Origin of the sequence: Salmonella sp. NW722 (assembly GCF_051702785.1) — a bacterium.
Classification (GTDB): Bacteria; Pseudomonadota; Gammaproteobacteria; order Enterobacterales; family Enterobacteriaceae; genus Salmonella; species Salmonella enterica.
On the sequence record NZ_JAMMIN010000003.1, the window covers coordinates 230687 to 288357 of the forward strand.

Annotated in this window: 50 protein-coding genes (1 of these 50 cut by a window edge); 15 read left to right on the forward strand and 35 right to left on the reverse strand. The window is 50.4% G+C overall.

Annotated features, from left to right (window positions below; genetic code table 11):
- The 5 genes in view from citX to citC are tightly spaced (at most 29 nt apart) and all read right to left on the reverse strand, a layout consistent with a single transcriptional unit that may run on beyond the window.
- Nucleotides 1–268, reverse strand: the 5' end (the start) of a protein-coding gene (citX, locus tag NA330_RS08790) for a citrate lyase holo-[acyl-carrier protein] synthase (RefSeq protein WP_000679052.1). Its footprint begins 284 nt before the window's first position; 268 of the gene's 552 nt are visible here — the first part of the coding sequence; its start codon is at nucleotides 266–268; its stop codon lies beyond the left edge, outside the window.
- On the reverse strand, nucleotides 268–1788 hold the full coding sequence (gene citF, locus NA330_RS08795) for a citrate lyase subunit alpha (RefSeq protein WP_000665573.1): 1521 nt from the start codon (nucleotides 1786–1788) through the stop codon (nucleotides 268–270). Before citF ends, citX begins: the two co-directional genes overlap by 1 nt.
- A gap of 10 nt (nucleotides 1789–1798) precedes the next feature.
- Nucleotides 1799–2668 carry a citrate (pro-3S)-lyase subunit beta gene (gene citE, locus NA330_RS08800; RefSeq protein WP_001247811.1) on the reverse strand — a complete coding sequence of 290 codons (870 nt, stop codon included), beginning with the start codon at nucleotides 2666–2668 and terminating at the stop codon, nucleotides 1799–1801.
- Nucleotides 2665–2958, reverse strand: coding sequence for a citrate lyase acyl carrier protein (citD, locus tag NA330_RS08805; protein WP_000691461.1), 294 nt, complete (start codon nucleotides 2956–2958; stop codon nucleotides 2665–2667). Before citD ends, citE begins: the two co-directional genes overlap by 4 nt.
- Nucleotides 2959–2987: 29 nt before the next feature.
- Nucleotides 2988–4031: a [citrate (pro-3S)-lyase] ligase gene (gene citC / locus NA330_RS08810; RefSeq protein WP_072103227.1), complete on the reverse strand. Its 1044-nt coding sequence runs from the start codon at nucleotides 4029–4031 to the stop codon at nucleotides 2988–2990.
- 244 nt (nucleotides 4032–4275) lie between these two features.
- Between citC and citS the strand changes: the two genes are divergently transcribed.
- From citS to citB, 6 genes are all read left to right on the forward strand, one after another.
- Nucleotides 4276–5616: a citrate/sodium symporter CitS gene (gene citS / locus NA330_RS08815; protein WP_000183602.1), complete on the forward strand. Its 1341-nt coding sequence runs from the start codon at nucleotides 4276–4278 to the stop codon at nucleotides 5614–5616.
- Between the two features lie 158 nt (nucleotides 5617–5774).
- Nucleotides 5775–6014 carry an oxaloacetate decarboxylase subunit gamma gene (locus NA330_RS08820; protein ID WP_001001155.1) on the forward strand — a complete coding sequence of 80 codons (240 nt, stop codon included), beginning with the start codon at nucleotides 5775–5777 and terminating at the stop codon, nucleotides 6012–6014.
- 15 nt (nucleotides 6015–6029) lie between these two features.
- Nucleotides 6030–7799, forward strand: a complete 1770-nt coding sequence (gene oadA / locus NA330_RS08825) for a sodium-extruding oxaloacetate decarboxylase subunit alpha (protein ID WP_075995149.1) — start codon at nucleotides 6030–6032, stop codon at nucleotides 7797–7799.
- 12 nt (nucleotides 7800–7811) lie between these two features.
- Nucleotides 7812–9113, forward strand: coding sequence for an oxalacetate decarboxylase subunit beta (locus tag NA330_RS08830; protein ID WP_023202944.1), 1302 nt, complete (start codon nucleotides 7812–7814; stop codon nucleotides 9111–9113).
- Between the two features lie 134 nt (nucleotides 9114–9247).
- Entirely contained in the window at nucleotides 9248–10867 is a 1620-nt protein-coding gene (gene citA, locus NA330_RS08835; protein ID WP_023166950.1) for a citrate sensor histidine kinase CitA, read from the forward strand.
- Between the two features lies 1 nt (nucleotide 10868).
- Complete coding sequence (gene citB / locus NA330_RS08840; RefSeq protein ID WP_001647576.1) at nucleotides 10869–11555, forward strand: citrate response regulator transcription factor CitB; 687 nt, start codon at nucleotides 10869–10871, stop codon at nucleotides 11553–11555.
- A 21-nt stretch (nucleotides 11556–11576) separates the two neighbouring features.
- On the opposite strand, the gene rihC is transcribed toward citB, so the two are convergent.
- The 8 genes from rihC to NA330_RS08880 form a co-directional block, all read right to left on the reverse strand.
- Nucleotides 11577–12497 (reverse strand): ribonucleoside hydrolase RihC, encoded by a 921-nt coding sequence (gene rihC / locus NA330_RS08845; protein ID WP_023242367.1) that lies wholly within the window; start codon nucleotides 12495–12497, stop codon nucleotides 11577–11579.
- A gap of 15 nt (nucleotides 12498–12512) precedes the next feature.
- Entirely contained in the window at nucleotides 12513–13715 is a 1203-nt protein-coding gene (locus NA330_RS08850) for an XAC2610-related protein (RefSeq protein ID WP_023242368.1), read from the reverse strand.
- A 199-nt stretch (nucleotides 13716–13914) separates the two neighbouring features.
- A complete protein-coding gene (gene ispH / locus NA330_RS08855) occupies nucleotides 13915–14865 on the reverse strand; it encodes a 4-hydroxy-3-methylbut-2-enyl diphosphate reductase (protein WP_001166428.1) in 951 nt (316 codons plus the stop codon).
- A gap of 2 nt (nucleotides 14866–14867) precedes the next feature.
- Nucleotides 14868–15317: an FKBP-type peptidyl-prolyl cis-trans isomerase gene (gene fkpB, locus NA330_RS08860; RefSeq protein ID WP_000047269.1), complete on the reverse strand. Its 450-nt coding sequence runs from the start codon at nucleotides 15315–15317 to the stop codon at nucleotides 14868–14870.
- Nucleotides 15318–15471: 154 nt separating this feature from the next.
- The gene (lspA, locus tag NA330_RS08865) at nucleotides 15472–15972 is read right to left on the reverse strand and encodes a signal peptidase II (RefSeq protein WP_000042739.1); all 501 of its coding nucleotides are present in this window, start codon (nucleotides 15970–15972) and stop codon (nucleotides 15472–15474) included.
- Nucleotides 15972–18806: an isoleucine--tRNA ligase gene (ileS, locus tag NA330_RS08870; protein ID WP_052894898.1), complete on the reverse strand. Its 2835-nt coding sequence runs from the start codon at nucleotides 18804–18806 to the stop codon at nucleotides 15972–15974. The genes lspA and ileS overlap by 1 nt, the downstream gene beginning before the upstream one ends.
- A gap of 44 nt (nucleotides 18807–18850) precedes the next feature.
- Nucleotides 18851–19789: a bifunctional riboflavin kinase/FAD synthetase gene (ribF, locus tag NA330_RS08875; protein ID WP_000767311.1), complete on the reverse strand. Its 939-nt coding sequence runs from the start codon at nucleotides 19787–19789 to the stop codon at nucleotides 18851–18853.
- Nucleotides 19790–19796: 7 nt separating this feature from the next.
- Complete coding sequence (locus tag NA330_RS08880; RefSeq protein WP_001726890.1) at nucleotides 19797–20012, reverse strand: DUF2575 family protein; 216 nt, start codon at nucleotides 20010–20012, stop codon at nucleotides 19797–19799.
- 105 nt (nucleotides 20013–20117) lie between these two features.
- Between NA330_RS08880 and rpsT the strand changes: the two genes are divergently transcribed.
- From rpsT to NA330_RS08895, 3 genes are all read left to right on the forward strand, one after another.
- A complete protein-coding gene (rpsT, locus tag NA330_RS08885) occupies nucleotides 20118–20381 on the forward strand; it encodes a 30S ribosomal protein S20 (protein ID WP_001518655.1) in 264 nt (87 codons plus the stop codon).
- Nucleotides 20382–20836: 455 nt separating this feature from the next.
- On the forward strand, nucleotides 20837–22210 hold the full coding sequence (locus tag NA330_RS08890) for an MFS transporter (protein WP_000099989.1): 1374 nt from the start codon (nucleotides 20837–20839) through the stop codon (nucleotides 22208–22210).
- Between the two features lie 39 nt (nucleotides 22211–22249).
- Nucleotides 22250–24289 (forward strand): glycoside hydrolase family 31 protein, encoded by a 2040-nt coding sequence (locus NA330_RS08895; protein WP_023242370.1) that lies wholly within the window; start codon nucleotides 22250–22252, stop codon nucleotides 24287–24289.
- Nucleotides 24290–24343: 54 nt separating this feature from the next.
- On the opposite strand, the gene nhaR is transcribed toward NA330_RS08895, so the two are convergent.
- The 6 genes from nhaR to NA330_RS08925 form a co-directional block, all read right to left on the reverse strand.
- Nucleotides 24344–25243, reverse strand: a complete 900-nt coding sequence (nhaR, locus tag NA330_RS08900; RefSeq protein ID WP_000062872.1) for a transcriptional activator NhaR — start codon at nucleotides 25241–25243, stop codon at nucleotides 24344–24346.
- Nucleotides 25244–25304: 61 nt separating this feature from the next.
- The gene (nhaA, locus tag NA330_RS08905; RefSeq protein WP_000681340.1) at nucleotides 25305–26471 is read right to left on the reverse strand and encodes a Na+/H+ antiporter NhaA; all 1167 of its coding nucleotides are present in this window, start codon (nucleotides 26469–26471) and stop codon (nucleotides 25305–25307) included.
- Between the two features lie 162 nt (nucleotides 26472–26633).
- Nucleotides 26634–28349, reverse strand: a complete 1716-nt coding sequence (locus NA330_RS08910; RefSeq protein ID WP_023242371.1) for an aryl-sulfate sulfotransferase — start codon at nucleotides 28347–28349, stop codon at nucleotides 26634–26636.
- Between the two features lie 126 nt (nucleotides 28350–28475).
- Entirely contained in the window at nucleotides 28476–29729 is a 1254-nt protein-coding gene (locus NA330_RS08915) for an IS1/IS1595 family N-terminal zinc-binding domain-containing protein (RefSeq protein ID WP_001055834.1), read from the reverse strand.
- Between the two features lie 18 nt (nucleotides 29730–29747).
- Nucleotides 29748–30938: an anaerobic sulfatase maturase gene (locus NA330_RS08920; RefSeq protein WP_023242372.1), complete on the reverse strand. Its 1191-nt coding sequence runs from the start codon at nucleotides 30936–30938 to the stop codon at nucleotides 29748–29750.
- Nucleotides 30939–31036: 98 nt separating this feature from the next.
- Nucleotides 31037–32530 carry a sulfatase family protein gene (locus tag NA330_RS08925; protein ID WP_000831880.1) on the reverse strand — a complete coding sequence of 498 codons (1494 nt, stop codon included), beginning with the start codon at nucleotides 32528–32530 and terminating at the stop codon, nucleotides 31037–31039.
- Nucleotides 32531–33124: 594 nt separating this feature from the next.
- On the opposite strand from NA330_RS08925, the gene NA330_RS08930 reads away from it, so the two are divergent.
- Both NA330_RS08930 and NA330_RS08935 read left to right on the forward strand, forming a co-directional pair.
- The gene (locus tag NA330_RS08930) at nucleotides 33125–33886 is read left to right on the forward strand and encodes an outer membrane protein OmpK (RefSeq protein WP_000791534.1); all 762 of its coding nucleotides are present in this window, start codon (nucleotides 33125–33127) and stop codon (nucleotides 33884–33886) included.
- A gap of 98 nt (nucleotides 33887–33984) precedes the next feature.
- A complete protein-coding gene (locus NA330_RS08935) occupies nucleotides 33985–35556 on the forward strand; it encodes a bifunctional metallophosphatase/5'-nucleotidase (RefSeq protein ID WP_000262864.1) in 1572 nt (523 codons plus the stop codon).
- A gap of 45 nt (nucleotides 35557–35601) precedes the next feature.
- Here NA330_RS08935 and NA330_RS08940 read toward each other — a convergent pair whose 3' ends face one another.
- Nucleotides 35602–37320 carry an aryl-sulfate sulfotransferase gene (locus tag NA330_RS08940; protein WP_023242373.1) on the reverse strand — a complete coding sequence of 573 codons (1719 nt, stop codon included), beginning with the start codon at nucleotides 37318–37320 and terminating at the stop codon, nucleotides 35602–35604.
- Nucleotides 37321–37842: 522 nt separating this feature from the next.
- Here NA330_RS08940 and NA330_RS08945 point away from each other — a divergent pair.
- Entirely contained in the window at nucleotides 37843–38280 is a 438-nt protein-coding gene (locus NA330_RS08945) for a winged helix-turn-helix domain-containing protein (protein ID WP_023242374.1), read from the forward strand.
- A 7-nt stretch (nucleotides 38281–38287) separates the two neighbouring features.
- Here NA330_RS08945 and NA330_RS08950 read toward each other — a convergent pair whose 3' ends face one another.
- Complete coding sequence (locus NA330_RS08950; RefSeq protein WP_023242375.1) at nucleotides 38288–39292, reverse strand: LysR family transcriptional regulator; 1005 nt, start codon at nucleotides 39290–39292, stop codon at nucleotides 38288–38290.
- A gap of 369 nt (nucleotides 39293–39661) precedes the next feature.
- Between NA330_RS08950 and NA330_RS08955 the strand changes: the two genes are divergently transcribed.
- Nucleotides 39662–40111 (forward strand): winged helix-turn-helix domain-containing protein, encoded by a 450-nt coding sequence (locus NA330_RS08955; protein ID WP_023242376.1) that lies wholly within the window; start codon nucleotides 39662–39664, stop codon nucleotides 40109–40111.
- 99 nt (nucleotides 40112–40210) lie between these two features.
- On the opposite strand, the gene NA330_RS08960 is transcribed toward NA330_RS08955, so the two are convergent.
- From NA330_RS08960 to NA330_RS09015, 12 genes are all read right to left on the reverse strand, one after another.
- Complete coding sequence (locus NA330_RS08960; protein ID WP_023242377.1) at nucleotides 40211–40498, reverse strand: hypothetical protein; 288 nt, start codon at nucleotides 40496–40498, stop codon at nucleotides 40211–40213.
- A 38-nt stretch (nucleotides 40499–40536) separates the two neighbouring features.
- A complete protein-coding gene (locus NA330_RS08965) occupies nucleotides 40537–41382 on the reverse strand; it encodes a DsbA family protein (RefSeq protein ID WP_000291399.1) in 846 nt (281 codons plus the stop codon).
- 64 nt (nucleotides 41383–41446) lie between these two features.
- A complete protein-coding gene (gene bcfG, locus NA330_RS08970) occupies nucleotides 41447–42178 on the reverse strand; it encodes a fimbrial chaperone BcfG (RefSeq protein WP_077910390.1) in 732 nt (243 codons plus the stop codon).
- Nucleotides 42144–42662: a fimbrial protein BcfF gene (locus NA330_RS08975; protein WP_001243232.1), complete on the reverse strand. Its 519-nt coding sequence runs from the start codon at nucleotides 42660–42662 to the stop codon at nucleotides 42144–42146. The genes bcfG and NA330_RS08975 overlap by 35 nt, the downstream gene beginning before the upstream one ends.
- A 15-nt stretch (nucleotides 42663–42677) precedes the next feature.
- The gene (locus tag NA330_RS08980) at nucleotides 42678–43223 is read right to left on the reverse strand and encodes a fimbrial protein BcfE (RefSeq protein ID WP_001082038.1); all 546 of its coding nucleotides are present in this window, start codon (nucleotides 43221–43223) and stop codon (nucleotides 42678–42680) included.
- On the reverse strand, nucleotides 43224–44231 hold the full coding sequence (locus NA330_RS08985; protein ID WP_023242379.1) for a fimbrial protein BcfD: 1008 nt from the start codon (nucleotides 44229–44231) through the stop codon (nucleotides 43224–43226).
- On the reverse strand, nucleotides 44232–46853 hold the full coding sequence (gene bcfC / locus NA330_RS08990) for a fimbrial usher BcfC (protein WP_023242380.1): 2622 nt from the start codon (nucleotides 46851–46853) through the stop codon (nucleotides 44232–44234).
- Nucleotides 46854–46857: 4 nt separating this feature from the next.
- The gene (gene bcfB, locus NA330_RS08995) at nucleotides 46858–47544 is read right to left on the reverse strand and encodes a fimbrial biogenesis chaperone BcfB (protein ID WP_000739906.1); all 687 of its coding nucleotides are present in this window, start codon (nucleotides 47542–47544) and stop codon (nucleotides 46858–46860) included.
- A gap of 100 nt (nucleotides 47545–47644) precedes the next feature.
- Nucleotides 47645–48187, reverse strand: a complete 543-nt coding sequence (locus tag NA330_RS09000; protein ID WP_000743357.1) for a fimbrial protein BcfA — start codon at nucleotides 48185–48187, stop codon at nucleotides 47645–47647.
- Between the two features lie 429 nt (nucleotides 48188–48616).
- Nucleotides 48617–49321 carry a winged helix-turn-helix transcriptional regulator gene (locus NA330_RS09005; RefSeq protein ID WP_000738619.1) on the reverse strand — a complete coding sequence of 235 codons (705 nt, stop codon included), beginning with the start codon at nucleotides 49319–49321 and terminating at the stop codon, nucleotides 48617–48619.
- Nucleotides 49322–49603: 282 nt separating this feature from the next.
- The gene (locus NA330_RS09010; RefSeq protein ID WP_023242381.1) at nucleotides 49604–52582 is read right to left on the reverse strand and encodes a hypothetical protein; all 2979 of its coding nucleotides are present in this window, start codon (nucleotides 52580–52582) and stop codon (nucleotides 49604–49606) included.
- A gap of 92 nt (nucleotides 52583–52674) precedes the next feature.
- Complete coding sequence (locus tag NA330_RS09015; RefSeq protein WP_001647498.1) at nucleotides 52675–54774, reverse strand: glycosyl hydrolase family 18 protein; 2100 nt, start codon at nucleotides 54772–54774, stop codon at nucleotides 52675–52677.
- A 380-nt stretch (nucleotides 54775–55154) separates the two neighbouring features.
- On the opposite strand from NA330_RS09015, the gene NA330_RS09020 reads away from it, so the two are divergent.
- Both NA330_RS09020 and NA330_RS09025 read left to right on the forward strand, forming a co-directional pair.
- Entirely contained in the window at nucleotides 55155–55598 is a 444-nt protein-coding gene (locus NA330_RS09020; protein WP_000860681.1) for a winged helix-turn-helix domain-containing protein, read from the forward strand.
- A gap of 16 nt (nucleotides 55599–55614) precedes the next feature.
- Nucleotides 55615–56148 carry a glycoside hydrolase family 108 protein gene (locus NA330_RS09025; protein WP_001068132.1) on the forward strand — a complete coding sequence of 178 codons (534 nt, stop codon included), beginning with the start codon at nucleotides 55615–55617 and terminating at the stop codon, nucleotides 56146–56148.
- A gap of 59 nt (nucleotides 56149–56207) precedes the next feature.
- Here the strand turns inward: NA330_RS09025 and NA330_RS09030 are convergent, their stop codons facing one another.
- On the reverse strand, nucleotides 56208–56552 hold the full coding sequence (locus tag NA330_RS09030; RefSeq protein ID WP_000026889.1) for a phage holin family protein: 345 nt from the start codon (nucleotides 56550–56552) through the stop codon (nucleotides 56208–56210).
- 126 nt (nucleotides 56553–56678) lie between these two features.
- Nucleotides 56679–57626, reverse strand: a complete 948-nt coding sequence (locus NA330_RS09035) for a LysR family transcriptional regulator (protein WP_023242382.1) — start codon at nucleotides 57624–57626, stop codon at nucleotides 56679–56681.
- Nucleotides 57627–57671 lie beyond the last annotated feature (45 nt).

Genomic DNA, 57671 nt, shown 5'->3' on the forward strand with positions numbered 1-57671 from the left:
CGCTGCGTTCATTTACCTGCATTTCCCAGACGTTGACCCACTCCTTCTGTTCGCAAAGCGCCAGTATTTCGGCAATTGCGTAATCGGCGACACGCCGCCAGACCGCTGAGTTTTTAACGGCGCCCGGTGCAACCAGCGTGAGGGAAATCAACGGTAGCCGATAGCAGTTCAACGCCTGACGCTGTCTGGCGGCACGTTTATCGCGCGCTTGTAGCATCTCCTCCAGCGTAACTGCCTGGCCCTGGTACAGCAGGTCTGTGCCCTTCATCAGCCTTTAACCTGGCGAATCACGTCAATCACTGAACCGTCGCGATAACGCACCACAGCCACCACCCGATCGGTAAACTCAATCGGCTGCGGTTTACCGGTCAGTTGCTCAGCGCGCTGTTGCAGTTGTTCGATGGTCATCAGCGCCACGCCCGCAGCACGCAGGTTATCAAGCAGATCCTGACGCGCAGGGTTCACCGCAATACCATGGTCGGTAACCAGCACATCAACACTTGCCCCAGGCGTGACGGTAGTCAGCACTTTTTCCACCACGCATGGGATTCGGCCACGGACCAGCGGTGCGGTAATAATGGTGAGATCGGCCCCTGCTGCCGTATCGCTATGGCCGCCCGATGCGCCACGCAGTACGCCGTTTGAACCGGTCATCACGTTAACGTTGAAATTCACGTCAATTTCCAGTGCGCTCAGCATCACCACATTCAGGCGTTCGCATGCCGCGCCTTTAGAGGCGGGGTTCGCGTATTGATTGGTTGAGATTTCAATATGATGTGGATTCTGCGCCAGCGAACGGGCTGCATCGCCATCGAATGATTGCGTATCCAGCAGCGCTTTGATCAACCCTTTCTCATGCAGATCCACCATGGTGCCGGTGATCCCGCCCAGGCCAAAACTCGCCGTAATGTTGTGGCGACGCATTTTGTCTTCCAGGAAACGGGTGACCGCCAGAGAAGCGCCACCGGTGCCGGTTTGCAGCGAGAAACCATCACAAAAATAACCTGAGTGTTCGATCACATTGGCCGCCTGCCGGGCGATCAACAGTTCACGCGGGTTGCTGGACAGACGAATCGCGCCCGCAGTGATTTTTTCCGGATCCCCTACTTCGTCCACCTGTACGATCAAATCAACCTGATCCTGCGCGATACTGGCCGGATAATTGGGGAATTCGACCCACTCTTCAGTCAGGAGCACCACACATTTAGCGTACTGCGCATCAACCTGCGCATACCCCAAAGAGCCGCAGCGTGACTTGCCGCTAAAGCCGTTCGCATTACCAAATTCGTCGCAGCACGGCACGCCGAGGAAAGCGACATCAATATTCAGCTCACCGCTCTGAATCAGCTTTACGCGGCCGCCGTGAGAGTGGATCTGTACCGGGTTTTCCATCAGGCCAGCGGAGATCTCTTCCCCTAACTTGCCGCGCAGCCCGGAGGTGTAAATCTGCCGCACCACGCCATTTTTAATGTGTTCGATAAGCGGCCAGTGGGCATCAATTAATGAGCTGGAGGCAAGCGTCAGATCGCGGAATCCCATTTCCGCCAGCTTCGCCATCACCATATTGACAACTTTGTCGCCACCACGAAACGCATGGTGGAAGGATATCGTCATGCCATTTTTAAGCCCGGAACGACGAATAGCCTCTTCAAGCGAGTCACAAATTTTACGCCGACGCTTTTCCGTTTCACTGGCAAGCCACGGGCTGTTCGCTGTTACCCCCTGGTAGGGCTGTAATCCTTCCGGTACGACATATTGCTGGTTGAGCATGGTTACAGTCTCTTTCATGGTTCCTTCCTTAATCACGAATACCGGAAGCCGACAGCGCCACCACTTTGCGCGCGTGGTCGATAATCGGGCCGTCAATCATTTTGCCGTTGAGTGAAACGACGCCCAGACCGCGAGACTCAGCCTCTTCAGCGGCGGCAATCACCTCATACGCATGCTCAACTTCTTTACGTGTCGGAGAATAAGCCTGATGTAACAGCTCAATCTGACGTGGGTTCACTAAGGACTTACCGTTAAAACCAAGCCCTTTCGCCAACTGCACTTCCTTCAGGAAGCCTTCTTCATTATTGATATCCGACCAAACGACATCATAGGCGGCAATACCCGCAACGCGCGCCGCATGCAGCACTGCGCAGCGGGCGTAGAACAGCTCGGTGCCATCGCCCCGGCTGGTGCCCATATCCATCACGTAATCAAATGCCGCCAGCGCAATTGCCACCATGCGCGGGCTGGAGGTGGCGATGTCGACGGCATTGACCACGCCTTTCGCTGATTCGATCGCCGCCATCAGCCTGGTACTGCCGACTTCACGTCCACATTCACGTTCGATCCGTTCAACCTGCGCTTCCAGCTCCAGCACATCGTTTTTGCTGTCGGTTTTCGGCAGACGCACGATATCCGCGCCACCACGCACGACGGCCTCAAGATCGGCCAGACCGAATGGCGTGTTCAGTGGATTAATGCGCACCACTTTTTCAACATCCTGATAGAACGGATGTTGAAGCGCGTGATGGACTAAAAGACGGGCGGTATCTTTCTCACGTAATGCTACGGCGTCTTCTAAGTCGAACATCACCGCGTCCGCACCATAGACAAACGAGGTGCTCAACATGGCCGCATTTGCGCCGGGGATAAACAACATACTGCGACGAGGTCTCATAACGCACTCCATTGAATTTCCGTTTGTTCTGCAGCGCGTAACGCCGCCGCCTGCACTCGGGCGCGTAAAATACACTCCAGCGCGCCTTTGTCATCGACGCTAACCAGCGCGCGTTCAACGCCCAGCTTCGCCAGCGTTTCCCGAACCACCTGCTCAATCGCCGCGCCAAACTGCTGCTTCACCAGACTCTCTAGCTCCAGCCGAATTCCTGGCTCGCTGGATGGACCAATCCTGATCATCACATCGCTGGATTCCAGCGTGCCTGCCAGGGCATCTTTAATGATTTTCATTAGTTATGTTCCTTGTTAACGGTGTTACGTCATATGGTTTCAGTGTGTCTGGCGGCATGCCGCTGCAGATATGCCAGGGTGCCAGCAGGCACCAGCGCGCTTATTGCCGGCCAATTACGTTCGCTATACAGTTTTCTGACGCGAGAGGCGGAAATAGCCGCGCCGTTTTTCTCCACCCGCGCCAGCTCGACGACCTCAATAACCGGGCCGCTACGCTTCGGATCGTGCAAAATGTCGTGCATTCGCTGGTTATAGGCACAGGTCAGAGGGCAAAACGGTTCACTGCCGACAAAACGATGGGTAATCCCCAGCGCTGGAGCCAGATGTTCACGGAAGAGTTGCAGATCGATCTGGCAATGGCAGTCGTCCACAACCCCTTTTTCTTTGAGGAAATAGCCGGGAAACGTCGCACGCGAGATCATATAAGCGGAGCCGGAATGCAACGTGACGTTGTCAATGCCCGCGATTCCTTGTTCGATCAGCGCCCAACGGTCGGTATAGGAAAAAAATGAAGCATCTTCTTTGACTACAAACAGATGCAACCAGTCACAGGCCGCAGCCGCTTGCTCCACCAGATAACGGTGGCCCAATGTAAACGGATTGGCGTTCATGACGATGGCGCCGATCGTTTTTCCCGGTTGACGATAAAGCGCCAGTTGGCGACAAAAGCGCGCTAACCGTTCACTGCTGTTCTCCATTAACACCGCCAGCTCACCTGCCTGCGCAATGGGCCAAAACCCCGCGCCAGAAAACAGCAACCGATTTTGCGGCTTAGTGAACAGGAAAAGCTCGCTGCGGTTTAACTCGTAGGCCAATGTAAGCAGCTCAGTCAGCAGTTTGAGGCTGAGCCCTTCCCCTTGTAAAACCGGGGAAACGGCGATGCATTTCAGTACGTTTCCGGCCAGCGAGCCGCATCCAACTATCTCACCCTGCCAATATGCGCATACTGCGATTTCACAATCATCTTCCAGGGCGAGTCCCACGCCCTCCAGAAACATGGCGACCGACTCGCGACGCAATACATCCTTTTGCAAATAAATGCGTTTAAATATTAGATTCACTCTATTCTGCATCCGTCAGCAAATAACGTCGCATATTTCGCCAGCGTTTGTATTACTCGTCTGGAATAGACATCACACTTTCCCCCTTGCTTTTATAAGCTTTATGGTTTTTATTTCCTTAATTAACCAGAGTTAATAAAAATAATTAAATTAATTAAAAACACAACCATTCAGTGAAGATAGTCACATCTCACGGTTCATTGAATTTATTAGTATGCGCGGGTCTTGTTACCCATCAATACACAGGAAAATGTTTATGACCAACATGACCCAGGCTTCGGCGACGGAGAAAAAGGGGGCCAGCGATTTACTCAGATTCAAAATCTTTGGTATGCCGCTACCGCTTTATGCCTTTGCATTAATTACTTTATTACTGTCTCATTTCTATAACGCTATACCGACTGACTTAGTCGGTGGTTTTGCCCTTATGTTTGTGATGGGAGCCATTTTTGGTGAAATCGGCAAACGTTTACCGATCTTCAATAAATATATTGGCGGCGCACCGGTTATGATATTTCTGGTTGCAGCTTATTTTGTCTATGCTGGCATATTTACGCAGAAAGAAATTGATGCGATCAGCAACGTAATGGATAAAAGCAACTTCCTTAACCTGTTTATCGCAGTGTTGATCACAGGCGCTATCCTGTCGGTAAACCGTAAGCTGCTATTAAAATCACTGCTGGGCTATATCCCAACTATCCTCGCCGGGATTGTCGGCGCGTCCCTTTTCGGTATCGTCATTGGTCTGTGCTTCGGTATCCCGGTCGACCGTATCATGATGCTGTACGTTCTGCCGATTATGGGCGGTGGTAACGGCGCGGGCGCCGTGCCTCTGTCTGAAATTTATCACTCGGTTACCGGACGTTCTCGCGAAGAGTATTACTCAACGGCTATTGCTATTCTGACCATTGCGAATATCTTCGCCATTATTTTCGCCGCCCTCCTCGATATGATAGGCAAAAAATACACCTGGCTTAGCGGTGAAGGTGAATTGGTTCGTAAGGCTTCCTTCAAAACCGAAGATGATGAAAAGGCCGGTCAGATTACCCATCGTGAAACGGCGGTTGGCATGGTGCTATCCACCACCTGCTTCCTGCTGGCCTATGTCGTTGCCAAAAAAATTCTGCCAAGCATCGGCGGCGTCTCTATTCACTACTTCGCCTGGATGGTCCTGATTGTTGCTGCGCTGAACGCATCAGGTCTTTGCTCACCGGAGATTAAAGCCGGGGCGAAACGTCTTTCTGACTTCTTCTCCAAACAACTGCTGTGGGTGTTGATGGTAGGTGTGGGTGTTTGCTACACCGATCTGCAAGAGATCATCGATGCCCTGACGTTCGCGAACGTCGTTATCGCCGCAATCATTGTGGTCGGCGCTGTCGTTGGCGCAGCTATCGGGGGCTGGTTGATTGGCTTCTACCCGATTGAATCATCCATTACTGCGGGTCTTTGTATGGCCAACCGCGGCGGCTCCGGCGATCTGGAAGTGCTCTCCGCCTGTAACCGTATGAACCTCATTTCATATGCACAAATTTCCTCTCGTCTGGGCGGCGGTATTGTGCTGGTTATCGCTAGCATCGTGTTCAGCATGATGGTGTAAAAAAACGCACGGCGGTGTCTTTGCCGCAAACGACCTGGAGAAAAGTAGAGGCCAAAGCCAGAGGTGGCCAAGGGAAATCCACTCTACTCCTTAGCCGGATTCACCAGGAAGGTTGTCGTCAAGGCCACCGTCGTGCCTCTCATTATGGAAAATGATTCATGAATGAAGCTGTACTACTGGGTGAAGGTTTCACCCTGATGTTTTTAGGGATGGGGTTCGTACTGAGCTTTCTGTTCCTGCTCATCTTTGCCATTCGCGGCATGTCTGCCGTGATTACTCGCTTCTTCCCGGAACCCGTCGCCGCGCCCGCACCGCGCGCCGTTCCCGTCGTGGACGACTTCACCCGCTTAAAGCCGGTGATTGCCGCCGCCATTCACCATCACCGCCTTAACGCTTAATTCCCGGAGGGATCCATGACTATTGCCATTACCGACGTCGTCCTGCGTGACGCCCACCAGTCTCTGTTCGCCACCCGCCTGCGCCTTGATGACATGCTGCCGATTGCCGCTCAGCTCGACGACGTGGGCTACGGGTCGCTGGAGTGCTGGGGCGGCGCCACCTTTGACGCCTGTATCCGCTTCCTCGGCGAAGACCCGTGGGTCCGCCTGCGCGAGCTCAAAAAAGCCATGCCCAAAACCCCGCTGCAGATGTTGCTGCGCGGCCAGAACCTGCTCGGCTACCGCCACTACGCCGATGATGTGGTGGAACGCTTCGTTGAGCGGGCGGTGAAAAACGGCATGGACGTGTTCCGCGTCTTCGATGCCATGAACGACCCGCGCAATATGAAAGCCGCACTGCAGGCGGTGCGCAGCCACGGCGCACATGCCCAGGGTACGCTGAGCTATACCACCAGTCCGGCGCACACGTTGCAGACCTGGCTGGATTTAACGGAGCAACTGCTGGAAACCGGCGTCGATTCCATCGCCATCAAGGATATGTCCGGCATTCTCACACCGATGGCGGCGTATGAGCTGGTCAGCGAAATCAAAAAACGCTACGACGTGCGCCTGCATCTGCACTGCCATGCCACCACCGGGATGGCGGAGATGGCCCTGCTGAAGGCTATCGAGGCGGGCGTTGACGGCGTGGACACGGCGATTTCCTCCATGAGCGCCACCTACGGCCACCCGGCCACCGAAGCGCTGGTGGCGACGTTGGCAGGTACTGAGCACGACACCGGGCTGGATATCCTGAAACTGGAAAACATCGCCGCGTACTTCCGCGAGGTGCGCAAAAAGTATCACGCCTTTGAAGGCCAGCTGAAGGGCTACGACAGCCGTATTCTGGTGGCCCAGGTGCCGGGCGGGATGCTGACCAACCTCGAAAGCCAGCTGAAGCAGCAGAACGCGGCGGACAAACTCGACCAGGTGCTGGCGGAAATCCCCCGCGTGCGCGAGGACCTCGGCTTCATCCCGCTGGTGACCCCCACCTCACAGATTGTCGGCACCCAGGCGGTGCTCAACGTCCTGACCGGCGAGCGCTACAAAACCATCGCGAAGGAAACCGCCGGGATACTGAAGGGCGAATACGGCCACACGCCGGTGCCGGTGAACGCGGCACTGCAGGCCCGCGTGCTGGAAGGGGCTGCCCCGGTGACCTGCCGCCCGGCAGACCTGCTGAAGCCGGAGCTGGCTGAACTGGAAGCGGACGTCAGGCGCCAGGCGCAGGAGAAGGGCATCACTCTGGCGGGAAACGCCATCGACGACGTGCTCACCGTGGCGCTGTTCCCGCAAATCGGCCTCAAATTCCTCGAAAACCGCCACAACCCGGCGGCGTTTGAGCCACTGCCGCAGGCGGAAGCCGCGCAGCCGGTGGCAAAAGCAGAGAAGCCTGCCGCTTCCGGTATCTACACCGTGGAAGTGGAAGGCAAAGCCTTTGTGGTGAAGGTCAGCGACGGCGGCGATATCAGCCAGCTCACTGCTGCCACCCCGTCTTCCGCACCGGTTCAGGCTGCCACCCCGGCGGGCGCAGGCACACCGGTCACCGCGCCGCTGGCGGGCAACATCTGGAAGGTGATTGCCGCTGAAGGCCAGACGGTGGCCGAAGGCGATGTGCTGCTGATTCTGGAAGCCATGAAAATGGAAACCGAAATCCGCGCCGCGCAGGCCGGCACCGTCCGCGGTATCGCGGTGAAGTCCGGGGACGCGGTCTCCGTGGGCGACACCCTGATGACGCTGGCGTAACGGAGAACTGAAATGGAAAGTCTGAACGCCCTGCTTCAGGGCATGGGGCTGATGCACCTTGGCGCAGGCCAGGCCATCATGCTGCTGGTCAGCCTGCTGCTGCTGTGGCTGGCGATTGCGAAAAAGTTCGAACCGTTACTGTTGCTGCCGATTGGCTTCGGCGGGCTGCTCTCCAACATCCCGGAAGCGGGCATGGCGCTGACCGCGCTGGAAAGCCTGCTGGCGCATCACGACGCCGGGCAACTGGCGGTGATTGCCGCGAAGCTTAACTGCGCGCCGGACGTGCACGCCATTAAAGAGGCATTAGCGCTGGCGCTGCCGTCGGTGCAGGGCCAGATGGAGAACCTGGCGGTGGACATGGGCTACACGCCGGGGGTGCTGGCGCTGTTCTATAAAGTGGCGATTGGCTCCGGCGTCGCGCCGCTGGTCATCTTTATGGGCGTGGGCGCGATGACCGACTTCGGCCCGCTGCTGGCGAATCCGCGCACCCTGCTGCTGGGGGCGGCGGCGCAGTTCGGCATCTTCGCCACCGTACTGGGGGCGCTGACGCTGAACTACTTCGGCCTGATTGCCTTCACCCTGCCGCAGGCGGCGGCCATCGGCATTATCGGCGGCGCGGACGGCCCGACGGCGATTTATCTGTCGGGCAAACTGGCGCCGGAGCTGCTGGGGGCCATCGCGGTGGCGGCGTACTCGTATATGGCGCTGGTGCCGTTAATCCAGCCGCCGATTATGAAGGCGCTGACCACGGAGACGGAGCGGAAAATCCGCATGGTGCAGCTGCGCACGGTGAGTAAGCGGGAAAAAATCCTCTTTCCGGTGGTGCTGTTACTACTGGTGGCGCTGCTGCTGCCGGACGCCGCGCCGCTGCTGGGGATGTTCTGCTTTGGCAATCTGATGCGTGAAAGCGGCGTGGTGGAGCGTCTGAGCGACACGGTACAGAACGGGCTGATTAATATCGTCACCATCTTCCTCGGGCTGTCGGTGGGCGCGAAGCTGGTCGCGGACAAGTTCCTGCAGCCGCAGACGCTGGGCATTCTGCTGCTGGGGGTGATTGCCTTTGGTATCGGGACGGCGGCCGGGGTGCTGATGGCGAAGCTGATGAACCTGTGCAGTAAGAACAAAATCAACCCGCTTATCGGTTCGGCGGGGGTGTCGGCGGTGCCGATGGCGGCCCGCGTATCGAACAAAGTGGGGCTGGAATCGGACCCGCAGAACTTCCTGCTGATGCACGCGATGGGCCCGAACGTGGCCGGGGTGATTGGCTCGGCCATTGCGGCGGGCGTGATGCTCAAGTACGTGCTGGCGATGTAATAGTGGATGGGATACGCATGTCGTATCCCATTTTCATCCAAATTTTTTCTGAAAGAAAAGTAAGTATGAACTGGTTCAGGTTCCGGTGATGCCGAATGCAAGAAAATACCGTAATTAAATATCTAACTACCAATATGTTTATACGGGAAATTACACACTGGTTTGCCAGACGCTCGTTTCAAAACCGGATATTTCTACTGATCCTGTTTACATCCACCATCGTGATGCTGGCAATCACCTGGTATCTGACCGATATCACGAAAGAACGCCTGCATTATCAGGTGGGCCAACGTGCGCTTATTCAGGCAATGCAAATATCCGCTATGCCAGAATTAGTTGAAGCCGTAGAGGCGCATGATTTGTCACGCATCAAAGCGCTGATTGACCCAATGCGCTCGTTTTCGGATGCGACTTACATTACCGTTGGCAACGAAAAAGGTCAGCGACTGTATCACGTCAACCCGGATGAGATCGGCAAATATATGGAGGGCGGCGATAGCGACGACGCGCTGTATAACGCTAAAAGCTACGTATCGGTGCGCAAAGGTTCATTAGGCTCTTCCCTACGTGGTAAATCCCCGATTCAGGACAGTACCGGTAAAGTCATTGGTATTGTTTCCGTCGGCTATACTCTGGAACAGTTGGATAGCTGGCTTAACTTACAAATCAGCTCGTTGCTGTTCCCGATGGCGTTACTGCTGCTGGTGCTGTTGTACTGCGCCCGCCGCTTCTCGCTGCATATTAAAAAGCAGATGCTTAACATGGAGCCGCAGCAGCTTTCACAACTATTAATTCAGCAAAGCGTGTTGTTTGAGTCGGTATTTGAAGGGTTGATCGCCATTGACTCCCATCACCGTATTACCGCCATTAACCAAACGGCTCGCCGCTTACTGAATCTGAGCCAACCGGAGTCTGAACTCATTGGCTATGCAATCCACCATATCGTGTTGCCGGAGGCCTTCTTTTACGATGCGCCGCAAAAAAACAAAAAAGATGAGATCGTCACCTTTAACCAAATGAAAGTCATCGCCAGTCGCATGGCGGTCATTATTGACAACCAGCCTCAGGGCTGGGTTATTAGCTTTCGCAACAAAGACGATATCAATACACTCAGCCTGCAGTTAAGTCAGGTACGGCAATACGCCGATAACCTGCGCGCCGTGCAGCATGAGCATCGCAACCTTATTTCCACCATTGCCGGACTGCTGTTCCTGAAGCGCTACGATAATGCGCTGGCGCTGATTCAGCAGCAGTCGGAAAGCCACCAGAAAGTACTCGATTTTATTTCCCATAATTTCCGCGACCACCACCTTGCGGGGCTATTAATCGGTAAATATTATCGGGCAAAAGAGCTGGGGCTGGAGCTGATTTTCGATCCTTCAAGCTTTGTTGAACACCTGCCGTCATCGCTCTCGCATAATGAATGGATTTCGATTGTTGGCAATTTATTGGACAACGCCTATAACGCCACCCTGCTCAATAGCGAAGGCTCGCGACAGATTGAGTGCCTGATCAATAGCGAAGGTAATGAAGTCATTATTGAAGTTGCCGATCAGGGATGTGGTATTGACGAAAATATCCGCCAGCATATTTTCGAGCGTGGAGTGACCACCCACAACAACGGCGATCACGGAATTGGATTATGGTTGGTGCACAGCTACGTCAAGCAGGCCAATGGCGACATTATCGTCGATAACAATAATCCTTTTGGCACCATTTTTACCCTCTATATCCCTTTTACCAGAGAAGAATAACATGGATAGCATTACGACACTCATCGTTGAAGACGAACCGATGCTAGCGGAAATCCTGGTGGATACCATCAAGCTTTTTCCCCAGTTTTCAATCATCGGCATCGCAGACAAACTGGAAAGTGCAAAGAAGCAAATACGCCTCTATCAACCACAGTTAATTCTATTGGATAATTTTTTACCCGATGGCAAAGGGATCGATTTAATTCGTCATACCATCAGCGCCAACTACACGGGGCGAATTATTTTCATTACCGCCGACAATCATATGGATACCATCAGCGATGCCTTACGCATGGGCGTATTCGATTATCTGATTAAGCCGGTACATTATCAGCGCCTGCAGCATACCCTGGAGCGGTTCACCCGTTACCGCAGTTCGTTACGTTCCAGTGAGCAGGCAAACCAGACGCACGTTGATGCCTTATTTAATATCCAGGCCAAAGAACAAACCGCAGAACCGAATAGCGGACTGCGGGGAATTGATGAAAACACCTTCAACCGGGTACGACAAATATTCACCGACCCGCAGGCAGTACATACAGCAGACACTCTGGCGCAAATTCTGGGCAGCAGTAAAACCACTGCCCGACGCTATCTGGAACAAGGCGTGAAAAATAACTTTCTCGAAGCGGAGATCAGCTACGGGAAAGTGGGCAGGCCGGAGAGACTCTATCGCGGCAAAGTATGAGATTATGGCGCCAACATGTAATTACGGCGCACAGGCAAACACCTCAGCCACCCACTGACGAAAACCGTCCACATCCAGCGCCAGCGCCACCTGCGCGTTGGCGGGCTGCCCCAGACGCCCTTCAATATCAACGACCGTCGTGCCTGCGGTATATTCCCCCTGCGTTTCTACGGCCACAAAACAGGATTGCAGGGTAAAAAGCTCCGGACGCACCAGCCAGGCGATAGCGCAGAGATCGTGCATCCGGACGCCAGTGCGCATACTACCGCTGCGATAATGGTTGAACAGGCTGTGCAACATCTTACCGGTGCGATTCAGCGCGGGCAGTTTATTCAGAAAATCTGGCGAGAGCATTGCCTGATTTGTAACGTCCAGCCCACACATCACAATCTCCAGACCGCTGCGGAACACCAGCGCCGCGGCCTCCGGATCGACAGCAATGTTAAATTCAGCATTAGGCGTAAAATTGCCGCGCCCTGCGGAACCGCCCATCAACACCAGACGGCGAATGTTACACGCACACTCCGGATAGTGCATCAGTAGCAACGCAATATTGGTCAATGGCCCAATCGCCACTAATGTCATGGGCTCCGGGGCGTTCATCAGCACATCCCGGATAGCGATAAACGCAGGCTTCGCCAACGGTTGGCGCTGATGGTCGACAAAATCATAGCCTTCCATGCCGGACTCGCCGTGGACGTATGCCGCATCGCGTAACGGACGCAGCAGCGGCGTCGCGGCCCCCTGGGCAAGTGGGATATCGCTGTTCCAGAAATGCAGAAGCTGCAACGCATTACGGGTGGTTTTTTCGACCGAAACGTTGCCGGCAACGGTGGTTATTAGTTGCAGATCAAGCTCGGGGGCGAACAGCGCAGCGGCAATCGCAGCCGCGTCATCAATGCCCGGATCGGTATCAAGAATAATGTGTAGGGATGCTGTCATTAACGCTCTCCTGACCTATTGTTTTATATCTTCATACTCAGCGCGACTGATACAGGTATCAGGCACATCGTCATCCGTCACCAGACGCGGACTTAGCTTATCACCTTCGATAAACGGAACTAATGGGCAAAAACGCCCTGGCGATGCTTTGTTTTCCTGCCACTGAATCTCAAGCGATTCGGGCTCAGCGCCGGGTTTTTCTGCCTGAATCACGGTACGAACATTACCGATTAGCCAAAAAGGTTGACACGTCCCATCAAGGCTAAGAGGCGGCGTCAAATGACCATTTTTACGTACTAGCGGATAAATAATACGCCCATCAGCGTAGGAAGGTGTCATGTAGCAGTTATACATTTTGCCTTTACTTATCACAGGCTGAAAGTAGCTTTCACCGCGATCGATCAGTTCAATCGTTTTTCCTTTCCAGCGATACACATTGACGCCATGGCTGCAGCAACCGCCGCGCCAATAGCTGACAATCTGTTTATGTTCAGCATCGATCTCTGGTGAAGTGATTTCCTGATAAGACGCTGGCGCATCAACATAACGCTGTTTGGCGGGGTCATAGAGCCATGTTTGTACTGGAGCATCCGGCCCAGCAAGTAACTCTGTTACAATCGACAGATCCGGGTAGCCATCAAAATTGACATCCCCCCATTGAGGCATAAACGGGCTACAAGTGCCCACCGAGGCGGTATCTAAGGTCTGTATGAGTTTACCATCACGGTATAATTTTATCGCCGAAATGGCCGGCATATTGCCGCAATCAATCTCTTTGGAAGGGTCGTAACCCCCTGCATCATTCGTGTTCGTGACCAGCACAATATCAGGGGAGTTTTTAGGTTTGAGGTAGATAAGGGCAACAGGAAAATGTCGTTTTTTATCTGCGGACGTCCATTCGCCTTTAATCTCACTACTGGAGATTTCCGCATTCCAGTAACCCGAAAGCGCCTTCACGCGTTCTTCAAGATGCACCTCTTTATCCTGGAGTGAGCCGCGTAGAACAATCACTGCCTTGTGCTGATTGCAAGGTTCATAGCAGTAATATCCATTAAGAGAGTTACCAAATCGCGTGATATTAACGTTTACCGGTTTCCCCGCGATAGTCCCGGTATAGTTTCGCTCCCAGGCGGGTAGCTCCAGCACCGTGGCGCTTGCCGCGTCCATCCAAAAGCCGATGGCGAGTAACGTTGGCAATCCATATTTTATTTTGCCCATTTCCCTTATCCCTGTAGGTATTACAACCCAAAAACCAGCAACGATTGTGCTGGTTTTTCAGATGAATAGCAAAAAGGTGGGGCATTAGCACCGGATGACGACTACGCCTTATTCTTCCTGTCGCACATTGAATATCAAAAGAAATTCTTAAGATCTGGTCAACGTAGCGTCATCGGGCAGATTTCTGAATTGTGAAATCTTATTCGACCTCACGAACATCCACACGCAGCTCTTTCGGCACTTCAAAAACAATATTTTCTTCGCGCCCCTCAAGCGTGACGGCTTCACCGCCGCCAAACTCGCGCAGACGCGCAATAACATTCTGCACCAGAATATCCGGCGCGGAAGCGCCTGCGGTGACGCCGACGCAGGCGGCTTCTTTCACCCACGCCTCCTGGATATCCGCCGCATCGTCGATAAGAAACGCGGTTCTTCCCATCCGTTGGGCCAGTTCCGCCAATCGGTTAGAGTTAGAAGAGTTTTTCGAGCCGACCACCAGCACCACGTCAGCCTGCTCCGCCAGCGCCCGCACCGCTTCCTGACGATTAGTAGTGGCATAGCAAATATCGTCTTTGCGCGGGCCGACGATTTTCGGAAAGCGTTTACGCAGCGCATCAATCACATCGGACGTATCGTCCACGGAAAGCGTGGTTTGCGTCATGAAGGAGAGCTTGCCTTCATTTTTGACATTCAGCGTCCAGACGTCCTCTGGCGACTCAACCAGGTACATCCCCCCTTCCGGGTTGCTGTACTGACCCATGGTGCCTTCCACTTCCGGGTGCCCGGCGTGGCCGATGAGAATAGATTCCTCACCGCGACGGCTGGCGCGCGCCACTTCCATATGGACTTTCGTCACCAGCGGGCAGGTGGCGTCAAAAACGGTAAGATCGCGGCTTTTCGCCTCGTTACGCACCGCCTGGGAAACCCCATGAGCGGAGAAAATCAGAATGGCGCCATCCGGCACTTCGCTAATTTGCTCTATAAAGATTGCCCCGCGCTGGCGCAGGCTGTCCACTACATAGCGGTTATGCACGACTTCGTGCCGAACGTAAATTGGCGCGCCGTAAATAGCGAGCGCATTTTCAACAATGCTGATAGCGCGGTCTACCCCGGCGCAAAAACCGCGTGGGTTGGCCAACAGGATCTGCATGTTTATGCCTCCAGCGCCGGATCGATTTCCAGCACTTCAATATCAAAGTGAACGGTATGCCCGGCCAGCGGATGGTTAAAATCAACGGTAATCGAGTCGCCGTTGATTTCGCGAATCACGCCAGGCATTTCGCTGCCATCCATTGCGGTAAAAAGCATAATCGCCCCGACTTCCGGTTCGCCCGCCGCCATAAACTCACGGCGCGAGAAATACTGGATCAAGTCCGGACTGGGGACGCCAAACGCGGCGTCAGGCTCCAGCGAAAACGCTTTCTTTTCCCCTTCTTTCAACCCCAGAAGCTGCTGCTCCAGACCTTCGGAAAGCGAGGTATCGCCAAGACGGAACAGGGCTGGCTTGCCGTTATTGCGGGTAGATTCCGCCGTTGAGCCATCATCCAGTTTCAGGGTGAAGTGAACGAGGATCGCGCTGTTGCTCTGTACGGATTTAGACATGCAAATTGCTCACGTGTTTTGCCCGGAGGCATAAAGAACGATAAAACCGTAGGCCGGATAAGGCGTTTTCACCGCCATCCGGCACCACGTTTGCCTGATGGCGCTGCGCTTATCAGGCCTACAAAACCGGATAAGCGCCACCCGGTATTTACGCTTATGCCTGTTCTTTCGCTGTCGGCTTCGGCAAAAAGCCTTCCAGTACAATCAGCGCCGCGCCGATACAGATCGCGCTATCGGCAAGGTTGAACGTCGCGAAATGCCAGTTGCCGACGTAAAAATCGATCATATCGACAACAAAGCCGTGCCACAGGCGGTCGAACAGGTTACCCAGCGCGCCGCCGATGATTAACGCATAAGCGATGTTATTCAGCTTCTGCGTCGCTTTCGAGCGATACATCATCACCAAAAGAATTACGCAGATCCCTATCGCAATCCCGGCAAAGAACCAGCGCTGCCAGCCGCCGCTATCCGCCAGGAAGCTAAAAGCCGCGCCGTAGTTACGCGCATAATGCAGATTAAGCGACGGAAACAGCCCTACCGTATCCCCCAGCGCGAAATTCTGGAGGATCAGGTATTTGCTGCCCAAATCGATAATCAGCACGACTACTACCAGCCATAGCCAGCGTAGTCCTGTTGAACAGAGTGGTTTACTCATCAGGCAAATTTACGTTGTTCGCCATTACCGGCGATGTTGCTGACACAGCGTCCGCAGATATCTGCATGTTCCGCCACCTTGCCGACATCAGTAGTGTAGTGCCAGCAGCGCGGACACTTATCACCCTCGGCACGCGTTACCACTGCCTGAACTGTCGTATTACCAGCATTGTACTGAATATTTTCATCATCAATACCCCCCGCGTGCTCAGAAATCACGAACTGGGAAGTAATGAAGATAAATCTGACCTCTTCGCCCAACAGTTTCAGCTTCTTGATCGTACCGTTAGCATCGTCAGCATATTTCAGCGTCACTTTTGCTTCCAGGTTCGATTTGATGCCATTGGCTTTCTGATTTTCCAACTCTTTGTTGACCTGGTCCTTGATATAGCGGACATCGTCCCAGAATGCGTCATTAAATTCTTCATTCTCTTCCAGGCCAAACAACCCGTCGTACCATTCGCCGGTGAAGACATATTTTTCACGCTCGCCCGGCAGGTAGCCCCAGATTTCATCAGCCGTGAAGGACATGATCGGCGCCATCCAGCGAACCAGCGCCTCTGCGATATGATACAGCGCAGTCTGGCAGCTACGACGCGCGACGCTATCGGCCTTCGCGGTGTACTGGCGGTCTTTGATGATGTCGAGGTAGAACGAGCCCATTTCAACGGAGCAGAAGCGCATCAGGCGCTGTACCACTTCATGGAAGTCGTAAGCTTCGTATGCCTTCAGAATCTCTTGCTGCGCAGTTTTCGCGCAGCCCACCGCCCACCGGTCCAGCACCACCATCTCTTCCGGTTTGACCATATCGGTGGCCGGATTGAAGCCATTGAGGTTCGCCAGCAGGAAGCGCGCGGTATTACGGATACGGCGATAGCTGTCGGCAGCACGTTTGAGGATCTCGTCAGAGACCGCCATTTCGCCGGTATAGTCAGTAGACGCCACCCACAGACGCAGGATATCCGCGCCCAGTTTATTCATCACATCCTGCGGCGACACGGTGTTACCGATAGACTTGGACATCTTGCGCCCCTGACCATCGACGGTGAAGCCGTGAGTCAGTACCTGGCGGTATGGCGCTTTGCCTTTCATCGCCACGCTAATCATCAGGGAGGACATAAACCAGCCGCGATGCTGGTCAGAGCCTTCCAGATACATATCGGCAGCGTGACCGGCGAATTCCGGACGTGCGTCAACCACGGAGTAACTGGTGGAACCGGAATCAAACCAAACGTCCAACGTATCCGGAACTTTCTCGTATTGATCGGCATCTTCGCCGAGGATCTCTTTCGGGTCGAGATCCCACCACGCCTGGATACCGTCAACTTCGACGCGTTTCGCCACCTCTTCCATCGCCGCCAGAGTACGCTCAATCGGCAGCAGCTCCTGCGTTTCTTTATGCACGAACAGCGACATCGGTACGCCCCAGGTACGCTGACGTGAGATACACCAGTCAGGACGATTAGCGACCATTGATTCAATACGCGCCTGACCCCAGTCCGGGATCCACTGAACGCCTTTGATCTCTTTCAGCGACTGTTGACGAAGCCCTTCTTTATCCATGCTGACGAACCACTGCGGGGTCGCGCGGAAAATGATCGGCGTTTTGTGACGCCAACAGCACGGATAGCTGTGCTGCATTTTTTCGACATGCAGTAGCGCGCCTTTTTCTTTCAGCAGTTCAATAACGATATCGTTCGCTTTGAAGACGTTAACACCGTCAAGCGTTGGATATGTGCCTGGCAGGTAAGCGCCGTCCGGGCCAACCGGGTTAGCGGTTTCCAGGCCATACTTTTGGCCGATCACGTAGTCATCCGGGCCGTGACCAGGGGCGGTATGTACCGCGCCGGTACCGGCGTCCAGGGTGACGTGATCGCCGAGGATCGCCGGCACGTCAAAGCCCATAAACGGATGGGTAAAGCGCAGCAGTTCCAGCTCCGCGCCTTTAACGGTGCCGAGAATGGTGTATTCAGCCGCGCCAATACGCTGCATGACGCTTTCAACCAGATCTTTCGCCAGAATCACCGCCTGGCCGTCAATCTGCACCAGCGCATAATCAAAGTCCGGCGCCAGGGAGATGGCGCGGTTAGCCGGCAGAGTCCACGGCGTGGTGGTCCAGATAACCAGCGACACAGGGCCGCTCACGCCCGGCAGACCAAACTTCGCTTTCACCGCATCCTGATCGACGGCGCGGAACGCCACGTCGATAGACGGTGACGTTTTGTCGTAATATTCAACTTCCGCTTCCGCCAGCGCGGAACGGCAGTCAACGCACCAGTGCACCGGCTTAGCGCCTTTGTGCAGATGACCGTTTTTGATAATTCTGCCCAGCGCGCGGATGATGTTGGCTTCGGTTTTGAAGTCCATGGTCAGGTACGGATGCGACCAGTCGCCCAACACGCCCAGACGAATGAAGTCTTTACGCTGGCCATCAACCTGCGTAGCGGCATATTCGCGGCACTTGGCGCGGAATTCAGCGGCAGTGAATTTCTCGCCCGGCTTACCGAACTCCTGCTCGACTTTCAGCTCGATAGGCAGACCGTGACAGTCCCAGCCCGGCACGTAAGGCGAGTCAAATCCCGACAGTCCTTTGGACTTCACGATAATGTCTTTCAGAATCTTGTTAACTGAGTGACCAATATGAATGCTGCCATTCGCATATGGAGGGCCATCATGCAGAATGAAGGTTTTTTTGCCTTTTTTGGCCGCACGAATGATGCCGTACAGATCATCATCGGTCCAACGCGCCAGCATTCCCGGTTCACGCTTGGCGAGGTCGCCGCGCATCGGGAACCCTGTTTCCGGCAAATTCAGGGTCGATTTATAGTCACTCATCAGATTCTCGGTTCCGTATTTCGGTTTGATAAACACCGTCAGGGTTACACCTGCCCGGCTAGCCCAAAAAACTTGCGGGCCGTTAACTCATCGCGTGCGATTTGCGCTTTTAGCTCATCAAGCGACGCAAATCGCTGCTCATTACGTATCTTTTTACGCAGTATTACATCTATATGGCGACCGTAGAGGTCCATTACAACATCCAACAGATGCACTTCCAGTTGTTGACGCACGCCAGCCACCGTTGGACGAGTGCCAATGTTCGCTACGCCGGGTAACGGCTTATCGCCAAGCCCGGTGACTTCCACCGCATAGACCCCTTTGACCGGGGAGACCTGACGGCGCAGCGGTAAGTTCGCCGTCGGGAAGCCAATGGTACGTCCCAGCTCGTCGCCATGAACGACACGCCCGGAAATAGTAAAGGGATGTCCCAGCAGGCTTTCGGCAAGCGCCAGGTTATCCTCCGCCAGCGCCTGTCTCACTGCGGTACTACTGATACGCACGCCGCCTTCACAAAAGGTTTGGGTGCTGGAAACCGCAAAACCATACTCCGCCCCCGCCTTCTGTAATAACAAGAAATCGCCCGCGCGGCTAGCACCAAAGCGGAAATCATCGCCGACGGCAAGAAATTGCACGCCAAGTCGCTCCACCAGCAGTTCGCTGATAAACGTTTGCGCCGTCAAAGCGGCAAAGCGGCGATCGAATTTCACGCACAGCACATAGTCCACGCCGCACTGCGCAAGGTAATGCAGTTTTTCACGCAGGCGCGTCAGGCGAGCGGGCGCTTTATCCGTCGCGAACAGCTCCAGCGGCTGCGGTTCGAAAATCATGACCACCACCGGCAGACCGCGTCTGCGTCCTTCTTCCTGCAAACCCTGCAGTAGAGCGCGATGCCCCCGATGTACGCCGTCGAAATTACCAATGGTCAGCACACACCCATGCGGGGCCTGACTGAGATTATGTATGCCGCGTATCAGCTTCATGTCTGACTCAAAACAGTGAAAATCGCAAGAGTATACCTTGTACAGCGGTCAAGGTTAACCGACTATTGCCCTGATGAAACATAAAGAAGATGCTTTTCATCGCCATGCGGCAAACTCCGCCCCAAAACCCGCCGCTTAATGCAATTTTTCTCATGGAAAGGCTGTATTCACAGCACGCAAGCTGGTAGAATCCTGCGCCATCACTACGCAACGAGTGCTGCAATTTAAACGGCGCTTATTTGCACAAATCCATTGACAAAAGAAGGCTAAAAGGGCATATTCCTCGGCCTTTGAATTGTCCATATAGAACACATTTGGGAGTTGGACCTTGGCTAATATCAAATCAGCTAAGAAGCGCGCCGTTCAGTCTGAAAAGGCTCGTAAGCACAACGCAAGCCGTCGCTCTATGATGCGTACTTTCATCAAGAAAGTATACGCAGCTATCGAAGCTGGCGACAAAGCTGCTGCACTGAAAGCATTTAACGAAATGCAACCGATCGTGGACCGTCAGGCTGCTAAAGGTCTGATCCACAAAAACAAAGCTGCACGTCATAAAGCTAACCTGACTGCACAGATCAACAAACTGGCTTAATCGCCTGCTTGTTATCAGCTTTGTAGAAAAACCCGCGTAAAGCGGGTTTTTTTATGCCTGCTATCTGCCGTTTTGCTCGACAACCGCTGGCTCTGACCTCACTCGTTCACGCTCTTCCTGACCAGCCTATTTTTTCAGCTACCCCTCCCTTAGTCACGTAATACTTGAAAGTTATTTTCTTTCACTGTTTTCCTTTTCTTATTTCATTACTGAAAAAACTGTGACCACCTTAGCAAATAAAAACATCGCTCATTCAAAAACTAATAAACGCAATCCTGATGTAAGATTTAATAATTGATTGATGCCGTCGGGTTAACTACTTTTCATGTACACCTTACTTACTCATTTTAATCTGAGGTTAAATTCAAAAACGACATAAAAATAATATTCAAAACTTGCTTAGAAAGTAGAGGTTGTTTTTCTGGGCGTATCGTACCAATATCGGAGTTATCATTATGAGTTCTGTCATTGAGGATACCCAGCCTTCCGGGTCAGCATCATTGTCTTTACTACAGCGTATTAGCTACGGCTCTTTGGATGTGGCGGGTAATCTGCTGTACTGCTTCGGTTCAACGTACATTTTATATTTCTACACAGACGTTGCGGGCATTAGCCTTGCCGTAGCAGGCGTTATCCTGCTGCTGGCGCGTATTATCGATGGCATAGACGCCCCCATATGGGGGATCATCATCGATAAAACACGTTCACGCTACGGTAAATGTCGTCCCTGGTTTTTATGGTTACCGCTGCCTTTTGCGGTATTCAGCGCGCTGTCATTTTGGTCTCCTGATATCAGTATGACAGGAAAAGCCATCTATGCAGCAATATCTTATATGATTGCCAGCATTCTATTTACCGGACTTAATACACCACTCAGTGCAATATTACCCCTGATGACCTTATCTCCCAAGGAAAGACTGGTTTTAAATTCCTGGCGAATGACCGGTGGACAAATTGGGGTTTTATTAATGAACGCGACCGCCTTGCCGTTAGTCGCTTTTTTAGGTAACGGTGATGATCACGCTGGTTTTATTTATACGGCAATTACGTTTGCCATTATATCCTGCGCGCTAACGCTCTTTGCGTTTAAAAACATTCGTGAAATGGATACGGATAAAATACAGCATGAACCTAAGTTGCCGATGAAAAAAAGTTTCGCGGCGATGAAAGGTAACTGGCCGTGGATCCTGATGGTGCTGGCTAATCTGATCTTCTGGATTGCCCTACAGCAGCGCAACACGACCATTGTCTATTATCTGACCTACAACCTCGACCGTAAAGATCTGGTACCGCTGATTAACAGTCTGGCGACGATTCAGATCCTGTTTATCATCGCTATCCCCTTCTTTAGCAAATACCTGGCTAAAACCTGGATATGGGTAGGCGGTCTGTTGGTCGCCACGTTTGGCGGCGTCATGATGTGGCTGGCAGCGGACAATATTACTTTCCTCATCGCCGCCTGGATACTCGGCAATATCGGCAGCGGTATCGCCTGCTCAATGCCGTTTGCCATGCTGGGCTTCGCCGTCGATTTCGGCGCCTGGAAGACCGGTATTAAGGCTACCGGCATTCTTATCGCCTTCGGCAGCACCTTCTGCATCAAGATGGGTAGTGGCCTCGGCACCGCTTTCGCCGCCTGGATCATGAACAGTTTTGGCTATGTCCCCAACCATGCCCAGAGTGCTGCGGGTCTGGAGGGCATTATCTGGGCCTTTATCTGGGCACCCGCCCTACTCTTCGCGCTCGCAGCGATCCCACTACTTTTCTTTCGCAAATACGAAGCGATGGAAGAGAAGATTCGCCACGATCTGGAAACCGTCAACTCATAACGTTCTTTACCTTCACCCTCGAATATGGGAGGCACCACCATGCCATTTATGCAACAAGACCCGCGTCGTCTGGTCTGGCAGCAAAACGATCGCTATTTATGGATTGAACCCTGGGGCGAGAACAGCCTGCGCGTACGCAGCGGCCGTCATCTGCCGGTAATGAGAAATGAAGACTGGGCATTGACTGAGCCAGTCGCAGAAAGCCAGTGCCACATTGATTATGAGCACCACCAGGCAACGCTGACCAACGGCAAAATTATCGCTATCGTCAATCAAAAAGGACAGGTTACCTTTTACCGCCATCCACACAAACCCCTGTTGCAGGAGTTCTGGCGCCTGCGGGGCGAAATTGGCGAGGATGAATCATCTCACGGCCAGTACGTCAGCGCACTCAACCTTGAGGGACGCGAGTTCCGCCCTATTCAGGGTGGGAAATATTCACTGAAAGCCCGCTTCGAAGCCACCGAAGGGGAAAAAATTTATGGTATGGGGCAGTATCAACAGGCCAACCTGGATCTCAAAGGATGCGTGCTTGAGCTGGCGCAACGTAACTCCCAGGCCTCAGTACCGTTTATGCTCTCCAGTCTGGGCTACGGATTTTTATGGAACAACCCGGCAGTCGGACGCGTAACCTTTGCCCAAAACGTTACCGAATGGGAAGCGCAGGTCAGCGAACAGTTAGACTACTGGATCACGGCTGGCGATACCCCGGCAGAAATTAGCCGGGCTTACGCGCTGGCTACCGGCACGCCGCCGATGATGCCGGACTACGCCATGGGCTTCTGGCAGTGCAAACTCCGTTATCGTACACAGGAAGAGCTGCTGGAGGTCGCCCGCGAATATAAGCGCCGCAATCTGCCTATCTCAGTGATCGTAATCGACTTCTTTCACTGGCCGAATCAGGGTGACTGGATGTTCGATGCGCGCGACTGGCCCGATCCTGATGCCATGATTGCCGAGCTGAAATCGCTGGGAATTGAACTGATGGTCTCCGTCTGGCCGACGGTGGATAACCGTACCGAAAGCTATCGGGAAATGCGCGAAAACGGCTGGCTGGTACAAACGGAACGTGGCTTGCCGATCAATATGGATTTCCTCGGCAATACCACTTACTTTGATGCGACTCATCCGGGCGCGCGCGACTACGTCTGGGGCAAAGCCAAACGCAACTATTACGATAAAGGCGTGAAGTTATTCTGGTTAGATGAAGCCGAACCTGAGTTCAGCGTTTACGACTACGACAACTATCGCTACCATGCCGGGCCGGTACTGGAAGTGGGCAATATCTACCCACGTATGTACGCTAAAACCTTTTTTGACGGCATGAAAGCCGATGGCGAAGACCAGGTTATCAACCTGCTACGCTGCGCCTGGGCCGGCAGTCAGAAGTTCGGCGCACTGGTCTGGTCAGGTGATATTCACTCCTCGTTTAGATCGCTACGCAACCAGTTTGCCGCCGGACTCAATATGGGAATCGCGGGGATACCGTGGTGGACGACGGATATCGGCGGTTTCCATGGCGGTAATATTCACGACCCGAAATTCCATGAATTGCTGATTCGCTGGTTCCAGTGGGGCGTCTTTAGCCCGGTGATGCGTCTGCACGGCAACCGCGATCCGCAGATTTTACCCGCACAACCATACCGGGATGGTATCGCCCAGTGCCCTACAGGTGCGCCGAACGAGGTCTGGAGCTACGGTGAGGAAGTATGCGAGGTACTGACAGGTTGCCTGGCGTTGCGAGAAAAACTCAAGCCCTATATCAAAGCGCTGATGGAGGAAACCCATAAGCACAATACGCCAGTGATGCGCCCCCTGTTCTTTGAATTCCCCGAACAGGAAACAAGTTGGGCAATCACCGACCAGTATTGTTTTGGTCCTGACCTGCTGATCGCCCCCGTCATGCATGAAGGTATGCGCGAACGTGATGTCTGGCTACCAGAAGGGGAAACATGGACGGATCTTGCGACCGGTGAAAGCTATTCAGGAGGGCAGATGCTGCAGTACGCTACGCCACTGAACAGAATTCCGGTGTTTATCCGCGAAGGTGGGCAGTACCGTAGCCTGCTGAACTTGTAGAATGATTCCGGCTGCGGGTTAATACCGCAGCCGGAAGTATTACGGTAGGTACGTCTACTGTAGTTTAAACAATGCCGAGTAGTCCGCATTGCAAATACGCTGCACCGCCGGATGCTGGATCATTCTCTCGGCAAAAATCGCATGATATTCTTCCATGACATTCTCCACACGCCCAATCTCTATTACCGACTCATCGGCATAAAAATCCAGCGAATAAAGGCTCGGCGCCACAAAAATCGCATCGTGCGTCGCGCCAAACGCCTTCATTAAGGCCGCGTCATCAAATTCACCGAGGATCTCAACCTGCAACCCCTGTGAATTAAACCAGTTCAACAACTTACGCCCCAGCATTGAGCGCCGTCCCGGCACCAGCAACCGTCGCTCTTCCAGGCAGGCAGGGAACGCTTTTTCAGGAAGCGGATTCGTACACCAGAAACTGACGCTACATTCGCCGATTTTGACTGAGAATAGCCCCTCCTGCTGCGTGGAATCTATCGGGCAGTCGGAGATAATCATATCCAGCTTGTGCTGGCTGAGCTGTTCGAGCAACATTTCGTGCGTGGACTCGAAGCAACGCAGATGTATGGGTTCGTCTACCACCACCGCCGCATCCAGAACGCTGCTGACCAGACGCTTGGATAAAGCATCGGCGACGCCGACATCAAACAACAGGTTTGATTCTTTGCGGTAATTGACGATATCCAGCATCTCCTGGCTTAGCGTAAACATTTTGTCCGCATAGCGAAAAACCAGCTCGCCCAGTTCGCTGGGTTCAAGACCGCGTCCCTTACGTTTAAATAGCTTCCCCTGTAAACGCTCTTCCAGGGCTTTAATTTGACCAGTAATGGTTTGCGGCGTCAGAAAAAGCGCCTCTGCGGCACCCACGACAGAACCTTCTTTATAGACATGCCAGAAGTAATAAAGATGGTTGTAGTTAATATGAGACATGCTCATTCCTCTCCCTGTTCAATGTCGCAAGGGAGCGATACATCGCTCCCCCTTTCCTTCGTACTGATTATGCCGGCGCGTTCAAACGCGCGCGCAACCAGCTATACCCCACCACTGCGGAGAGCAATGAACCAATCAAAATGCCCAATTTCGCCCAGTTAATAAGTTCCGGATCGACATTGCCAAATGCCAGGCTGGCGATAAAGATGGACATCGTAAAGCCAATGCCACACAAAATGCCGACCGCCATGATTTGCTGATAAGTGGTCCCTTGCGGCAGATGCGCCAGCTTGAAACGCAGCGCCAGCCAGCAAAACAGGCTAATCCCCAGCGGCTTACCAATCAGCAGACCGGCAATAATTCCCAACGGCAGCATGGAGGTCAGACCGTCAATTGTGACGCCCTGAAGAGAAACGCCGGCATTTGCAAAAGCGAAGAGCGGCAGGATCAGGTACGCGACCCACGGGTGCAGAACATGCTCCAGACGCTTGGCCGGCGAGCGACCGTGTTTTTCTTTCAGCGGAATAAAGAAGCCGACAATGACGCCTGCCAGCGTCGCGTGAACGCCGGACTTCAGTACCGCCGTCCACAGCACTGCCCCGACCAGAATATATACCCCTGTCCGTCTGACGCCGCACAGGTTCAGCAGCGCCAGCACGGCAATCGCGAACGCCGCCACGCCCAGCGAGACGATAGAAAGATCGCTGGTATAAAACAGTGCGATAATAACGATGGCGCCGAGATCATCGATGATCGCCAGCGCCATCAGGAAAATTTTCAGCGCCAGCGGAACCCGACTGCCCAACAGCGCCAGCACGCCCAGCGCAAAGGCGATATCCGTCGCGGCAGGAATAGCCCAGCCCTCGCGAGTGACCGGATCGGAGTAGTTAAAGGCCAGATAGAGCAATGCCGGTACAATCATCCCGCCAATGGCGGCAATCACCGGAAAAGCGGCCTGGCGCAGACTGGCTAACGAGCCTTGCATCAGTTCGCGCTTAACTTCCAGGCCAATCAACAGGAAAAACACGGCCATCAGCGCATCGTTGATCCACAGCAGCATGTTTTTGTTGATTTCAAGCGCCCCAACCCGTAGCTGAACCGGCGTCTCCAGAAAATCATGATACCATCCACTGGTCGCGCCCATATTGGCCATCAGCATAGCCAGCGCAGCGGCGATGATGAGAATGATGCCCCCAGAGGCATCGCTGCTAAAAAATCGGTGCAGATGTTTCACTTTTTATTCTCTCAATCAGGTGAATTCTTCGAATCTACTATCTTACCTCGCCTGACTCATCGTTAAAATTAGATTATATATGATGAATAGCTCGTTTTTTACGAAATGAAGTCCGACTTACGCCGGACCTTTTTAGTGCAGTCAGTCATTGATGATAGACCGCTACGCGTACAGATCCATTTTATACACCCGGAAACTGGTAATATCGTAGCGATAGCCTTCCCCGTTCGTTTCCGCGTTTTTGTAGTAACCTGACGTCATGGTCGCTTCAAAAAGCACGGTTTTCTCCGTAGGCGCAATCTCCTGTAAAATTAGCAGCCCCATCGCCTCGCTGCCCGCCTGCGGATCGATAATATCGCTCTCGCCAGGCTGGCAAGAGATGGCGCGGCCATTTTCATCAAACGTGCAGTCGGCAAAATGCACCACAATATTGCCATTCTGTTGGATCGCTTTCGCGCTAACGCAGCTACTGTAGCCACGCGCGCCCAGCTCCTTGCCGTATTCAAATGGCCGCATAACGGTCATCTCATTCATATTCACCACGAAATGGACAATGCGGCTGTAGTTATCCGGCGGTAACAGGCTTTTGCTGTCATCACGTGAACGGTAATTACCGTTATCAAATACCATAAACTCCACCATGCCCGGCGTATTATTGGCGATTTCAACGACGTTATGCTGGCCCCACGTCCAAAAGTCACGGTCAGCCGCGTCGATATCCTCCTGTTTGCTAAAGTCGTAAAGCGCCACACCTTCACTGTCGACCGGGGTTAAAAGATAAGGCTGATAAGCGTCGTCCCAGTCTTCATGCGTTGACAAAATAAAGCGTAGCGCTTGCGTTTGTAGATCGACGCCAAACACCGCGCTCTGATGACGCCCGGACGCAATTAACAACTGATTCGTCTCATTCACGTAGCTCTGGTTTATGTGCAGCCAGTCTTTAACCGTCGGGTCTTCTCCCGGCGCCGTACCTGAAGGACGGGAAACCCGCGTCGTATCCAGCACCTTCGCCATATCGTAGTAAGCGGTCTCCAGCCCGGTAGTCAGATCGACAACCGATACGCCGTCTTCATTGGTTTTCAAATCGTCGGGCCGACCCGAGGTATATTCAGAGGGCGCAACAATGGTATTGCTATCCCACGGCCAGATAGAATGGTGAAATTGATTATCGAGATTATAGAATGTGTGAAGACGCCCCATCATGTCGAACTCATACATATCCAGATAGGTATTTTTCGCTTCTGAAGTAGTGAGGAAATGGCCATTATCAATTCGAACAAAATTATAAGACGGATAATCCTGAGTAACGTACCAGCGCACCAGACCATTCTGATCTAATGCGTAATTATAGCGATCGAAATGCGTAATAAAATAAAACCCTGGCGCCATCTTGTCCGCATCGGTAGCAGGTTGCGTCACGTTGATAATCGGAAAACCTAATACGACTTCCGCGGAATCTACCGGCGGTAGCGGCTGTGTGGTGAGCGTATAGACGGCAAGTGGCGTATCTGCCTGAGAAAAGACAATACGGTTTTCAGTATCCGCTACCAGCCCCAGAACCGGCAACAGATTTGCGCCTGGCGTAAGGGTGTAAAGATGTTCTACCGGCATCGCCGTTTTTGCCGCATCCTGGACCGTGACCATGATCTCAGCCGGTTCCAGACTCCAGACGCCGGCATAGGCGCTTAAAGGCGCCGTGCCGTAAGGGTCTAACAACATCAGCGCATTTTCTACCGTATTCTCTTGCGTGACCTGCGCAAGGCAATTTTCATAAATAGCGGTATGGTTAAGCACCATTTCATTATTGATATCGATACCCTGATTAATCGCCGGACGCGGCGCAGGAAGGACAACAGACGTTGCAGTCAACGTATTCATGATAAATCTCCAGTGTATTAATCTCATCGCCCCTCATGGGGACCACGAAAATTAATACTCTGGATTTTTAAGCCGTCCGAATAAAATACCGCAACAACACCTCATCACACTTTTTATTTTAGCAATTCAGTTACGTGAAGCGTTATATTCAAATTTTAGGTAATCCAGTACGGCAACAACATTGCCAGGAGACATCCGGTTAAGATGCGGCAGGAAGGGATGGTTGTGAACATAGCGAATAAACGCCGTCGCGCTATTTAACGTCGCATGGCGTAACAAACTCACCTTTTTATTTCCTGTGAGATTACATACCGCCATCGCATAATCCCGTGTGGAAAATGTACGCCAGACGTTGTTGCGAATTCCGCCGCTCAAAAACAACCGCGGAGGGAGATCGCGTTTGGGCGGCGTAACGCCTCTTTCACGCACAAACGAAATATGGCAGCGACCCTGACGAAGATAGCTAAAATTCGCCATCATACAGCCGCCCAGAATGAAGCATTCGTGATCGAGATAATGCTGGACATTCAGGGAGCGCTCATCCGTCAACGCCTGAACCAACTCAAAATGTCGATAAGCAGGTAATACGGGTTTTACTAACATCCCCGGATCGTTTTTATATAAAATGGCGGGGCCGTAATCCACATCAAATAATACATTACGGCGCATGGTCATCGCCTCTTTTCGCTGCACCAGATGCGCCAGCGTGCCGGACGGGAGTCGTTCTTCGTAATCAGAATGATATTGATAATCCGCTTCCACCGGTTGTGCAGAGTAATTCGTTGAGATCGCGACGACCTTACCGCTCTCTTCTTCCGCCGTCACCAACACGTATAAGCTGCTGTCGCCGCCGTTAAATTTCACACGAAACGCCCGCGTGCTCATAGCGATGTCAAACGCGGGAAACACAAAATCGCGTTCCGCTTGATTAGCGCGACGGGACAGTTTTTGTAATTCGCGGCTAAAACCCGTGCTGTCTATCGCCAGCGCCGCGCGTATTTCAACTAGCGACGCTCCTTCGCCAATCAACGTGGCAAGGTTCTCTTGTCTGGCGTCGCTTCTGATAGCGGTATAGGAGATGAACGTTTTATTACACTGGCGGCAATACATACGCCGTTCACCTTTAGTGGAAAATCCATATTTTTTCAGCGACGTCCCGCCACAATGCGGACAGGACTTCACCAGACCTTTCCAGGGTTGATTCGCCGCCTGGCGAAAAAGATTAAGCGATCTGGCTGAGATAATGGGGAACAAAAAACCGCACGCTCGACAGAGAACATTTTTCCCTTGCGGTAGATAGTCTGGACTCCCCAGAATCCCCAGATTTTTGCAGCCTGGCGTTTTGCAAGCATCGACATTAATGTGAGAAAACATATTCACTCCCTGCGAATACTACCTTCAAACAAATATTGACTTTATTTCTGCAGGTGAGATGCCTTTTTCATACAGGGTTCGCATGGCACTCATCGCCGTCGCGGTATGCGAGAAAAAAGCCTGATAACCTGCACACAGATAGTTATGATTGGTTGCGCCTGACGCGGAGGGTAAAAAACGATGTTTCGGACAGCCGCCATAGCAGGCGAACTTCCATTGACAGCGATGGCACTCCTGCGCCATTGAATGCTGTTTATCGCTGCCGAACTGGCGATTTTGTTCGCCCTGATTCATTTGACGCAGCGTCTTCTGGTGGATATTCCCCAGTTTAAATTGCGAATATACGAAGTGATCGCAGTTATAAACATCGCCGTTCATTTCCATCGCAAACGCGCTGCCGCAGGTGGGAGCAAAAACGCAAACCTGCGGCGGCAGGCCGCACCAGGCCGCCAGCGTCTGTTCAAATAGCTGGATGCCGATATCGCCGATATCCTCACGGATCCAGACATCAAATACCGCATTCAGAAACTGACCAAATTGCAGGCTATCGACCGACCACGGCGTCATCGCGATATGTTTATCCTGCGGCTGCGCCAGCCCATTTTCCCCACAGCGTTCAACTAAAGGGATAAATTGCATATAGCGGCTACCAATGCTTTTCAGGTAGCGATAGACCTGAACAGGATGGTGCATATTGGTACGGTTAACCACCGTGAGGGTATTAAATTCCACGTTGTGCTGCGCCAGACAACGCACCGCATTTTCTACTTTTTCATGCGTCGGCTTTCCGGAGCGCGTCACTCGCCATTCATCGTGTAACGCGGCATCGCCATCAATAGAGACGCCAACCAGAAAATCATGCTCCCGGAAGAAGGTCGCCCAGTCGTCGTTGATCAGGATGCCGTTGGTCTGGAAGGTATTGACGATGGTTTTGCCGCCACAATAGCGCTGCTGAAATTCAACGGCTTTACGATAAAACGGGATGCCCATTAATGTGGGTTCCCCACCCTGCCACGCAAAAATGACCTCATCAATATCCTGTGCGGCAATCTGCTGCCTGATGAAGAGTTCGAGGGTCTCTTCCGACATTTTGTAATGGTTTTTTCGATCCGGATAGAGCTTTTCTTTCTCCAGATAAAAACAGTACTTGCAGTCAAGGTTACACACCGATCCGGTTGGTTTAACCATGACCTGACAACTTTTCCCAAACATCATTACCTTCCCTGAAATAAAAGAACCTGATCCGGCACAGAGTGACCGGATCAGGTGGGCATCGCCCTAAGTGGCATACTTAATTTTTTATAATTATTCCATTAGCCCCAGGTGACAGGCGTCGGCTTATCGCCACGGGCTTTCATCAGCGAATCGTTATCAATATCCTTTTTATACTTCAGGAACTTACCGTAAAGCTGTTTCTCAATCTGCGGCTGTTTACCAATTTGATTGAGCGTCTCGAAACGATCGGTTTTCAGGTTATAGAGATATTTAGGTTTATTCTGGCGATCGATGATCATCTTCCAGTCGCCATCGCGGATCGCCCACTCATCCGTCGGATCGTCCTGGAACGGCATATCGATACCGAAGATCAGCGGTTTCTGGCGTTTTAACGTCTTGTCCTTCAGGAGCGGAACTAAAGACTGACCGTCGTAGGTACGATCGGTCGGGAGTTTAAAGTCCATCATGTTGGCCAGCGTCGGCAACCAGTCAAGACCATATACCGGCGTGTCCGTTACCATCCCCTGTGGAATGTGCTTGCCGTATTTGATGATTGCCGGTACGCGAATGCCGCCTTCCCACAGGTTGTCTTTACGCCCGCGCAGACCGTCGGTTTCCCCGGCCAGGTTCAGCTCGTATACCTTACGCGCTTCGCGCGTGACAGGGCCGTTGTCGCTGGTAAAGATGACGATGGTGTTATCTTCCTCGCCCATCGCCTTAATTTTATCCAGCACTTTACCGACCTGCTCATCCATGTAGCTGATATTGGCGTAATATTCGCCGGTGCCGCGCCACGGTTTGTCTGCCCAGTCGCCGTAGAACAGATCCGGATGCTGCTTCTGGTAGTCGGTCATGTACTGCGAATACATATCAAGGTATTTTTTCGGCGACGCCAGCGGGCTATGGACTTCGGTAAAGGCGACATATAAGAAGAACGGATTATCGTCTTTCTTATTATCCAGCCAGTTCACCACTTCAGAGCTCACAAACTCGCCGCTCATCTTATCTGCGCGGCCAATATGTTGGCCATTACGAATCCACCCCGTAGGATGCACCACGCCATAGCGCGGGCGCTCCTTGGCGTTATCCAGCGTAGCATCGGTGACAAATCCCGCCGGATTAACCAACGTATAGTCAAAGCCCATGTCTTTCGCCTGCGGCTGATCGGTGCGATCGCCGCCCGCATTCAGGTGTAATTTCCCCATCATCGCCGTATCGTAGCCCTGCTGTTTTAGCAGATTGGCGATAGTCAGTTCATTACGCCCCAGCGCAACATCTTTGCCTTCCGGTATCCAGGAACGGATTCCGGTACGGAACGGCATACGACCGGTTAACAGGCCCGCGCGGGAAGGAGAACACAGAGGCGCTGGCGCATAATAGTCGGTAAACTTCACCCCCTCCTGCGCCAATTTGTCTATGTTAGGTGTTTTAACGATGCGGTGCCCGTAGGTGGCGAGATCGCCATACCCTAAATCATCCGCCAGAATAATGACTAAGTTAGGACGCTTTGCGGTTGCCGCTTGCGCGGTTGATAATACGCATCCAGCGCATAGCGCCAACCCTATCATACTGGCAACGACTGTTCTTTTCATTTCAACTCCTTTGAGTTATCGCACGGTCTGATTACGATATATTTGCCGATAGACCCGGCTGCGGAATACAGCCTGAATTAATTGCACTATATATATTCGATTTGTCTTATATTTCTTCCATTAACATCGTTTTATCGTAGAAAATTATTCACACTCATTATAATATTAATACCATAAATATATTTCGTGCTAAAGAAAACACGCCTGAAGCAGTCTATAAAAAAAGAAATCGCGAACGAGTGATGCAGATCTCAAATATGGCCCATATGTCAGAACCGCTATTGTGATGTCAATATATGTTGCTGTTTGAACGGTAACACCCTCATTTAATGGCAGTAAGTTGTCTTTGCGAGAGATTATTCCCATTCGAAGTTTCATTAATTTCATGCTATCCGGTGTGACTTTTACAACAGAGACATAAACTATAAATCAAATAGTTATCACGTAATAAACAACATTATCTGACACGAATATTTGACGATTATATGTCGCTGATATTTTTGAGACATCTATCACCTACGTATAAAAAGACACTCCTTAGAATTCGCTTCTTTACACAACATTTCACTGTGTTTTTACCTCATGGAGTTGAGCATGAAAAATAAGAAATATATTAATAGTCTACTCGCCGCATGTGTTCTTTTCTCTTGCTTTAATGGCCAGGCAGCGGAATTGAAACGCGTATACGGTAAACTTAGCTTCGGATATGGCGACTGGAATAAAGGCTTTGTCAATGTCGATCGCGGCGAAGTGTGGAAAGCGGTAGCCGATTTCGGCGCCGTGTTTGACAGGGGCGAATTTGCATCATTTTATGAAATGAACGTGCTCAACCATCCGGTAGAAGGCCGTAACCATGTTACCCAATTTCTGGGACATTATAGGGTGGTAGAAGGCTCTAACTTTACCGCAATGATGAAACTCTATATGTCGATGGAGAATAAATTCGGTGATGAATTAAACATGATGTACGGGGTAGGTTATCTGGGTTTAACCAGCCCATCAGGCTTTATTAAGCCCTATTTCGCTGTTCATAACTTATCGAACGATTATACCTCTAAAAAGTATGGACAGGCGACAGGCTTTAACGGTTATGTTCTCGGTTGGGTCGCGGCTTATAACTTCGATATGTTTAATGAAAAGTTCGTCATTTCAAACTGGAACGAAGTTGAAATGGATCGTAATGACGCCTACGCCGAACAACAGGGTGGGACGACCGGCCTGAACGGCGCGGTAACGTTTACATGGAAATTTATGCCGCGATGGACCGCCTCCGTCTCTTACCGTTACTTCAATAATAAATTGGGGTATGACGGCTACGGCGACCGTATGAATTACCTGATCGGCTTCGAGTTTTAATAATTAATAAACTTGATGAATATTACTTAATTTCCCCGGTTTGTAGTCGTGAATGACACGACTACAGGCATTGTTTTTCTTTAATGTAGCGTAAATGGATGGTTTATATGAACAAAAAGTTTTCGATATCCCTACTGTCGCTGTGCATTGGTTTGTCTTCAGCCATTTCCTTTTCAGCCGATGCGCGTGACATCACAATTTATTATACAAACGATTTACATGCCCATGTAACCCCAGAAATTATCCCCTATGTATCCAAGACACGTCCGGTAGGCGGCTTTGCGCCCATCTCGAAAATTGTCAAAGATGCAAAAGCGAAAGAGAAAGATGTCTTTTTCTTTGATGCTGGCGACTATTTCACCGGACCTTTTATCAGTACGCTGACCAAAGGCGAGGCTATTATTGATATTTTAAATACCATGCCTTACGACGCCGTCTCTGTCGGTAACCATGAATTTGACCATGGCCATGAGAATCTGGTTAAACAACTCAGCAAATTGCAATTCCCGGTATTGTTGGATAATGTTTTTTACAGCGGCACAGATACGCCATTAATTAAAGAACCGTATACCATCGTGGAAAAAGATGGATTCAAGATCGGCGTCATCGGTATGCACGGCGTTTCCGCATTCTATGAAGCGATTGCCGCAGGCGTGCGTGAAGGCGTTGACTGCCGCGATCCGATTCCTTATGTGAAAAAACAGCTGGAAGAGTTAAAAGGGAAAGTTGACCTGACCGTGCTGCTCGCCCACGAAGGCGTGCCGGGTATGCAGTCCAGCGCAGGCGAGGCTGATGTCGCGCGCGCGCTGAAAACCGACGTTGATATGGCGAAATCGCTGGAAGGCTATGGACTTAACGTCCTGATTACCGGCCATGCGCATAAAGGTACGCCAGAACCGATTAAAGTGGGCGATACCCTTGTTGTTTCCACGGATGCGTACACCATCGAATTAGGTAAACTGGTGCTTGACTGGAACCCGGAAACCAAAAAAGTGGACAGCTACAATGGTAAGTTGATCACCATGTATGCGGATACTTATAAGCCAGATCCAGTCACGCAGGCCAAAATTGACGAATGGGATAACAAGGTTAAGAAAATTACCGATGAGGTGGTCGCGCACTCTCCGGAAGTGCTGACCCGTTCTTACGGTGAATCCGCGCCAACCGGCAACTTAATCACCGACGCCCTGATGGCTACCGTTCCTGGTGCCGACGCTGCCTTCTATAATGCTGGCGGCATCCGTACCGAATTGCCAAAAGGCAATATCACCTATGGTGATGTGCTGAGTATGTATCCGTTCACCAACGATGTCATGAGCATGGAAATCAGCGGTAAAGACCTGAAATCCATCATGTCACACGCTGCCGATCTGAAAAACGGTATGCTGCACGTATCGAAAACCGTCCAGTTTAAATATGACAGCACCAAACCGCTGGGCCAGCGTATTGTTGAATTTGATATCAAAGGCAAACCGGTAGAAGACAATAAACTCTATACCGTCGCGCTGGATTCCTTTATCGGTAAAGGCGGTGGCGGATTTACCTTCACTAAAGGTAAAAATATCAAATATATAGGGATACAAACCGCACCGGCGTTGGTTAACTATATGAAACAGGTTAACAATATTCAACCTGACCACACCATGCGCGTGGATGATATTAGCAAATAAACCATAATGTTATGCGGTCGATAACCGGCCGCATAACATACTTAGTTATGCAAACAGCGGCATTTTGTATACCCGAAATGCAGAAATATCATAACGATAATTCGTGCCATTCGTCTCTTCGTTCTTGAAATAGCCCGACGTCACCATCGCTTCGAATAAGACCTCTTTCGTCTCTTTATTGATTTCTTGTAATACCAGTCGACCTAACGCCTGTTGCCCTTCATCCGGATCGACAAGATCGCTGGAACCTGGTTGCGCGGTAATGGTATGTTCAAACTCATCAACCGTCGTCGCGCCGAAGTGAATAACCAGGTGACCATTAGTCAATAAATGCTTAGCGCTCACAAAACTGCTATAGCCCCGGTTCCCGACTTCCGTTTTACCATACTCATACGGACGCGTTACGGTCATCGTGTTTAGGTTTATTTTAAACTGCACCACCCGGCTGAAGTTATCGAGCGGCAACAGACTTTTCGCATCTTCGCGTGAACGATAGTTACCATTATCAAAGACCATAAACTCCAGGATACCAGGCTCATCGTTTGGAATTTCAACAATGTTATGCTGCCCCCAGGTCCAGAAATTCTTATCTGCCGCATCAATCCCTCCCGGCGAGGTAAGATCGTACAGCGGGACACCATCATCATCGACAGGGGTTAATAAGTATTGCTTGAATTCGTCAGACCAATCCTCATGGTTCGCCATAATAAAGCGCAGTTCGCCGGAATCCACATTTACGCCAAAAATCGCGCTCTGATGTCGACCGGAACAGATCAGCAAATTGTTGGGTTCATTAATATAGCTTTGGTTGATATGCAGCCAGTCATCCATTGATACATCCTGACCTGGCGCGCTTCCGGAAGGACGCGGCGATCTGGAATAATCCATCACATACAGCATATCGTAATAGGCGACTTCAAGTCCGGTAGATAAGTTAATAATAGAAACGCCATCTTTCCCGGTTGAGTAACCATCTGGCCGTCCATTGCTATATTCTGAAGGCGCAACTGCCAGATTGTTCTCAATGGGAAGAATGGAGTGATGGAACTCATTGTCGAGAAGATAAACCGTATAAACCCGTCCCATAATGTCAAATTCATACATATTCAGACAATGGTTTATTCCCTGTGACGTCGCCAGGAAATGGCCGTTATCCATTCTGACAAAATTATAAGAAGGGATTTCCTGACTTACATACCACCGGACAATCCCGTTATGATCAAAAGCCAGATTATACCGATCAAAATAAGTGGAGAAATAAAGTCCTTCCTCCATCAGCGAGGCCTGCTGCGCAGGACAGGAGACGCTAATAATAGGGAAACCAAGGCTCACGTTAGCCGAATCCGTGGGCGGTAATGCGTCTGTCATTACTGTATATTGCCCGACAATTTGCGAGGCAAGGCGTAGGGTAATCTGATTATTCACCGCGGATACCATCCCACACACAGGAATAAGGTTAGCGCCCGGATGTACATCATATTGATAACGCACTTCCTCTGTCGTCGCTTCGCTATCAACAACATTGATCTCAAACGCGGCAGCTTCATCCATCCAAACCCCCAGATAGAGACTCAACGGGGCGGTCCCGTAGGGATTTACAGTGACAATGGCCTTGTCACAGGTATTAGATTGCGTGATCTCCGCTAATCGTTGTTCATATATGGCGTTATGATTTAACACCAATGCGTTATTGGTATCGATTTTCTGGTTAATCGGCTCACGCGGTGCGGGCATGTTAACCATTGACGAACTTTTCTTATTCATACGTTTCTCCTGATTAATTGGGATATAGACAACGAGCGGCCGCAACAAGCCAGCCCGTTGCTTAGCAAATAACCCTACGTCAACAAGAGAAATCGGTTTAATAATTTAAAATAAAACATCCATAAAATAACACCCAGACTAAAACTATTCTTTATCATCCGAAGATTTTATTTCCCTGGCGCTAATATAAAAGCATAACAATTATGTAGCATTAATGCATTGTGACTAATAGCCTATACCTTTTTTATGGTTGACATAGGCCTTGCGCCATAATTCAAATTATTTTATGTCAACAATAAATCAATCAAAGCATATCAATCTACTGATAAAAATTAACACTATTATCATTTTATTTTTAGAGCGACTAAAAATAAAATTTTAGTTTTTCTAAAAAACCATCATTTTTGTGACACGATACGATTTTCTCTGGAAAAAAGACGCTATTACAATCACGCCAGTTGATCCATAAATTTAATATGCATATTATTATCGCCACCCCAATTAAACCCATTAAATAACATCATGACTATTTATTTAATTAACAGCACGCACACTTACAATGATAAGACCAATGAGCTAAAAAACATAAAAACGGGAAAGATGATAAAAATTGCCGCAATGCGCATAAAGTGTCTGGAATATATGCTGAATCATGCACAACAAGAGATTATTTATAAAAAACAACTCACTAATGAACTTTGGGGGGAAAGAAGTCAATTTATCAGCGACGCCAACCTGACCCAGATTTTATATCTACTGCGGCGCGATCTTAAAGGCTTTGGCCTGAGCCAGTTTTTTTCCACGGTGCCTCGAACTGGTATTAAAGTAGATGCTAACATTATTATCAGCAATGAAAAGAAAAACCTCCCCTCTTCTTTAAAAAAAGAAGAGTATAAATATATATCATTATTTTTTGCTTTACTAACCACGGTCATAACGGTTATTTATTTAATACAATAATTTGATATTAAACCGACAAATCGCATAAGGATGTGCTTCCTTCAACCAAAGCGTCAGGCTGCTTTTCCTGGCTAAAAAGAAAGGTCGACTGAAATGTTGATATCAGTTTTTTGGCATTTTTATAATGGGTGCTGTTTGTAGCCAGATAAGCATAAACGGGTAATGTACGAAAAATTATTTCATCAGGCATACGTAGTATTTTTATATTATAACGCCGCACATCTCTAAAATAAGTAGCAATCTTTCCTGGCAAAATCGCAACCATATCGCTTTTTTCAACAACACCGATAACTCCAAATAGTGAATCACTATAATAACCTATTTCCCTGCGCCCCGCATAAGGCGTGCTGTTCTTGAATAAATCAATGCTATCAGCGGTGAAAGAAGAGAACATATCTGAATGATAAACAGCATGTCTGGCAGCATAAAAATTATATAAAGACATTTTTTCAAGCCCAACCAATGGACTTTTTTCACCACAAACACAAACAAAATCAGATAAATTATCAATAAGATAACTTTCGATCATCTCATTCTTAATTTCCAGAATTCCCATGATGACATCCGCATAGCCATGCGTCAGCATGGAGGCTGGCGAGTATTCCCCTGTTTTTTTAATCGCATAGTGTTTAATAATATATCGATTCATCAACACAGTATCCAGCAATGCCGGAAAATAGTAATTTTCAGTGATATCACTTCCCAGAACAATGAGTTCATTACTCTCCTGAGCATCTGTTTTATCGCACAGTGTGCTTTCTATAGATTCAATTGCCTGGCGAAATACCTGGTGGAGCGATTTACCTTTGCTGGACGGGACTAATCCTTTGCGGGTTCTGATAAATAACTCTTCGCCATAAAGATTTTGTAAACGAAGAAGAGCCTGAGAGATCGCCGCAGGCGTGACATCCAGTTTCCTCGCCGCCCTGGTTGCATTTCCTTCAGTAATAACCGTATCGAACACTTTGATCAGATTGTAGTCAATTTTTTTAGCATTTTTTATTGGCCGCATATAGGTTATCCTGGCTGGTATAATCTGGCACCATCATTTAAGGCGCAGATTAACCTTGCACCACACTTATTTCAATAAGTAAATCATTTCCTCTACATGGTTGTAATTAAATTATAATTTTATTGATATCATTTCAGCCTGTGTGAAATAAAAACATATGATACTATTTTATAAAAAACATCAAAAACATCTGACACACTTTATAAAAAAGTAAAAAAGCATAATATTATCCTGTTTAATCACAAATGATTCTCTTATTTCTTTGTGGTTCTCTACGCTTATCCGTACTGATGTAAGGAGTACTTTACCGCCAGTGAACACACTGACAGTGTGAAACTTACCTTATGAATATCAAAACGGAGTGAATTCATGAGACAATACACTATTAATAACGAATTTATTTATAATGAGTCGTTAAGAGAAATAATATCATTACATGATAAAAAAGTGCTAAAGGTGACGCTAATGCGTGCGCGTTGTTTAAGCTATCTTTTTGAAAATGCCTACAAGAAGCTGATTACGCGGGAGATGATTTCACACGCAGTTTGGGGGGAGCGAAGTCAATTTGTTAACGATGCTAATTTGACACAACTTCTTTATCTGCTGCGACGAGATTTACAACAAATCGGGCTTTTCGAACTGTTTGTTACGCTCCCCAGGCAGGGGATAAAAATCGATGAAAGATTTATCATTGACGCTGCTGACATACCGCCACAAGCTATTCAACATCATACTCACCGATGTAATAAAATTATATCCATTGGTATTCCCACTCTTTTTTTATTGATCGTGCTTTTCTTTTTAGCGCCGTTTATCTGAAGATAAAGTCTGTAGACCGTGTCCCGGGAAGGTGAGAACATTTTTCATAATATCCTCACACGACACTGACGGGACACCATCTGCGGTCTGCTACGCGGTTCAGTCATAGACAATGCGTAGCACTGTTAATTGCTTATCTTCATCCAAATAATCTCGTTTTACCGTTGCATGAGGAGACGATATCGGCGTGATAATATTCTCGACAATAATAAAACGTTCAACTCCCTCTTTATTATGGCATTGAATTTCTAAGGTTCCTACGTCATTCCAGCAGCCTGCCTCAACAACCGATCCCATAAAATGAATCTGAGCGGTCGGTTTCGCTGTCCCTTCATGAACGATAAAGGAAAGTAAAATCACCGGTATGACGCAACGCATAGACTTCATTTTACTTTCACTCCTGTGCGTTCTCCTCTGAGCGAATATCACCCCTTCGCTTTCTGAATCGCCATTTGCAACATATCCTGAGTCGTGCTTCCCGGGATCACGGTCACCCGTTTTACATCACCGTTTTGCGTCTGAGGCATGACGACAAAAGCAGGCGTGCCGCTAAAGTCCATATGCTGCGCCAGTGCCTGGTTAGTGAGGAGCGCATCATGTACTGCACCGCTGCTTTGCGCTTCTTTTACGGCGGCCAACTGCGTCGGCGTTAGATAATGTTGCGCCAGGGTGTAGACATCGTGTTCCGTTAACGCGCCTTCCACCTTCCCTGTGGCATAAAGCGCATTATGCCAGTCGAGATATTTCGCCCCGCCCTGGGTAAGCCATACCTGTTCGCCGACTCTGGCCGCCAGTCCGGATACTGGCCAGCGGGAGGAAAAAATAGGAAACTCTTTGAAAATAAACCGGGTATCCGGGTTCGCCTTAATCAGGTTTTCGACCACAGGCGCCATTTTGCTGCACCACGAGCACTGGTAATCAAAGAACATCACCACCGCCGCTTTTGCCTCGCTGGGCCCAACGGAAGGACTGCTGCTACTGAGCAACTCAGCACGATACTGTAATGCCAGTTGAACATACGCCTGTTGTTGCGCAATCTGCTGACGCTGATGTAACGTCTCGCTGGCGGCGACCAAAAATTCCGGATGTTCGGCCAAATACGTTGCCACGACCTCTCCCACTTTATCCGGATGACTGACGATGTAGGCTTCCGCCGTCGGACCAATTTGCGACGTCGGGGCAGAATCGGCGGCGATTGCCGAGGCGGATACGGCAACGCCTGCCAACGTCAACATCGCCAGTCGGGAAAGTTTTAACGCGTGATAATACATAATAAAAGTCTCGTTCGATAAGATCGGAAAGCCTCCCGCTATCGGGAGACGCCTGAAAAATAGGTTAATGAATACGCGTCAGATCCACGGTTTGCGCTGGCATTACCCGCCCATAGTCATTAATACTTTGCCAGCGCACAGTGCAGCGAACCGCGTGCCGGCACCAGTCCGTTCGACGCGTTGCAAAGGGAGCCACGACCCCGGCGTTGTCCTGGGCGCGCTCGTTAGCGCGTAATAAAAAGAGCGTAACGTAATAGGGTGTCGGATTGCGTACCGTCGCGCCATCGGGGGTAAGCGACCAGATCAGATGCCGGTAGGCCTGCTGCGGATTGCCGGCGAGTCCCTCAGGGCGATAGAGCAATTTTAAAGCCGAACGAAACGCCATTTGTACACGGTTCGCTTCCGGTTTACCGGAGGGAATAGCGGCGATACTCAAGGTAAACAGACTTTCCCTGTCGGCGGGTAGCGGTGCGCCGGTATAAACCACCCGCATTGAGTTTTCCTGGCGCGCTGAAAGCATAAATAATGGCGGCGTGACTACGAAGGGCGTGATATTCCCTTCGTTTTTGGTTCCAGGCCAGCGGCCACCAGGTAAAATATGCGTATCAATTAACCAGGACGCTTCTGAATGGTTACTTACCGGTACGCTTAATGCCGGGGCGCCCGCATGATAGATAAAGCGAGTACCGCCAATTACCACGCCAGCCTGCGCCCATGATATGGGAAGCAAGCACCAATATATCGCGCAGCGTAAAAAGAGCTTATTCATAGGCAAGAATGAAGGTTGCGGAGGCATTGGCGTCCCCGGGCGTTACCGCGCCGCCATCGGCAAGATAACGCGCGTAAAATTGCAGATGTGCCGACGCCTGGCCCGGACTGAGCGTCACCACATCACTCTCCTGCCCCAGTGGGATTAAGGTTTTATTTTGATCATAAAGCGCAATCCCAATGCCTGAAGCGTCGCTTTCCCCTGCGGTAAGCGCCAATAAATCCGTATTACGACTGTCCGCCGCACCGCTAAAACTGACCGTTACGCCGCTGGCAGTGCTGCCGCAGTTTTGTAAATCGATAGCAAAAGGTTGCCATGCGGAACCGTCGCCTGCGCGATAAAACTGCCGTTGAGAAACCGCGCCCATCGCCACGTTAATATTTTCCGAGCCTGGAGAGAGCGAACACGTATTGTCCGTGATGGTTCCGGAGACATAGACCCGGCCATCGTGCGCCTGGACGCCGGATGCCGCCAGCAGCATCCCGATACCGTACAGGATATCGTTACGCATAATTACGATGGCTCCTCATTCATACTGCATATCGAAATACATGACCGCCGTCGCGTTCCCGGACGTGACCGTCGGCCGGGTCGATTTATAGCGAATATAAAAAGACAGCGTGTTGCGTCCGGCTTTCAACGGATAGACCACCGAGTCGGCATTATTGATACTGATGGTATCCTGATCATCATTCAGAATTTCCACCCCAACCCCGCTTGCTAACATGTTTCCGCTTCCCATTCCGGTATCGGTTATCGCCAGTAGCGCGGGATTGTCCGGATCGGGTTCGCCGGTAAACCAGATCTTCGCCCCGGCAATTCCTCGGGAACAATTTTTGAGGTTGATATTAAAGGGCTTAAATTTTGTCGTTGTTCCCGTCGAAGGAAAATCGCCAACCGCAAACTGGCCTAAATCAATACTTTGACTGAGGCTGGAAATATCTATGTCGCAGGTTTGCGCCACAATAGTGCCGGTAAATTCGAGGTTATAAGCGAGGTCGTCAGCGCTGGCATTGATTTGTGGACACAGCATCAGTCCCATGGCAAAAAGAGCGCAGTGTGATCTGTTCATTTAGTCAAAGTCCACTCGCAGGCTGGCCAGTGCGGTAAACGCCCCTTCCGCTGGCGTTTCGCCTGTTGTACTCACCGGGTAGGCCTGCAATGTGATGTTAGCGCGTCCTGCGCTATCGGTGATAAAAGGCGCGACGCTCTGTACATCATTGGGGATAAGCGCGTTTCCTTCATCGGTTTCGACCACTACGCCGACATCCGCATTATCCGAAGCGATAGCCTGGGGAAAGTGGCTATCCGGCGTAGCGATAAGACGCATTGTTAAATTGACCTGCGAATCCAGACCGCTGCACTTTACCGGTACGCTGAATTTTTTCGCTCGTACCCCCTCCGGCTTTTGGCCTGCATGATTGAAATTGCCGCTGTATAATGCGCCGAAATTCACCAGAATCGTTTGTCCGGCGTTGATTTCGCAGCTTTGCGGTACGGTCACCGTTCCACTATAAAGAATGCTGTATACGACATCTGTCAGCGGATCGCCTGCGGCGGTCATGACATAAACATTGAACATAGTCTTAGGACTAATATTCACCGTGCCGACGAACGGTTTAACAATTTTGAGCTGAAACTCCAGATTTGAGTCACGAACGTAAAACGGTTGACCCGCTTTCACATTTTCATCATATCCCATCAGGACATTGTTCATTGGCGGATAAATATCGCCCGCCGAAGAATCCTCAATTCGCATTCCGCCTTCAAGGTAGTCCGGGTCCAGCTTTAAATATTTCCAGTTACCGCTCGTTTCTACGACCGGATATGGCGACACATAGGAGCGATAAGTCTGGCTATAGGTCGCCGCGCCGGCGGGACACACCGCCTGTACATTAACTTCCTGGCTTTTTTCCAGTTGAACCGTCTTTCCCACCTGGTTTTGTTCTGCCGTCAGAGTGGTCGTTAAATCGTAATTAATACTGGAAGGTACACCGTTAACGTTTTTACACACGTCTGCGTGTGCGTACTGCGATACGACACTTCCCGCCAGCAGAGCAAATAAAAGAGGTATTTTCATTTAATGACACTCCGCATGTTGTCGACTCAGAATCTGACGGGAGGAAGAGAGATGATAGGACGCGACGCACTGTTGATCCGGCAGGTTCCCCCAGCGAACGTGCAGAACGCCTTGCGCTGACAACCCGGAAAGATAGACTTCCCCGGCCTCGTCAACAATCGCCTCCGCATGGCGATCATTCACCGTCACCGTTGCGCCAAAGGGTACAGGCTTACCGTTATGATTCAGCGTTACCAGGGCACGCGCGCCAACCCGCGCTTTAAAGCGGGCCAGAACCAGCGCGCCTTCGGTCGGCACAACGCGAGTCACCGCGTCATCAATATCGACATCATCAGCCATGGCGTTAACGTCCAGCGCCATACGGTTTTGGCGATATGTCGTCGCATACGGCACCACCGCATAACCACGCGCGTCCGTATGAATACCCGGCTGGTCGACAACGCCGACGTTGGCTGCGCCCGGCGCGGCAATCAAAATATTGGTATTGCCTAACGGCTGGCTTAGCGTCACTCCATGCGCGTGCGCCACCAGGCCGCCGCTCAGGCCATAGTTCACCTGCTGGTAATCGCCGTTATCGCTAACGTTATAGCCAATATTGGCGTTGCCTTTTGCGCCATCGTATTCCAGGCTGGCGGCGCCGCTTTCGCCAATACCGTGATTCTGATAGCCTTGCTGTATGTTGTAACTAAGATTGTTTTCGTCCAGCAGTGTGCCGCTAAGGCCCGCATTCTGCGTAACGTTATGCTGTTTGTCCGTACTGGTGCTAAAGGTAGCGTAAACATTGTGATGGCGCGTGACCTCATCATCGTGTTGCAGCCATTGACTTAGCGGCACCGAGATATTCAGCGCGAAAATTTGATCGCGCTCCGCATCGCCTGCGGATTTGTTATTGTTGTAAGAAACGCTCCATGCAATACCCGCCAGCGTATCGCTGTATCCCACCTGCAACAAAGAATCCTTTTCATCAGTGTGCCAGTAACTTTGCTGACTGCCGGTAATAAAAAGCGATCCCAACCCGCCTAGCTGTTGATTGATATCGAGTTGTACTTTGCCCCTCCTGGTATAATAAAGATTGTAATAATCCGCCCATTCCGGCCTGCTTTTATCGCTGTCAGTCCGACTGTCATCGTCATAGCCGCTCATCCGTTTCCACGTGGTATCATCCAGCGTGTAAAAGCCCGAGGTTGAATAGCGATAGCCCATAAGCTGTAAATTGGTTCCTGACTGTGCAAGCGATTTGGCATACAGGAAACGCAGCGATTGCCCCTGGTAGGTGTTATTATCCGCTAGCGTACTGGTAGCCTGGGTGACATCCAGCGACACCGCGCCCCAGTCGCCCAGATTTGCGCCGCTGCCGATCGCCAGCGCGTGATAATGACTGGAAAGTTGTGTTCCGCCATACAGCGTAAAACCATGCGGTAACCCCCATATCAAGGTCGCCTGACTGAATTTCACCTTCTCTTTTTGACTACTATCGCTGCGATACTCCGCCACCGTCGCCGCATACTTCAGCCGCCCTTCTCGTTGTAGAATCGGCACGGCGGAATAGGGCACGTTATAGCGATTAATAGAACCGTCGGATTCTTTGACTTCCACAGTCAAATCGCCGCTGGCGGCGGTAGGATAGAGATCATTAATAGTAAATGCCCCGGGCGGCACATAGCGCTGATTAATGATGTAGCCGTTTTGCCGAATGGTCACTTGCGCGTTGCTTCTGGCAATGCCGTGAATGGTCGGCGCGAAGCCCTTCATGCTGTCTGGCAACATATTGTCGTCAGACGCCAGTTGTAGCCCGCGAAAAGGAAGGCTGTCGAATAATGCGGAGGGGGTATAACTATCGCCTGCCGTCAGTTCTCCCTGCAAAAAGACCACATCACGTTCCAGATAAGTACTGATGTGCTGCCAGTCGCTGTCGCTATTCTGATCGCCGCTATTCGCGTTCCATGTGGAGTAGTCGCGTAACCGCCAGGCCCCCAGATTAAGGCCGCTATTCAATCCAAGAAAATAGCTGTTCTCCGCACTGCCGCCTGGGCTCCGATCCTGACTATTCGCGCCGGTAAAGGTGTAATTCAATAGCAACGCGTTAATACCTTCATCCCAGTATTGCGGTGGGATATAGCCTCTGGCGCTGGCAACCATCGCCGCCTGCGGGATGCTAATGTCGAGACGTTGCTGCGCAAAATCAAAGCGGGTCCGGGCGGCCGGTATCGCACTGGCGAGATCCGGGCAACTTCCCGCCGCCGCCTTCGCCAACAGTGGAAACGCCCCGGTGTTTACCCCCATATTTTTAAGCATTTCAGGCGTCAGGCAGGCGCGTAATCCACTGTCATCGGTGGGCGCGCTTTTTCCCGTCGTTTTCACCGCCTGGAAGGCAATGTCTCTGGTCGCGAGAAACGTATTGTTCAGGTAAACGTCAACGCGATACATCCCCGCCGCCTGGGCATTACGGGAAAAGGTCGATAAGTCGGCCACCGCAGACGGGTCGTCAGACAGAAACGCCGGGTTGAAATAGTTTTCCGCCCACCCCGACGCAGGCGCCAGTGCGATAGCCAACGCCAGCGGGGTTAATACGGGTTTAGTTACGCTGGAGTAATATCGCGTCATGAAAAGCTGATTACGCATAACATCATGAAGCTGGACAAACGCGTGCTGGCGTCGTTGCGCCAAAATCGTTTACCGTGCGCAAAGATACCTGGCCGGGCGTCGCCGGGAGAGTGATCGCGCCTTTCGGCGGTACCATAGTATTCGGCAGTTTTTTCCCCGCGCTGTACAGTTCAACCATCGAAACGTAGTACGGCGAAGGGTTAGTAATCGTTAGCTGGCCGCGCTCGTTACGGCAGCGAAGCGTCGACGGGGCATGAGCTGGCGCCTCCGCCAGATTTTTCGGGCGAATAAATAGCTTAATCACGCTTTGCGTCGCAATTTGCAGGGAGTTGCCGGTCAATTTATTTTTATCGACAGAGGGTATCGCTTTACTGTTTAAATAAAATACGCTTTCGCGATCGGTCGGTAATGACGGCCCGACATACATAATACGTAATATATTTTCTTTTTTAGGCTGGATCACAAAGAGAGGCGGCGTAATGATAAAATCCGTCGAGCGTGAACCATCGGCATTGGCGACCCATGACTGAATTAAAAAAACATTGCTGGCAGAAGAATTAATAATCGGCAAGGAGGTTTGCTTACTTCCCTGCGGATAAATCACCCTGGTCGCGCCCAGCGCAATGCCTCCCGCCTGCGCGGCAAACGACAGGCCGGCCGCCGACAGCAGTAGCAATAATCGAAGGAAAATCGGTAAGTTTTTTTTCATCTGCGTAATATCCTGATGCCGTCGGTTTGTTACGCGCAGTGACGCGCGTAACGCCCCTTTCTCGCCTCCCAACAGACGAGAAAAAAATCCCGATAAGGAATCAGGAATAAACCATGCTAAATGTCGCCGTCGCGGTAACATTACCGGCAGTCGCCGTACCGGTAGCGATATAATCCACGCTAAGCGGAATAACGTTTTCGCCATCGTTCAAGGTAACAGTACTGGACGATTCACCGATATTCAGCGCCTGGCCATCTGGTCCATAAAGTTGTAATGCCACATTCGTCGCCGAACCTGCCCCAGCGGTATTCGCCAGCGACCCCGGCTGGTTTGCGTCCTGTTGGCCATTAAAAATCACCGCCGCATTCTGGCTGGTCTGAGTATCGCAGTCTTCCAGTTTAATGGTGAAATCTTCTTTTTGATTCGCCACCATACCGGCCTCGGTTAATTTACTGGCGCGAACCTGGCCTAATGTCACGGTCTGATCGACAGAGTCAGCGGAAACAGAACAGGCGGCGTCAACGACCTGTCCGACAAAATTTACCGTACCGCCAGTGACGGTTGTAGTATCCGCTTGCGCGGTGGACAACATTCCGCCAAAGGCAATTGCAGAGACCATTAATGCTAGTACAGGCTTTTTCATTCAAGCTCCTTTTAAATATAAAAATGAGGGTAATCAGATTTTTTAACGAAACGGCTGCTGATATTTCTTCACAGCAATATCACGACTTTTTCTTATGCGAAAAAAAGTGTCTTCTTGTTCTGATATAAATGTCAGAGGCAATAAAACAGCCACTCAACGTCGTGAGTTAATCTTTACGTTATAATGAGATAACGATGTTATTAATTATTAGCAAGCCAACGGCAAGTTGCAATCATCGACATTTGGTTTTATAGGACCAGACATAACCTCTTGTTTTATATTAACTTTACACCAGTCGTTCGGCCTATCTCCTTTAGCCGTATTGACTTTTTAAAAATAGCCTTCATAACAACCTTCAGTAAAACATTTTATTAACGATATCAGGCAAATTCAGACGAGATATGTAAATATATCGTTGCGCATAGTACATTAATACGCCACTGGCAGTTTTCCGAGCGCCGTCAGTCGCCCATTATCAATATGGATATACCCGCCTTTTTTTAGTTCAGACAGAATCTTCATGGTCCGACTGCGCGATATCCCGGTACGCCGTTGAATAAAATTCAACACGATAATGCTTTCCCGGTAGGCCTGTGGATAAGCCCAGATTTCAGTCAGCAACGCCCGAACTTTCAGATAAGAATCGACGCCGACTAATTCACGATCGCGCGCGCTCATCACCATCAGACGGTAAGCCAGGCAACGGGCCACGTCGTGCCACAAATCGCATTCATCGGCGATTTTTATAAAATCCGGCAGGCGAACAAATCTACCGGTACAAACCGTTTCTGCGAGCAAAAAGTGTTCCGGTCGCGCGGGGACATTATAGGTAGCGCCATAGCTGTCAACCATACCCACGACCGATGGCGCAAACGATGAAGATATATGGAGTCGTTTGTCATTATGACAGAAAGAAACAACGCCTGACTCCAGTAATACAATGTAGTGTTCATCGTTTGCCTGTAAATAAAACTCATCGCCGATACCCAGCGTAAACGGTTGACCAAATGGCAACAAGGCCGAAAATAAGGCATCAATTGCCGCGTGAGGTTTAGCCTGCTGAGAAAAAAGAAAAGAGTGTAATGAATTCTCATTATTATCTTTAGCAAAAGCGTCGTTCATCATTTTTTTCATTAACGGTTGTCTACTCAATGTAGCGCCACAGTATAACCTCTCAAAAAGTACTTAAATTAATAATAAATAACATCACTATGCAGTATTTCTGTATTCACAACGCACTAATACGCAATATTTTTAAGATTAAGACAATTCTTAATACAAAATGATTACAGAAAATTAATAACGAATTACGCATAAAGAATGAGAGGTCAGGGGGCGCAAGAAAAGAGATTCGAAAGAGCACGCACCTTCGAATCTCAAACTAATAGTCCAGATTAATGCAAATAAGCAGTGATATTATCTGAAATAGCGTGGAGCAGCATAATACTCTACCATTTTATCCGCCAGCCAGCCGCCGTCTTCACCGTTAGAATGGATTGTCGTAATACTGATAGTAGAACCACCGCCCCATAAGATCGAAAAGACGTTAAAGTCCGGTAGGTTCAGCGCCTGCATCTGGCCCCAGTCATACCCCTTATCTTTACGTAAAAAGTCGCCGACGGTCGGGACGCCGTAAGTCGCGCTATTTAAGGCCGTATTGAGTAGCTGCAAAGAGAGCGTGTCAGGATCGCTGCCAATGCGGGCGTCACCCATAAAAAAGGTTCCGCCGGATGCAAAGTGCGCAGGGCTGATCTTACTGACGCCCTCTTCTACTGTAGGCATATGGCCGCCAGGGATTTGCCACAGCATGGCGGGCGTCAGCAGCACTTTCGTCACCTGTTTGACCATCGCCAGGTAATTAAGCCAGCATGTCGCATTCCAGCCATAGTGGGCAAGCGCATCAGGACTGAAACAGTCACGCTCAAATTTATCAAACGCAATAAAGTCCGGCGCATATTCTCCGCTATAAACGCCCAGTTCATGAATAAATCCGGCGATCGCCTGCCCTTCAGCTACCGGATCAGCGGTATCGCGCAGCACCCAGTCCGCCGTTCCTGTCGCCCAGACATTCGTCTGCCAGCCAAAAGCCACATCCGGGGCAAACTGACGAACAAGATAGTTCACCGCCTGAATATAGCCGTAGAGATCGTCGCTAAACGTCGGCAACGAAGGCGCGATAAAGCCAGCCATCGCCGGTAATGCTTGTATCGCCGCCGCCAGTTGGGCATTCACCGGCACACTGTTTTTTTGCCGTACTACGGTATAGCCATACGGTCCTTGCTGTAGCGCCCCGAGAAAATCCGGATTAAGCACAAAGGTGGCCGGGACAGGATGCGTCTCATCTTTGTATGACTGCGCCGCCAGACACTGGGTAATAAAGTTACCAAAATGGTTACGTAGCTTTTGCGCATCCTGTAAATCCGCCAGGGCGCTACCGCCGCTGGCATTCGCGGTATAAATGACCATTACCGGCATGACGCTACGCCCGGCTTCTTTTTCTATCTGGCGCACCAGCGCAACGGTTTTATGGATCGGTAACGTCGCGTAATCCAGAAAACCATCTCCGTTCACGTCAACCTCCGCGGCCGGAACCGGATCGCCGCCGCCATCAAAACCATCGTATTTAAACAACGCGCTAAACGGTATATCGCGATAAAGAGAAACCGTCTCTGGCGCGTTAACCGTCACGCCGCCATGAGCAAGGTAATCAGGCCAACCTTTTACCTGTAGCGTCACGCCGGGCAGAAACTCCAGCGCCACATGGTTGACCTTTTGCAACAACCGTAGCGGCCCGGCCTGTTCACAACGCCACGGCACGCTGTCGATGAAAATATCGTCCGTCTGAACATCATACAGCCCGGGCGCAAAGCGTAATGCCAACGTCTGCCGATCGCTGCCGCTCTCCAGCATTAATGAGTACTGATATTTACCGCTGCTGAACAGATAACGCTGCGGCGCGACGCCATCGGGCAGGCCCAGTAGAGTGGCATCCACCGTCACGAAACTCGCCGTGTCGAGCGCTGACTGTTGGTAAGCGACAGCAACCTCGGCAATCTGCGCCGCAGCAGGGATAAAACCCGTAAGCTGTATGGGTGCCGATATAAAGCGGTTATTAATCATCGCAGGCTGCAGATTGACCGTATAATGATGCCCCGCCAGTAGCCGGGTGATTAACTGCGGTTGGTTGGCGATCAGCGTGACGGTACGCTCATCCGCTTGCGTAGTATCGGCGATATCAACGGTCAATTTCGCATTACCAAGCGCAGGGGCGTCAATCATCAGACGCGCGCTGGCATAACGGACAATCGGCAGACAGGATACCTGGACCTGCGCGGCGGCATCGCCGGATTGCAGCGTAACGGTAAAAGAGGACTCGACTGGCGCGATTTGCATCTCATCATTCGCCAGTACCGGTACGGTAAGCCGATACGTTCCTGCGCTAAGATCGCTTATTGTCAGAACCTCTCCCCACTCACCGACAAAGCGCCGGGTTTCGCCGGCAGGAAACAGCAGCTCAATCGCCGGTTTGAGCGCCACGGTCTGCGTCATGGCAGGAAAATGAACACAAATTTTTCCCTGACGGGCAGGGTCATGGGCCAACGTCGCGCTCAAATCGCTGATGGCAACTGGCATCTGCGTGGCGGCCAGATAGCACTGTAATTCGGCGGTATCCCCCGCCGCCAGCATCAGCGCGCCGTCATGATTAATGGTGATGGTATTCTTCTCGATGGGCCATCCCCCATCGCTGGCCAGCGTCACGGCCTGATTCCCCAGCATTGTTCCCTGAAACGGACTGTAGGGATCGGGGTGCGCGCTGGCCGTAAAATTCAGTTGAAGCTGATTGAGATCTACCGCCTGAGCGTAGAGGTTGGTCAGCGTAAAGGTGACGCGTTGATACCAACTCGCGGTATTCAACTCGCTAACGTTAAGCGTAAGGCCGCGTTCCTGAAGGTCATTGTCCTTTTCCGGCACATCGGGTTCGGCGGGTATCGCTGGCGTCTCCTGATCGGATGGGGTTTCAGACTCTGCGTCTTCGGATGACGATGACGCCAGCGTCAAGGTGATGGCGGACATTTTTACCGGCACCTGCGTCGCCGCGAGGCTGAAAGAGAGCGTCCCGCGTTCGCCCGGCTGAAGAAGTAATGCATCGCTGTTATTAATGATGATGTTGTTAGTTTCCAGCGTGCCATACGAACTCTCATTCAGCGTAAGCGGCAGGTTCCCTTTGAGCGTACCGCCGCTATTTCCCCATGGATCGATGTGCCCGGAAGCCGTGAATGATATTGCGGCATGGTTCATATCGACCGCATTACCGCTCTCATTGATGAAGGTTAAGGTGATTTTTTGATACCAGCTGTTGACGTCAAATGCGCTGGCATGGATGGAAATGGTCATGGTCTGCTCTTCCTCTGTCCCTGGTGGAGAAAAGCCCCGGTAAACCGGGGCTTGAATCATGAAGCCCAATACATCGTGTTTAATGCCGTGTATTAGTAAGCGCCAAGATCGGTCCATGCACCGCCGACACCGCAGTTCAGGTCAGGCTGGTCGCCCATAGACCACCATTTCACCTGATAGTTATGGCCTTTCCAGCTAACGATTTCGAAAGAACCCCAGTTTGCGCCATAAACGGTAGAAGCATCCCACTGCGCGTAAGGTGACGTTTTGTCATCTGCTGACGTATCATCCTCAGCCGGCGTGGTATCTTCTTCCTCGTCCGGTACAGGAACGATAATCTCTTCTTCCTCTTCCGGTTCCGGTTGAACCTGAGATAGCGCAGGCACAGCCGTCAGAACAAAGCGCTGCTGAGAGGACGGTTCGTTGTAGCAGTCGCGTACAAACAGGGTGAACTGGAAGGCTGTTTTTTCGCTAACTTCCGGTACCACAACCTCAATGATTTCTGCCGTTTTGTCTGCCACAGTGATTTGAGAAGGCACGCCCCAGCTAAAGGACAGCTCATCGTTATCTTCATCAGAAGAACCTGCGCCAGACAGCTGTACCGTAGATCCGCCTACGACCAGCAGTTCAATCGCCGCTTTCGGCGCGTGGTTGACCTTCTGCGCGTCGTCGCTGTCGCTCTGCTCTTCATCTTTTTCTACATTGATACCTTCAAAGTAGAACGGTTCCATATCGATAACTTCAGATTCGATTTCATAACCCAGACCTTCACGCACGGCGTTAACCAGCACGCCGTTGTCCTGATCGATAGTCCAGGTAAACACGCCGCCCAGGCCCAGTTTCGCTGCATATTCGCCTTTTGCTTTGACGGTACGCGGCGTATCCAGGGATAAAAACAGTTTGGATTCCGGGCTATACAGGTAGTCAGCATCAGCGACCTGGTCGGTGTAAACGTTGAAACCGTTACGGCCTTTCTGGTTTTCCAGATCCAGGTAGCTATAAATGACGTCATACCATTCGCTGGTGCCGGATTCGAAGGAACCGGTAGTAACGCCAGAACCTGGGTTGTAAGAACCTTTCAGCGGCGACAGGGATTCAATTTCTACCTGACGAGCGTTACGGGTATAGCCGGCATAACCGATGTTGATACGGTCAGCGGAGAAACCTTCCGCCAGCAGGTGATCAACGATAGTTTCGACAGCCCAGCCGCCCTCTTCCAGCGCTTTGCGGTTAGTGTGGTGGCCCAGCGTTTCCGCCCACGGCGTACCGAAGAAGTCATAGGTCATCAGGTTGATGCCATACAGGCCGGCAGCCATCAGATCTTTTACTTTCGCATAGTCAAAAATAGTAGTGACAGCAGAAGCGGCAATAGAGATTTTCACATTGCTCAGACCCGCGGAATCCAGCTGTTTACGCAGTTCGGCAATCAGCAGCGCGTAGTTAGCGCCATCTTCCGGACCAAACGGGTTGCCCGCCCCTTCATCGTTCGGGTATTCCCAGTCAATATCCACTTCGCTGAACATCGGGAACTGTTTGAACAGTTTCACCACGCCTTTGGCGAAAGTTTTACGAGAAGAGTCAGAAGCGGCGGTTTCGTGGAACCCGTTACTCATGCTCCAGCCGCCGATACTCATGGAGAGCGCCAGCGTGTGGCCTGCGGCTTTCGCTTTTGCCTGCATATCACGCAGCGCGCCCAGCATACCTTTGGCGTTAGCCTGGGTCACGGTTTTCGGATCAACATCCCAGCCGCTGGTTTCAAAACCCAGGTTGATATAAGACTGGAAATCGCCCCACGGATCGAGGAAGGTCGGTTCATATTTCACTTTGCCGCACTGTGCTGCCGCTTCTGCTACGACGTCGCGGTCTTCTTTATCAATTTTTCTGAAACCGGTGATGCCAACAAAGCCGAAAATCAGTTTGTCATAAGCCGTCGGTGAAACGTTGGTTAAATCATAACCACGGCCTGGTTCGGACATATTGCCTTGCAGACGGCTGTCATACTGTGACCAGTCGGTGTAATAACCGAATACCTTCGGTTTAGTCGTGGAATTTTTATATTTATTGTATACCGGTTTCGCAACACGAGCGGAAGTATAGCTTATTTTATCATCGCTTGTTGCAGGGTCAAAACCATTCGCTGCATGAGTAGTTTCAGTAATTGTATCGCCTTGAATCAGTTTGCTTGTAGCCATTTTCAAATTTCCTTTTACGTTTCAAAATTGTCGCAGCTCGTTCTGCGGGGTCCATAATCGTTACAGGCATAAAAAATAGCTAATCACAAAACATCATCTTTTTAGATGATATAAAAATCATAAAAATGAGGTTAACAACACCGTCTGTCGAAGAGAAAACAACACCTTTCAGCGCCCGCTTACTCCGTTCTGGTGAGAGCATAGTAAATATCATTTATCATGTAATTAAATATCATTTAATTTCAATGAAATAATGTGATTACACTCGCTATAGACAATGACAATACAATAAAACCAGTGACATTTATTGGATTAAGACATTTCTCATACAATATAGTCACCACAGACAACCAGGATGTACATTTCTAAAGGAAGACGTTATGAAAACTTATATCATTAATAGCAACTGCATTTACAATGAAGGTAAATATGAACTGAGGACGGTCTCAAATTCACAGGTTATTAAAATGACTGCGATGAGAGCCAAATGTCTCAGTTTCATCATCGAGAATGCTCATCTGGAGATTATCGAGCGACAAAAAATAACCACTGCGTTATGGGGAAGTCGAAGCCACTATGTTAATGATGCAAATCTAACGCAGATTCTCTATTTAATCAGACGTGACCTTAAAGCGCTTGGTATTAACGATCTTTTTATTACCATTCCAAGACAAGGTCTCAAAGTGAATAGTGATATCGCCATTATCGCGACGGATAGCGAAACAAAGGGAAGAAAAAAACAGATTGTACGGCAAACCATCGCCGCCCTGACGACCGTATTTTCAGTAACGTTAGGTTCTCTCATGTACCTGCATATTCACTAAGCGAAGGAAAGGGAAGATGAATCCAATTATAGATGGAATTATTGCGCTTGAAGGCGGTTACGTATTTAACCCTAAAGATAAAGGCGGCGCCACCCATTGGGGCATTACCGAAGCCACGGCGCGAGCGCATGGCTATGCTGGCGATATGCGGGATCTGACCCACGCTGAAGCCTACGCGATTCTCGAAGAGGATTACTGGATAAAACCAGGCTTTGATGTCATCTCGACGCTATCGTGGCCAGTCTCCTTCGAGCTGTGCGATGCGGCAGTCAACATAGGCGCTTACCACCCCAGCGCGTGGCTGCAACGCTGGTTGAACGTCTTTAATCACGAAGGTAAACGCTACCCGGATATTCATGTGGATGGCAATATTGGCCCGCGGACGCTTGCCGCTCTCGAACATTATTTGGCCTGGCGAGGCCAGGAAGGGGAAGCCGTTTTGGTGAAAGCCCTCAATTGCAGTCAGGGCACGTACTACTTAAACGTTGCTGAGAAAAACCACAATAACGAACAATTTATTTATGGCTGGATCAAGAATAGAGTGACCTAGACCCGGCTGAAAAAAACGCGTAAAAGGCTCACGGATGAGCCTGATACTGCGAATGATAATTAATCTGAATTATTTCCTTCGATAATTTTTTTAATCCGCCGCCCAAGAATTTTTAAGATCGGACTCGCGAAAACACCGCCTAAGCCTGCCGCCAACAGAACAATGTTGAAACTGCATTCTTTTTCGATCGCAATCGCGCTTAACAAGAAACTGGTGAAGCAGGAAATCACGATCTGCGTTAAGCAATATTTAATACTTTCATGAGAACTATTATATTCTGTCTTATCTTTGCGTAAAAGATAGCTGACAAAGCCTCCCCACGCGCCAATCGAAATAATAGTGAGTAAGATCTCTAGCTCCAATAGCACAACTTCCGTTGTCGACACATGGTTGGGAATAGACATTTTAACACTCCGAAATCATTATAAATGAATAATTAACACAAGGAGTGTAAGCGCCCTGTCAGAAGGGTAAAAATCAAAGCACATCATTTAAAACCATATTAAATCAAAGCGTAAAAATGAGGTGTATTAGCGACGGAAGGAGGAAAGCGTTTGTAACATACTTACCATCTCATTAATCGTCGATATATTTCTACTATTTTTATTCCAGGATGCATAGACCTGAACTGACTTCAAAGCCAGTTCGGGCGGAGGCTGAATAAATTTAATGTCATATTTACGATGATTTTTATAAAAAAGCGCTAATTTCAAAGGCATCAATGCAATCAATGAGGTTCGTTCGATCATGCTCATCAAACCGTTAAGCGAATCACTGCGATAGCCGACAATACGCCTGCCAGTATAGTAAAGCTCATCCTTAAATAATTCACTATCATGATATATCACTGAAGCCCCCATCCCCGGCTGATATAACGCATGACGCGAAGAATAAAAATGATGTAGCGACAGTTGTGAGAGGGTACTCAGCATGTGTTTACTGCTACAGATACAAACAAATGATTTAAAACTATCAATAATTTGATTCTCTATGCCGGACTCCAGCAAAGGTTCGGCACTAATCAACAGATCGCCTTGCGCAGTACACAGAAGTTCGCTGATATGCTCCCGACTCATATTTCTGACAGTGAAATGATTTATCAAAATACGGTCAAATATATCGCTGTTATAGAGCTGAGAAAGATAATAGCTTTCAACAATATCACTGCCTAATAACGTTATCTGGAACGCTTCATCTTTTTTACTATTACAGAGAAAGGTGTCATCCACCAGTTTCATCACCTGACTGAAATTTTGGTGAATGTCGACAGCCTTAGCTGTGGGGATGAGCCCGCCTTTCCCTCTGCTAAACAGTTCTTCCGGGTAATAACTCTGCAGGCGCTTTAACGCCAGAGAAACGGCAGCCGGTGTAATGCCTAACTTTTTTGCCGCCATAGCCGCATTTCCTGACAAAATAACAGCGTCAAGAATTTTGATTAAATTATAATCAAAGCTCTTGTTGGCACCTTTCGATCCCATTCGCTGTCTGCCTCCGGAAACTAAAAAAAGCAATATAGATAATAC

Bases quoted from the DNA above. Each gene is read 5' to 3' on its own strand.
- citF (WP_000665573.1), bottom strand. From the start codon at position 1,788: ATGAAAGAGACTGTAACCATGCTCAACCAGCAATATGTCGTACCGGAA.
- citE (WP_001247811.1), bottom strand. From the start codon at position 2,668: ATGAGACCTCGTCGCAGTATGTTGTTTATCCCCGGCGCAAATGCGGCC.
- citD (WP_000691461.1), bottom strand. From the start codon at position 2,958: ATGAAAATCATTAAAGATGCCCTGGCAGGCACGCTGGAATCCAGCGAT.
- citC (WP_072103227.1), bottom strand. From the start codon at position 4,031: ATGCAGAATAGAGTGAATCTAATATTTAAACGCATTTATTTGCAAAAG.
- citS (WP_000183602.1), top strand. From the start codon at position 4,276: ATGACCAACATGACCCAGGCTTCGGCGACGGAGAAAAAGGGGGCCAGC.
- NA330_RS08820 (WP_001001155.1), top strand. From the start codon at position 5,775: ATGAATGAAGCTGTACTACTGGGTGAAGGTTTCACCCTGATGTTTTTA.
- oadA (WP_075995149.1), top strand. From the start codon at position 6,030: ATGACTATTGCCATTACCGACGTCGTCCTGCGTGACGCCCACCAGTCT.
- NA330_RS08830 (WP_023202944.1), top strand. From the start codon at position 7,812: ATGGAAAGTCTGAACGCCCTGCTTCAGGGCATGGGGCTGATGCACCTT.
- citA (WP_023166950.1), top strand. From the start codon at position 9,248: ATGTTTATACGGGAAATTACACACTGGTTTGCCAGACGCTCGTTTCAA.
- citB (WP_001647576.1), top strand. From the start codon at position 10,869: ATGGATAGCATTACGACACTCATCGTTGAAGACGAACCGATGCTAGCG.
- rihC (WP_023242367.1), bottom strand. From the start codon at position 12,497: ATGACAGCATCCCTACACATTATTCTTGATACCGATCCGGGCATTGAT.
- NA330_RS08850 (WP_023242368.1), bottom strand. From the start codon at position 13,715: ATGGGCAAAATAAAATATGGATTGCCAACGTTACTCGCCATCGGCTTT.
- ispH (WP_001166428.1), bottom strand. From the start codon at position 14,865: ATGCAGATCCTGTTGGCCAACCCACGCGGTTTTTGCGCCGGGGTAGAC.
- fkpB (WP_000047269.1), bottom strand. From the start codon at position 15,317: ATGTCTAAATCCGTACAGAGCAACAGCGCGATCCTCGTTCACTTCACC.
- lspA (WP_000042739.1), bottom strand. From the start codon at position 15,972: ATGAGTAAACCACTCTGTTCAACAGGACTACGCTGGCTATGGCTGGTA.
- ileS (WP_052894898.1), bottom strand. From the start codon at position 18,806: ATGAGTGACTATAAATCGACCCTGAATTTGCCGGAAACAGGGTTCCCG.
- ribF (WP_000767311.1), bottom strand. From the start codon at position 19,789: ATGAAGCTGATACGCGGCATACATAATCTCAGTCAGGCCCCGCATGGG.
- NA330_RS08890 (WP_000099989.1), top strand. From the start codon at position 20,837: ATGAGTTCTGTCATTGAGGATACCCAGCCTTCCGGGTCAGCATCATTG.
- NA330_RS08895 (WP_023242370.1), top strand. From the start codon at position 22,250: ATGCCATTTATGCAACAAGACCCGCGTCGTCTGGTCTGGCAGCAAAAC.
- nhaR (WP_000062872.1), bottom strand. From the start codon at position 25,243: ATGAGCATGTCTCATATTAACTACAACCATCTTTATTACTTCTGGCAT.
- NA330_RS08910 (WP_023242371.1), bottom strand. From the start codon at position 28,349: ATGAATACGTTGACTGCAACGTCTGTTGTCCTTCCTGCGCCGCGTCCG.
- NA330_RS08920 (WP_023242372.1), bottom strand. From the start codon at position 30,938: ATGATGTTTGGGAAAAGTTGTCAGGTCATGGTTAAACCAACCGGATCG.
- NA330_RS08925 (WP_000831880.1), bottom strand. From the start codon at position 32,530: ATGAAAAGAACAGTCGTTGCCAGTATGATAGGGTTGGCGCTATGCGCT.
- NA330_RS08930 (WP_000791534.1), top strand. From the start codon at position 33,125: ATGAAAAATAAGAAATATATTAATAGTCTACTCGCCGCATGTGTTCTT.
- NA330_RS08935 (WP_000262864.1), top strand. From the start codon at position 33,985: ATGGTTTATATGAACAAAAAGTTTTCGATATCCCTACTGTCGCTGTGC.
- NA330_RS08940 (WP_023242373.1), bottom strand. From the start codon at position 37,320: ATGAATAAGAAAAGTTCGTCAATGGTTAACATGCCCGCACCGCGTGAG.
- NA330_RS08945 (WP_023242374.1), top strand. From the start codon at position 37,843: ATGACTATTTATTTAATTAACAGCACGCACACTTACAATGATAAGACC.
- NA330_RS08950 (WP_023242375.1), bottom strand. From the start codon at position 39,292: ATGCGGCCAATAAAAAATGCTAAAAAAATTGACTACAATCTGATCAAA.
- NA330_RS08955 (WP_023242376.1), top strand. From the start codon at position 39,662: ATGAGACAATACACTATTAATAACGAATTTATTTATAATGAGTCGTTA.
- NA330_RS08960 (WP_023242377.1), bottom strand. From the start codon at position 40,498: ATGAAGTCTATGCGTTGCGTCATACCGGTGATTTTACTTTCCTTTATC.
- NA330_RS08965 (WP_000291399.1), bottom strand. From the start codon at position 41,382: ATGTATTATCACGCGTTAAAACTTTCCCGACTGGCGATGTTGACGTTG.
- bcfG (WP_077910390.1), bottom strand. From the start codon at position 42,178: ATGCCTCCGCAACCTTCATTCTTGCCTATGAATAAGCTCTTTTTACGC.
- NA330_RS08975 (WP_001243232.1), bottom strand. From the start codon at position 42,662: ATGCGTAACGATATCCTGTACGGTATCGGGATGCTGCTGGCGGCATCC.
- NA330_RS08980 (WP_001082038.1), bottom strand. From the start codon at position 43,223: ATGAACAGATCACACTGCGCTCTTTTTGCCATGGGACTGATGCTGTGT.
- NA330_RS08985 (WP_023242379.1), bottom strand. From the start codon at position 44,231: ATGAAAATACCTCTTTTATTTGCTCTGCTGGCGGGAAGTGTCGTATCG.
- bcfC (WP_023242380.1), bottom strand. From the start codon at position 46,853: ATGCGTAATCAGCTTTTCATGACGCGATATTACTCCAGCGTAACTAAA.
- bcfB (WP_000739906.1), bottom strand. From the start codon at position 47,544: ATGAAAAAAAACTTACCGATTTTCCTTCGATTATTGCTACTGCTGTCG.
- NA330_RS09000 (WP_000743357.1), bottom strand. From the start codon at position 48,187: ATGAAAAAGCCTGTACTAGCATTAATGGTCTCTGCAATTGCCTTTGGC.
- NA330_RS09005 (WP_000738619.1), bottom strand. From the start codon at position 49,321: ATGAAAAAAATGATGAACGACGCTTTTGCTAAAGATAATAATGAGAAT.
- NA330_RS09010 (WP_023242381.1), bottom strand. From the start codon at position 52,582: ATGACCATTTCCATCCATGCCAGCGCATTTGACGTCAACAGCTGGTAT.
- NA330_RS09015 (WP_001647498.1), bottom strand. From the start codon at position 54,774: ATGGCTACAAGCAAACTGATTCAAGGCGATACAATTACTGAAACTACT.
- NA330_RS09020 (WP_000860681.1), top strand. From the start codon at position 55,155: ATGAAAACTTATATCATTAATAGCAACTGCATTTACAATGAAGGTAAA.
- NA330_RS09025 (WP_001068132.1), top strand. From the start codon at position 55,615: ATGAATCCAATTATAGATGGAATTATTGCGCTTGAAGGCGGTTACGTA.
- NA330_RS09030 (WP_000026889.1), bottom strand. From the start codon at position 56,552: ATGTCTATTCCCAACCATGTGTCGACAACGGAAGTTGTGCTATTGGAG.
- NA330_RS09035 (WP_023242382.1), bottom strand. From the start codon at position 57,626: ATGGGATCGAAAGGTGCCAACAAGAGCTTTGATTATAATTTAATCAAA.